The sequence below is a fragment of the Streptomyces minutiscleroticus genome (assembly GCF_014650875.1).
Taxonomy (GTDB): domain Bacteria; phylum Actinomycetota; class Actinomycetes; order Streptomycetales; family Streptomycetaceae; genus Streptomyces; species Streptomyces minutiscleroticus.
The window spans coordinates 1-55593 of the sequence record NZ_BMVU01000015.1; the positions used below are offsets into that span (position 1 = coordinate 1).

At 73.8% G+C, this 55593-nt stretch carries 54 protein-coding genes and 1 pseudogene; 26 read left to right on the forward strand and 29 right to left on the reverse strand.

Annotated features, from left to right (window positions below):
* The 4 genes from IE271_RS16820 to IE271_RS16835 form a co-directional block, all read right to left on the reverse strand.
* On the reverse strand, positions 1-313 hold a 313-nt coding region (locus tag IE271_RS16820; RefSeq protein WP_190191134.1), incomplete at its 3' end, for a transposase.
* Positions 314-386: 73 nt separating this feature from the next.
* Positions 387-1457, reverse strand: a complete 1071-nt coding sequence (locus IE271_RS16825; RefSeq protein ID WP_190191135.1) for a threonine aldolase family protein — start codon at positions 1455-1457, stop codon at positions 387-389.
* The gene (locus tag IE271_RS16830) at positions 1454-2212 is read right to left on the reverse strand and encodes an SDR family NAD(P)-dependent oxidoreductase (RefSeq protein WP_190191269.1); all 759 of its coding nucleotides are present in this window, start codon (positions 2210-2212) and stop codon (positions 1454-1456) included. Before IE271_RS16830 ends, IE271_RS16825 begins: the two co-directional genes overlap by 4 nt.
* Positions 2213-2244: 32 nt before the next feature.
* Complete coding sequence (locus tag IE271_RS16835; protein WP_190191136.1) at positions 2245-3630, reverse strand: DUF6421 family protein; 1386 nt, start codon at positions 3628-3630, stop codon at positions 2245-2247.
* Between the two features lie 440 nt (positions 3631-4070).
* Between IE271_RS16835 and IE271_RS16840 the strand changes: the two genes are divergently transcribed.
* Complete coding sequence (locus IE271_RS16840; RefSeq protein WP_190191137.1) at positions 4071-4754, forward strand: glycerophosphodiester phosphodiesterase; 684 nt, start codon at positions 4071-4073, stop codon at positions 4752-4754.
* A 6-nt stretch (positions 4755-4760) separates the two neighbouring features.
* On the opposite strand, the gene IE271_RS16845 is transcribed toward IE271_RS16840, so the two are convergent.
* A complete protein-coding gene (locus tag IE271_RS16845; RefSeq protein WP_190191138.1) occupies positions 4761-5303 on the reverse strand; it encodes a GNAT family N-acetyltransferase in 543 nt (180 codons plus the stop codon).
* A gap of 254 nt (positions 5304-5557) precedes the next feature.
* Between IE271_RS16845 and IE271_RS16850 the strand changes: the two genes are divergently transcribed.
* On the forward strand, positions 5558-5944 hold the full coding sequence (locus tag IE271_RS16850; RefSeq protein ID WP_190191139.1) for a VOC family protein: 387 nt from the start codon (positions 5558-5560) through the stop codon (positions 5942-5944).
* Positions 5945-6019: 75 nt separating this feature from the next.
* On the opposite strand, the gene IE271_RS16855 is transcribed toward IE271_RS16850, so the two are convergent.
* From IE271_RS16855 to IE271_RS16865, 3 genes are all read right to left on the reverse strand, one after another.
* Positions 6020-6394, reverse strand: coding sequence for a VOC family protein (locus IE271_RS16855; RefSeq protein WP_190191140.1), 375 nt, complete (start codon positions 6392-6394; stop codon positions 6020-6022).
* A 34-nt stretch (positions 6395-6428) separates the two neighbouring features.
* On the reverse strand, positions 6429-7394 hold the full coding sequence (locus IE271_RS16860; RefSeq protein WP_190191141.1) for an LLM class F420-dependent oxidoreductase: 966 nt from the start codon (positions 7392-7394) through the stop codon (positions 6429-6431).
* A 136-nt stretch (positions 7395-7530) separates the two neighbouring features.
* Positions 7531-8544, reverse strand: coding sequence for a DNA topoisomerase IB (locus IE271_RS16865; RefSeq protein WP_190191142.1), 1014 nt, complete (start codon positions 8542-8544; stop codon positions 7531-7533).
* A 94-nt stretch (positions 8545-8638) separates the two neighbouring features.
* Between IE271_RS16865 and IE271_RS16870 the strand changes: the two genes are divergently transcribed.
* A complete protein-coding gene (locus IE271_RS16870; RefSeq protein ID WP_190191143.1) occupies positions 8639-9199 on the forward strand; it encodes a cysteine hydrolase family protein in 561 nt (186 codons plus the stop codon).
* A 155-nt stretch (positions 9200-9354) separates the two neighbouring features.
* On the opposite strand, the gene IE271_RS16875 is transcribed toward IE271_RS16870, so the two are convergent.
* Positions 9355-9723, reverse strand: a complete 369-nt coding sequence (locus tag IE271_RS16875) for a DUF6479 family protein (RefSeq protein ID WP_190191144.1) — start codon at positions 9721-9723, stop codon at positions 9355-9357.
* 141 nt (positions 9724-9864) lie between these two features.
* Between IE271_RS16875 and IE271_RS16880 the strand changes: the two genes are divergently transcribed.
* The gene (locus tag IE271_RS16880; protein WP_190191145.1) at positions 9865-10926 is read left to right on the forward strand and encodes a Ppx/GppA family phosphatase; all 1062 of its coding nucleotides are present in this window, start codon (positions 9865-9867) and stop codon (positions 10924-10926) included.
* Positions 10927-10977: 51 nt separating this feature from the next.
* Here IE271_RS16880 and IE271_RS16885 read toward each other — a convergent pair whose 3' ends face one another.
* Both IE271_RS16885 and IE271_RS16890 read right to left on the reverse strand, forming a co-directional pair.
* A complete protein-coding gene (locus IE271_RS16885) occupies positions 10978-11547 on the reverse strand; it encodes a MarR family winged helix-turn-helix transcriptional regulator (RefSeq protein ID WP_190191146.1) in 570 nt (189 codons plus the stop codon).
* A complete protein-coding gene (locus IE271_RS16890) occupies positions 11544-13223 on the reverse strand; it encodes an FUSC family protein (RefSeq protein WP_190191147.1) in 1680 nt (559 codons plus the stop codon). The genes IE271_RS16885 and IE271_RS16890 overlap by 4 nt, the downstream gene beginning before the upstream one ends.
* A 165-nt stretch (positions 13224-13388) precedes the next feature.
* Here IE271_RS16890 and IE271_RS16895 point away from each other — a divergent pair, with 165 nt between their 5' ends.
* The 4 genes from IE271_RS16895 (at position 13389) to IE271_RS16910 (ending at position 16615) form a co-directional block, all read left to right on the forward strand.
* Positions 13389-13928, forward strand: coding sequence for a DUF5134 domain-containing protein (locus tag IE271_RS16895; RefSeq protein WP_190191148.1), 540 nt, complete (start codon positions 13389-13391; stop codon positions 13926-13928).
* Positions 13929-14078: 150 nt separating this feature from the next.
* Positions 14079-15014, forward strand: coding sequence for a M56 family metallopeptidase (locus IE271_RS16900; RefSeq protein ID WP_190191149.1), 936 nt, complete (start codon positions 14079-14081; stop codon positions 15012-15014).
* A 120-nt stretch (positions 15015-15134) separates the two neighbouring features.
* Positions 15135-15836 (forward strand): phosphatase PAP2 family protein, encoded by a 702-nt coding sequence (locus IE271_RS16905; protein WP_190191150.1) that lies wholly within the window; start codon positions 15135-15137, stop codon positions 15834-15836.
* An 86-nt stretch (positions 15837-15922) separates the two neighbouring features.
* Entirely contained in the window at positions 15923-16615 is a 693-nt protein-coding gene (locus IE271_RS16910) for an HAD family hydrolase (RefSeq protein ID WP_190191151.1), read from the forward strand.
* Between the two features lie 36 nt (positions 16616-16651).
* Here the strand turns inward: IE271_RS16910 and IE271_RS16915 are convergent, their stop codons facing one another.
* Positions 16652-16897 (reverse strand): DUF2630 family protein, encoded by a 246-nt coding sequence (locus IE271_RS16915; protein WP_190191152.1) that lies wholly within the window; start codon positions 16895-16897, stop codon positions 16652-16654.
* A 206-nt stretch (positions 16898-17103) separates the two neighbouring features.
* Here IE271_RS16915 and IE271_RS16920 point away from each other — a divergent pair, with 206 nt between their 5' ends.
* Positions 17104-17790 carry a TetR/AcrR family transcriptional regulator gene (locus IE271_RS16920; RefSeq protein WP_190191153.1) on the forward strand — a complete coding sequence of 229 codons (687 nt, stop codon included), beginning with the start codon at positions 17104-17106 and terminating at the stop codon, positions 17788-17790.
* An 18-nt stretch (positions 17791-17808) separates the two neighbouring features.
* Here the strand turns inward: IE271_RS16920 and IE271_RS16925 are convergent, their stop codons facing one another.
* A complete protein-coding gene (locus IE271_RS16925) occupies positions 17809-19311 on the reverse strand; it encodes an LVIVD repeat-containing protein (protein ID WP_190191154.1) in 1503 nt (500 codons plus the stop codon).
* A 199-nt stretch (positions 19312-19510) separates the two neighbouring features.
* On the opposite strand from IE271_RS16925, the gene IE271_RS16930 reads away from it, so the two are divergent.
* The 4 genes from IE271_RS16930 (at position 19511) to IE271_RS16945 (ending at position 23788) form a co-directional block, all read left to right on the forward strand.
* A complete protein-coding gene (locus tag IE271_RS16930) occupies positions 19511-20161 on the forward strand; it encodes a DUF305 domain-containing protein (protein ID WP_190191270.1) in 651 nt (216 codons plus the stop codon).
* Positions 20162-20365: 204 nt separating this feature from the next.
* Positions 20366-21721 carry an FAD-dependent oxidoreductase gene (locus tag IE271_RS16935; RefSeq protein WP_190191155.1) on the forward strand — a complete coding sequence of 452 codons (1356 nt, stop codon included), beginning with the start codon at positions 20366-20368 and terminating at the stop codon, positions 21719-21721.
* 67 nt (positions 21722-21788) lie between these two features.
* Positions 21789-22004, forward strand: a complete 216-nt coding sequence (locus tag IE271_RS16940) for a hypothetical protein (RefSeq protein WP_190191156.1) — start codon at positions 21789-21791, stop codon at positions 22002-22004.
* Between the two features lie 272 nt (positions 22005-22276).
* A complete protein-coding gene (locus tag IE271_RS16945; RefSeq protein WP_190191157.1) occupies positions 22277-23788 on the forward strand; it encodes a nucleobase:cation symporter-2 family protein in 1512 nt (503 codons plus the stop codon).
* Here IE271_RS16945 and IE271_RS16950 read toward each other — a convergent pair.
* On the reverse strand, positions 23717-24064 hold the full coding sequence (locus tag IE271_RS16950; RefSeq protein ID WP_229919380.1) for an ArsR/SmtB family transcription factor: 348 nt from the start codon (positions 24062-24064) through the stop codon (positions 23717-23719). The two genes, IE271_RS16945 and IE271_RS16950, sit on opposite strands and share 72 nt — an antisense overlap.
* A gap of 183 nt (positions 24065-24247) precedes the next feature.
* Between IE271_RS16950 and IE271_RS16955 the strand changes: the two genes are divergently transcribed.
* From IE271_RS16955 to IE271_RS16980, 6 genes are all read left to right on the forward strand, one after another.
* On the forward strand, positions 24248-25330 hold the full coding sequence (locus IE271_RS16955; RefSeq protein ID WP_190191159.1) for an NADH:flavin oxidoreductase/NADH oxidase: 1083 nt from the start codon (positions 24248-24250) through the stop codon (positions 25328-25330).
* A gap of 355 nt (positions 25331-25685) precedes the next feature.
* Positions 25686-26492 (forward strand): pectate lyase, encoded by an 807-nt coding sequence (locus tag IE271_RS16960; protein WP_190191160.1) that lies wholly within the window; start codon positions 25686-25688, stop codon positions 26490-26492.
* A gap of 180 nt (positions 26493-26672) precedes the next feature.
* Complete coding sequence (locus IE271_RS16965) at positions 26673-27758, forward strand: WD40/YVTN/BNR-like repeat-containing protein (protein WP_190191161.1); 1086 nt, start codon at positions 26673-26675, stop codon at positions 27756-27758.
* 155 nt (positions 27759-27913) lie between these two features.
* The gene (locus IE271_RS16970; protein ID WP_190191162.1) at positions 27914-28591 is read left to right on the forward strand and encodes a uracil-DNA glycosylase; all 678 of its coding nucleotides are present in this window, start codon (positions 27914-27916) and stop codon (positions 28589-28591) included.
* Positions 28588-29631 (forward strand): N-acetylglucosamine kinase, encoded by a 1044-nt coding sequence (locus IE271_RS16975; protein ID WP_190191163.1) that lies wholly within the window; start codon positions 28588-28590, stop codon positions 29629-29631. The genes IE271_RS16970 and IE271_RS16975 overlap by 4 nt, the downstream gene beginning before the upstream one ends.
* A gap of 325 nt (positions 29632-29956) precedes the next feature.
* Entirely contained in the window at positions 29957-30880 is a 924-nt protein-coding gene (locus tag IE271_RS16980) for a sirohydrochlorin chelatase (RefSeq protein WP_190191164.1), read from the forward strand.
* A gap of 174 nt (positions 30881-31054) precedes the next feature.
* On the opposite strand, the gene IE271_RS16985 is transcribed toward IE271_RS16980, so the two are convergent.
* From IE271_RS16985 to IE271_RS16995, 3 genes are all read right to left on the reverse strand, one after another.
* Positions 31055-32101 carry a lactonase family protein gene (locus IE271_RS16985; RefSeq protein WP_190191165.1) on the reverse strand — a complete coding sequence of 349 codons (1047 nt, stop codon included), beginning with the start codon at positions 32099-32101 and terminating at the stop codon, positions 31055-31057.
* A gap of 70 nt (positions 32102-32171) precedes the next feature.
* The gene (locus IE271_RS16990; protein WP_229919387.1) at positions 32172-33293 is read right to left on the reverse strand and encodes a nitric oxide synthase oxygenase; all 1122 of its coding nucleotides are present in this window, start codon (positions 33291-33293) and stop codon (positions 32172-32174) included.
* Positions 33294-33818: 525 nt separating this feature from the next.
* Positions 33819-35315, reverse strand: coding sequence for an FUSC family protein (locus IE271_RS16995; protein ID WP_190191167.1), 1497 nt, complete (start codon positions 35313-35315; stop codon positions 33819-33821).
* A gap of 258 nt (positions 35316-35573) precedes the next feature.
* Between IE271_RS16995 and IE271_RS17000 the strand changes: the two genes are divergently transcribed.
* Both IE271_RS17000 and IE271_RS17005 read left to right on the forward strand, forming a co-directional pair.
* On the forward strand, positions 35574-36065 hold the full coding sequence (locus tag IE271_RS17000; RefSeq protein WP_190191168.1) for an Lrp/AsnC family transcriptional regulator: 492 nt from the start codon (positions 35574-35576) through the stop codon (positions 36063-36065).
* Between the two features lie 50 nt (positions 36066-36115).
* A complete protein-coding gene (locus IE271_RS17005) occupies positions 36116-36355 on the forward strand; it encodes a DUF6480 family protein (RefSeq protein ID WP_190191169.1) in 240 nt (79 codons plus the stop codon).
* Positions 36356-36441: 86 nt separating this feature from the next.
* Here IE271_RS17005 and IE271_RS17010 read toward each other — a convergent pair whose 3' ends face one another.
* The 8 genes from IE271_RS17010 to IE271_RS17045 form a co-directional block, all read right to left on the reverse strand.
* Positions 36442-37632 (reverse strand): zinc-dependent alcohol dehydrogenase, encoded by a 1191-nt coding sequence (locus tag IE271_RS17010; RefSeq protein WP_190191170.1) that lies wholly within the window; start codon positions 37630-37632, stop codon positions 36442-36444.
* 140 nt (positions 37633-37772) lie between these two features.
* Complete coding sequence (locus IE271_RS17015; protein WP_190191171.1) at positions 37773-38798, reverse strand: NAD-dependent epimerase/dehydratase family protein; 1026 nt, start codon at positions 38796-38798, stop codon at positions 37773-37775.
* Between the two features lie 431 nt (positions 38799-39229).
* Positions 39230-39928 carry a GntR family transcriptional regulator gene (locus tag IE271_RS17020; RefSeq protein WP_190191172.1) on the reverse strand — a complete coding sequence of 233 codons (699 nt, stop codon included), beginning with the start codon at positions 39926-39928 and terminating at the stop codon, positions 39230-39232.
* Positions 39929-40053: 125 nt separating this feature from the next.
* Positions 40054-40998, reverse strand: a complete 945-nt coding sequence (locus IE271_RS17025; RefSeq protein WP_190191173.1) for an NAD(P)-dependent oxidoreductase — start codon at positions 40996-40998, stop codon at positions 40054-40056.
* Positions 40999-41216: 218 nt separating this feature from the next.
* Positions 41217-42620 carry a GntP family permease gene (locus IE271_RS17030; RefSeq protein ID WP_308435184.1) on the reverse strand — a complete coding sequence of 468 codons (1404 nt, stop codon included), beginning with the start codon at positions 42618-42620 and terminating at the stop codon, positions 41217-41219.
* A gap of 61 nt (positions 42621-42681) precedes the next feature.
* Positions 42682-43203, reverse strand: a complete 522-nt coding sequence (locus IE271_RS17035; RefSeq protein WP_190191174.1) for a ribose-5-phosphate isomerase — start codon at positions 43201-43203, stop codon at positions 42682-42684.
* Between the two features lie 361 nt (positions 43204-43564).
* The gene (locus IE271_RS17040; RefSeq protein ID WP_190191175.1) at positions 43565-45283 is read right to left on the reverse strand and encodes a dihydroxyacetone kinase family protein; all 1719 of its coding nucleotides are present in this window, start codon (positions 45281-45283) and stop codon (positions 43565-43567) included.
* A gap of 562 nt (positions 45284-45845) precedes the next feature.
* On the reverse strand, positions 45846-46784 hold the full coding sequence (locus IE271_RS17045; protein ID WP_229919381.1) for a sugar phosphate isomerase/epimerase family protein: 939 nt from the start codon (positions 46782-46784) through the stop codon (positions 45846-45848).
* Between the two features lie 424 nt (positions 46785-47208).
* On the opposite strand from IE271_RS17045, the gene IE271_RS42045 reads away from it, so the two are divergent.
* The 3 genes from IE271_RS42045 to IE271_RS17055 all read left to right on the forward strand — a co-directional run bounded on the left by IE271_RS42045 (position 47209) and on the right by IE271_RS17055 (position 48683).
* The gene (locus IE271_RS42045) at positions 47209-47373 is read left to right on the forward strand and encodes a hypothetical protein (protein ID WP_229919382.1); all 165 of its coding nucleotides are present in this window, start codon (positions 47209-47211) and stop codon (positions 47371-47373) included.
* A 177-nt stretch (positions 47374-47550) separates the two neighbouring features.
* Complete coding sequence (locus IE271_RS42050) at positions 47551-47967, forward strand: hypothetical protein (RefSeq protein ID WP_229919383.1); 417 nt, start codon at positions 47551-47553, stop codon at positions 47965-47967.
* A gap of 305 nt (positions 47968-48272) precedes the next feature.
* Positions 48273-48683: a hypothetical protein gene (locus IE271_RS17055; protein WP_190191176.1), complete on the forward strand. Its 411-nt coding sequence runs from the start codon at positions 48273-48275 to the stop codon at positions 48681-48683.
* Between the two features lie 451 nt (positions 48684-49134).
* Here IE271_RS17055 and IE271_RS17060 read toward each other — a convergent pair whose 3' ends face one another.
* Positions 49135-49557 carry a secondary thiamine-phosphate synthase enzyme YjbQ gene (locus tag IE271_RS17060; protein WP_190191177.1) on the reverse strand — a complete coding sequence of 141 codons (423 nt, stop codon included), beginning with the start codon at positions 49555-49557 and terminating at the stop codon, positions 49135-49137.
* 375 nt (positions 49558-49932) lie between these two features.
* Between IE271_RS17060 and IE271_RS17065 the strand changes: the two genes are divergently transcribed.
* Positions 49933-51114, forward strand: coding sequence for an NAD(P)-binding domain-containing protein (locus IE271_RS17065; RefSeq protein ID WP_190191178.1), 1182 nt, complete (start codon positions 49933-49935; stop codon positions 51112-51114).
* A 45-nt stretch (positions 51115-51159) separates the two neighbouring features.
* On the opposite strand, the gene mltG is transcribed toward IE271_RS17065, so the two are convergent.
* Complete coding sequence (gene mltG / locus IE271_RS17070; protein ID WP_190191179.1) at positions 51160-52035, reverse strand: endolytic transglycosylase MltG; 876 nt, start codon at positions 52033-52035, stop codon at positions 51160-51162.
* A 43-nt stretch (positions 52036-52078) separates the two neighbouring features.
* Positions 52079-53884, reverse strand: coding sequence for an ABC transporter ATP-binding protein (locus tag IE271_RS17075; protein WP_190191180.1), 1806 nt, complete (start codon positions 53882-53884; stop codon positions 52079-52081).
* A gap of 90 nt (positions 53885-53974) precedes the next feature.
* On the opposite strand from IE271_RS17075, the pseudogene IE271_RS17080 reads away from it, so the two are divergent.
* Positions 53975-54403 (forward strand): annotated as a pseudogene (locus IE271_RS17080) (MarR family winged helix-turn-helix transcriptional regulator); the annotation flags it as partial.
* A gap of 384 nt (positions 54404-54787) precedes the next feature.
* Here the strand turns inward: IE271_RS17080 and IE271_RS17085 are convergent.
* Positions 54788-55534, reverse strand: a complete 747-nt coding sequence (locus IE271_RS17085) for a hypothetical protein (protein ID WP_190191182.1) — start codon at positions 55532-55534, stop codon at positions 54788-54790.
* Positions 55535-55593 lie beyond the last annotated feature (59 nt).

The window sequence follows — 55593 nt, forward strand, 5'->3', positions numbered from 1 at the left end:
GGGCGCGCACGGTGGTGGAGTCGACGCTGACCAGGGACAGGTCCACCTCGTCCCGCCGGGCGGCCTGCGCGATCAGTCCCTCCAGCAGGGCCTGGAAGACACCCGCGTCGCGCCACTGCCTGAAGCGGTTGTGCACGGTGGGCCAGGCGCCGAACTCGGCCGGCATCTCCCGCCACTGCCCACCGGTCTTGAACCGCCAGATCACCCCCTCGAACTGCTGCCGCAACCGCTCGGGATACGGACCGAACCGGCCGATCGGCAGATACGACTCGATGAACTCCCACTCAGCGTCGCTCAATTGCACCTGCGTCATGACACCAGATCTACCGGCTCACGCCGTGCCGCGAGACCGGATCCCGCAGATTGATCACAACTGGATACGGTCCCTAGCGCGCCATCTCCTCCTCGAGGGCGGCGACGAAGCCGTCGACGTCGTCCTCGGTGGTGTCGAAGGAGCACATCCAGCGGACGTCCCCGGCCGCCTCGTCCCAGAAGTAGAAGCGGTAGCGCTTCTGCAGCCGCTCGGCCACGTCGTGCGGGAGCCGGGCGAAGACGGCATTGGCCTGGACCTCGTACAGGATCTCCACGCCATGGACCGCGCGGACGCCCTCGGCCAGGCGCCGGGCCATCTCGTTGGCGTGCCGCGCGTTGCGCAGCCACAGGTCCTTGGCCAGCAGCGCCTCCAGCTGCACGGAGACGAAGCGCATCTTGGAGGCGAGCTGCATCGACGTCTTGCGCAGGTGCTTCAGGTGCCGCACGGCGCCGGGGTTCAGCACGACGACCGCCTCGCCGGACATCGCGCCGTTCTTGGTGCCGCCGAAGGACAGGACGTCGACGCCGACCGCGTTGGTGAAGGCCCGCATCGGGACGTCCAGCGAGGCGGCCGCGTTGGCTATGCGGGCCCCGTCGAGGTGCACCGTCATACCGCGCTCGTGCGCGTGCTCGCAGATCGCGCGGATCTCGTCGGGCGTGTAGACCGTGCCGTACTCGGTGTTCTGGGTGATCGACACGACCTGCGGCATCGCACGGTGCTCGTCGTCCCAGCCGTACGCCTGCCGGTCGATCAGGTCGGGCGTGAGCTTGCCGTCCGGGGTGGGCACGGTGAGCAGCTTGATGCCGGCCACCTGCTCCGGCGCGCCGCCCTCGTCGGTGTTGATGTGCGCGCTCTCCGCGCAGATCACCGCGCCCCAGCGGTCGGTCAGCGCCTGCAGCGCCACGACGTTGGCGCCGGTGCCGTTGAAGACGGGGAACGCCTCGGCCGTCGCGCCGAAGTGGCTGCGCACGACCTGCTGCAGGTGCCCGGTGTAGTCGTCCTCGCCGTACGAGACCTGGTGGCCGCCGTTGGCCAGGGCCAGGGCGGCGAGGACCTCGGGGTGCACCCCCGCGTAGTTGTCGCTCGCGAAGCCGCGGACCTCCGGGTCGTGGTGACGCCGGGCGTCGGTCTTCGGTGGGTTCACGGCTTCTCGGTCAGCCACAGACGGGTTCCGTTCACTTCCGGGGCGGGCCGCTCCCAGACGCCGACGACGGCCTCGGCGAGGTCCGTGACGTCCGTGAAGCCCGCGAACTTCGCGTGGGGGCGCTCGGCGCGCATCGCGTCGTGCACCAACGCCTTCACCACCAGGATCGCAGCCGCGGCCCGCGGCCCGTCGTCGCCCCCGTCCTTGCGGAAGGCGTCGGCCAGGGCGAGCGTCCAGGCCTCGGCGGCGGCCTTGGCGGCGGCGTACGCGGCGTTGCCCGCGGTGGGCCTGCTCGCCCCGGCGGCGCTGACGAGCAGGTAGCGCCCCCGGTCGCTGCGCCGCAGCCCGTCGAAGAAGGCCAGCGAGGTGTGCTGGACGGTGCGCACCAGCAGCTTCTCCAGCAGGTCCCAGTCGGCGAGGTCGGTGCCGGCGAAGTCGCGGCCACCGCGCCAGCCGCCCACGAGGTGGACGAGTCCGTCGACGCGGCCGAGGTCCTCCTCGACGCGGGCCGCCCAGTCGCGGGTGGCCTTCGCGTCGAGCAGGTCGACCGTGTCACCGGTGACCGTGGCGCCGCCGTGGGCCTGGCGGGCCGCGTCCACGGCCTCCGCCAGCCGTTCGGCGTCGGCGTCCGCGCCGACCACGGTGGCGCCCGCCCCGGCCAGCCGCAGCAGCACCGCCCTCCCGGCCGGGCCGCCCGCGCCGGCCACCGCGATCACCGCGCCCGCGAGGGGGCCGTCGCCGCCGTCGTTCACCATGGTCGCCTCCCGGGCGTCGTCCGCACGGGCGCTCACGCGGCGCTCCGCGCGGTGATCCCCTTCGTGGAGGCGATCACACCCTTCAGCTTCTTGGCGAGCGCCTCGTAGAACATGCTGAGCGGGAACTCGTCCGGGAGCACGTCGTCCACGAGCTTGCGCGGCGGCAGCGTCAGGTCCAGGGCGTCCGGGCCCTTGGCCCAGCGGGAGCCCGGGTGCGGGGCGAGGTAGCGGGAGACCAGCTCGTAGCCGGCGAACCAGTGGACGAGCTTCGGGCGGTCGATGCCGTCGCGGTACAGCTTCTCGATCTCGCCGCAGAGCCGGTTGGTGACCTCGGGGGCGCGTTCCCAGTCGATGCGCAGGGTGTTGTCGGTCCAGCGGACCACGTCGTGCCGGTGGAGGTAGGCGAAGAGGAGCTGGCCGCCGAGCCCGTCGTAGTTGCGCACGCGCTCGCCGGTGACCGGGAAGCGGAACATCCGGTCGAAGAGCACCGCGTACTGCACGTCGCGCCCCTGCGGGACCCCGTCGGCCTCCAGGCGCACCGCCTCGCGGAAGGCGGTGAGGTCGCAGCGCAGCTCCTCCAGGCCGTACATCCAGAACGGCTGCCGCTGCTTGATCATGAACGGGTCGAAGGGCAGGTCGCCGTGGCTGTGGGTGCGGTCGTGGATCATGTCCCAGAGCACGAACGCCTGCTGGCAGCGGTCCTGGTCGCCGACCATCGCGCGGATGTCGTCGGGCAGGTCGACGCCGAGGAGGTCCACGGCGGCCGCGGTGACGCGGCGGAAGCGCGCGGCCTCGCGGTCGCAGAAGATGCCGCCCCAGGAGAACCGCTCCGGCGCCTCGCGCACGGCGACGGTCTCCGGGAAGAGGACGGCGGAGTTGGTGTCGTAGCCGGAGGTGAAGTCCTCGAAGGTGATGCCGCAGAACAGCGGGTTGTCGTAGCGGGTGCGCTCCAGCTCGGCCAGCCAGTGGGGCCAGACCATGCGCAGCACGACCGCCTCCAGATTGCGGTCGGGGTTGCCGTTCTGCGTGTACATCGGGAAGACGACCAGGTGCTGCAGGCCGTCCTCGCGGTGCGCGGCGGGCTGGAAGGCCAGCAGCGAGTCGAGGAAGTCGGGCACCGCGAAGCCCCCGTCCGCCCAGCGGGTCAGGTCCTCCACGAGCGCCCGGTGGTAGGCGGCGTCGTGCGGCAGCAGGGGCGACAGCCGCTCGACGGCGGCCACGGCCTCGCGCACGGCCTCCCGCACCTCGGCGGCGTCCGGGGCGCCCTCGGCCGCGAGATCGATCGAACCGTCCTTGGACTGCCATGGCCGGATCCGCTCCACGGCGTCCTTGAGCACGGGCCACGCCGGGTGCTCGATCACCCTGCTTCCGGGAGAAATCTGTTCCTCCGTGCGTGACTGCACAAGAATTTCCGTCATGACCCATCCTCCACGGGAGAACCTCGCGTGAGGACACCGTAGGCGTGACCGACTGCCGCCAGCAAGAGGAAGCACGGGAAATCATCCTGCCCATCTCCACTTGTGCCGGTGTTTTTCCTGTCACCCACCGGTTGGACGGTTGGATTCCCAACATCCTGGGTATCGAGCCGCCGCTCGGGTCCGCCCCGTCACGCCGCCCCCCGCGGCGCCCGGGGCCGGCGGCCCGGGGACGCCGGGTCAACGCCGGGCGGACTCGCCCACGGCGGAGTGATCCGCGCCGGTCGCACGCGGCGCGAACTCCCCGGCGCGAACGCGCCATTCGCCGGATCCGGACCGGTCCTGGGACGGAGCGGGGCCATTAGGCTGCGGGCTTGCCGCGCGGGTAAGGGACGGGTCGCGCGCGGCGAGCCGAGCCGCCGTCGACGGAAGCGGAGTCAGTCTTGAACTTCCTCACCATCGGTCATCGCGGAGTCATGGGTGTCGAACCCGAGAACACCCTGCGTTCCTTCGTCGCCGCCCAGCAGGCGGGCCTCGACGTGATCGAACTCGATCTGCACCTGAGCAAGGACGGCGCACTCGTGGTCATGCACGACGCCGTCGTGGACCGCACGACGGACGGCACGGGCCCCGTCGCCGAGAAGACCCTTGCCGAGCTGCGCGGTCTCGACGCGGGCCGGGGCGAGCGCGTCCCCGTCTTCGAGGAGGTCCTGGACGCCGTCGACGCGCCGCTCCAGGCCGAGATCAAGGACGTCACGGCGGCCCGCGCGCTGGCCGACGTCATGCACCGGCGGGACCTGGTCGGGCGCGTGGAGGTCCTCTCGTTCCACGACGCGGCGCTCGCCGAGATCGCGCGCCTGGTGCCGGGCGTGCGCACCGCGCTGGTCGCCAGCCGCTACGGCACGGATGTCGTCGAGCGCGCCACGGCGGTCGGCGCGGGCTCCCTGGTGCTCAACATCCGCAGGCTGACGATGGAGATCGTCGAGCACGCGCGCAAGGCCGACCTGCGGATCATCGGCTGGGTGGTCAACACGCAGGACCATCTGCGCCTGGTGCGCGCCCTGGGCCTGGACGGCGCCACCACGGACTACCCCGAGATCAAGCGCACGGGCCGCTTCACGGCCTGATCCGGGTCAGTCCGCCAGCTCCTTCACCAGCAGCTCGAACTCCAGGTCCGGGCGGAGCGGAACGCCGAAGCGCTCGTCGCCGTACGGGAAGGGCGACATCTGTCCCGTACGGCGGTAACCGCGCCGCTCGTACCAGGCGATCAGGTCCTCGCGGGCCGAGATCACCGTCATGTGCATCGCGCGCACGCCCCAGGTACGGCGGGCGGTCCGCTCCGCCTCCGCGATGATCGTCCTGCCCAGTCCCGCGCCCTGCAGGGCGGGGCTGACCGCGAACATCCCGAAGTAGGCGTGGTCGCCGCGGTGCTCCAGCTGGCAGCAGGCGACGATCGCGCCCCCGCGCTCGACCGTGAGCAGCCGGCTGTCCGGCGCCTCGACGACCGCGCGCACGCCTTCGGGGTCGGTCCGCTGCCCCTCCAGGATGTCCGCCTCGGTGGTCCAGCCCGCCCGGCTGGCCTCCCCGCGGTACGCCGACTCGATCAGCGCGACGAGCGCGTCCACGTCGGCCTCCGTGGCGTCGCGAAAGATCAGGTCGGTGGCGGCGGTCTCCATGGGCGTTCTCCGGTCTCGGCGCGGCTGGGTGCGCGCTGAGCCTAACCCGCGCCCCTGTGCCAGGGCCTGTCGTCGCACTTCCCTTCGTCCCCGGAGGGCGGGCCCTGCGGCGTCAGGTGCGTGCTCTCGGGGCGCCGGGTGTCGGCCCTCGTACCGGGACGTACTTGGGTCGTCGCCCGGTGCGGCGAGAGGGGGTGCATGGCGCCGCGGGGCGGAAGGGAGTCCGACGACAGGCACTAGTAGGGTGCGACCGCATGGTTCACGTACTGAGCAGCCGCGTCCTGCTGCGGCCCACCGATCCCGAGCGGTCCCGCGCCTTCTACGGCGAGCAGCTGGGACTCGCCGTCTACCGCGAGTTCGGCACCGGGCCCGAACGCGGCACCGTCTACTTCCTCGGCGGCGGCTTCCTGGAGGTCTCGGGCCGCGCGCAGGAGCCGCCGTCGCCCGCGGTGAGGCTGTGGATCCAGGTGGCGGACGCGCACGCGGCGCACGAGGAGCTGCTGGAGCGCGGGGTCACCGTGAAGCGGCCGCCGGTCAGGGAGCCGTGGGGGCTGGTCGAGATGTGGATCACCGACCCGGACGGCACGGAGATCGCCGTCGTGGAGGTGCCGGAGGACCACCCGCTGCGCTGCCGGCCCTGAGGCGGACGCGTGGGAAGCGGGGCCCGCCCCGTGCCTGTGCGGCGCACGGGGCGGGCCGGGACGGGCGTCGCCGCGTCAGGCGCGGCAGAGGCAGAAGGGGTGGCCCGCCGGGTCCGCGTACACGCGGAAGTCGCGCTCGCCGCCGTCGTCGTCCAGGTCGAGCGGCGTGGCGCCCAGGGCGAGCACCTCGGCCTGCGCGGCCTCGATGTCGGTCACGAGGAGGTCGAGGTGGGCCTGTTGCGAGTTCCGGTCGGCCCGCGGCCACTCCGGCGGGCGGTGGTCCGGGACGCGCTGGAAGGAGATGCGGTGGCCACCGGGCGCGTTCAGGTTGTACCACTCCTCGCCGTCGCCCTCCTTGACCTCTCCGCCCAGCACACCCGCGTAGAAGCGGGCCAGGGCCTCGGGGTCGGGGCAGTCCAGGACGGTGCAGCAGTACTCGGCGACGGGCATGTCCGGTCCTTTCGTCAGGTCAGACGCGGTGCGTTCAGAGGTTCTTCAGCTCGGGCAGGAGCTTGTGCTGCGCCCACTCGATGAAGGGCAGCTGGTGGTCGCCGCCGACCTGGACGAGGGCGATCTCCGTGAACCCGGCCTCCGCGTACGGGCGGACGGCCTCGACGAAGGTCTCGACGTCGTCGCCGCACGGGATGGACTCGGCGACGTCCTCGGGGCGGACGAACCGGGTGGCGGCGGCGAAGCCCTCCGGGTTGGGCAGCTCGGCGTTGACGGGCCAGCCGCCGGCGAACCAGCGGAACTGCTCGTGCGCGCGGGCGATCGCGGCGTCCCGGTCGGGGTCGTAGCAGACGGGGATCTGGCCCACCCGCGGCTTGCCGGCGCCGCCGTGCCGCTCGAAGGCCTCGATCAGCTCGCTCCTGGGCTCGGTGGCGATGACCAGGTCGGCCAGGCGGCCCGCGATCTCGCAGGAGGACGGCCCCGAGACGGCGATGCCGATGGGCGGGGCCTGCTCCGGCAGGTCGTACAGCTTGGCGTTCTCGACGTCGAAGTGCGCGCCGTGGTGGTTGACGCTCTTCCCGGAGAAGAGGTCGCGGATGATCTCCACGGCCTCCACCAGCATCTCCTGGCGGACGTGCGCGGCGGGCCAGCCCTCGCCGACCACGTGCTCGTTGAGGCGCTCGCCGGAGCCGAGGCCGAGCCGGAAGCGGCCCTGCGAGAGCAGTTGCACGGTGGCCGCCTTCTGCGCCACGACCGCCGGGTGGTAGCGGACCGTCGGGCAGGTCACGTACGTCATCAGCGGGATCGTGGAGGTGGCCTGCGCGGCGGCGCCGAGGACGCTCCACGCGTAGGGGGCGTGGCCCTGCTCGTCGAGCCAGGGGAAGTAGTGGTCGGAGGTGACGGAGAAGTCGAACCCGGCCCGCTCCGCGGCCACCACGTGCTCCACGAGCTCCCGGGGGCCCGCCTGTTCGGTCATCATCGTGTATCCGATTTGCGCCATGCGTCCCTTGTAGCCGCTCACCGGTGGGCAAAACGTGCACGGCGGACCACGCCGGTCGCACGGGTGCCCCCTGCACGCGGCTCCACTCCTCCGGGACGCGCGGGACCCCGGGCCCGACCGCAGCCGGCCGGCCGGCTCACGCGAGGAGCTCGCGCACGGCCTCCTCGACGGCCCCCTGGGTCGCGGGGTGGCCGAACTGCGCGCCCTCCCCCAGCCGGTGGAGGGTGTCGTCGATGGTGACGCCCTCCTCGAAGAGTTCGACGACCTTGGGGTTGATGTAGGAGGCGCGGCACACCGCCGGGGTGTTGCCGAGGTAGTGGCTGACCTCGCGGACCACGCGGGCCACGGCCCGCTTCCTGGCCGCCTGGGACTCGCCCGCCATCCGCGCGGACACCGCCAGGCCCACCGCGGCCAGCACGGTGGCGTGCCAGGTCCGGAAGTCCTTGGCGGTGATCTCGACGCCGGACAGCCGGCGCAGGCAGTCGTTCAGGTCCTCGCTGTGCACCTCGTGCCAGCGCTGCCCCTCCCAGTACTCGAAGAGCCGGTCGCCGCCGCCCCGGCGGCGCACCAGCGCCCGCACGGTGGCGAACGCCGCCTCGTCGACCAGGGCCCGCGACTGCTGCTTGCCGTGCTTGGCCGGGTAGTCGAAGCTCAGCTCCCCCCGCCCGCAGGTCACGTGCTCGCGCAACATCGTCACCAGTCCGTAGGTCTGGTTGTCGCGCGCGTAGCTCTCGCTGCCGATGCGGAAGAAACCCAGGTCCAGCAGGCGTACGGCGCAGGCCAGGACGCGGTCCCGGGTCAGGCCGCGCCCGTCCAGGTCGGCGGCGACCCGCTCGCGCAGGACGGGCAGGGCCGCGGCCACCTCGCGCACGTGCTCGTGCTTGGCCGCCTCCTGCTGGGCGCGGAAGACCTCGTGGTAGAGGTACTGGCAACGGCCCGCGGCGTCCTTGCCGGTCGCCTGCAGATGGCCGTTGGGCCAGGGGCAGATCCATACGTCCGTCCAGGCGGGCGGGATGACCAGGGCCTTCAGCCGCGCGAGCTGCTCGCTGTCGGTGACGGTCCGGCCGTCCGCGTCGAGATAGCGAAAGCCGCGGCCGTGCCGCACGCGCCGGAGTCCGGGTTTGCGGGGATCACTGGTTCGCAGCCGCACGGAGACCTCCTTCCGCCGCCGGGTCGTCGATGATCGGCGGTTCTCACTCAAGGGGCCGAGTTCCAAAAGCCGCACAAGTGGAACCTCGTTTCCCATGGGGAACACCAAGACCGCTCTGATCATCGTGGACATGATCAACACCTATGACCACCCGGACGCCGAGCACCTGATCCCGTCGGTGCGCGAGGCCCTGCCCTCGGTGGTGCACCTGATGGAGAACGCCCGCAAGGCGGGGATCCCGGTGATCTACGTCAACGACAACTTCGGGCAGTGGCGCTCGCACCACGGCGAGATCCTGGAGAAGGCCCTGTCCGGATCCCGTCCCGAACTGGTGGAGCCCGTGGCGCCCGACGACGAGTCGATGTTCGTCGTGAAGGCGCGGCACTCGATCTTCTTCGAGACCCCGCTCACCTATCTCCTCGCCCAGCTGGAGATCGGTCACGTCGTCCTGTGCGGCCAGGTCACCGAGCAGTGCATCCTCTACTCGGCGCTGGACGCCCACATCCGGCACCTCGACGTCACGATCCCCAGGGACGCGGTGGCCCACATCCACGCCGACCTGGCGGACGCCGCGCTGCGGATGATGGAGCGCAACATGGGGGCCGAGATCGTCGCCTCGGACGAGGTGCGGTTCCAGGAGGAGCAGAACTCCTAGGCGCGCCTGCGGACAGCCCCGGACGGGCGCCTGCGGACAGCCCTGGACGGCGTACCCCTCGCACGGTGCGAGGGGTACGCCGTCCTCGTATTCGGCGCCCGGTGCCCGGCGCGGGCGGCGCGGCGCCGTGCGGCCGCGGGCCGCGCGCGTCCGCCTCAGGTGTGGCCGGGGCCGCCGCTGCCGAAGCCGCCGCTGCTGTTGCGGTTCCACTTGAGCGGCGTCTGGTCCGCGGCGCGGCGCGTGGACCTGTTGCCCGAGGCGGGCATCTCGTGCGGGGTGAGACAGCCGCCGTCGGTCGGCATCTCGTCCGCCTCGCGCATCTCGATCTCCTCCACGACGGGTCCGCCCTCGGGCAGCTTCGGCTGCTCCTCCGGGGTCGGCGTCGCGGGCTCCCGCCTGCGCACCCGCATGCCCAGCCAGAACGCGCCCAGCAGCACCAGGACGACCACGAGTCCCAGGAAGAAGGGGACGGCCCCGCCCATCACGCCCTGCAGTGCGGCCAATTCCATGCCGATGGTGTTCATGGGCGCCGAGTACCCCATGAGGCTTCCCGAAACTAACAAAATGCCACAAAATGGGTGATTTAACATCACGCTTCCCGCAGGCCCGCCTCACCACGATGTGGTGCGCGGTATAGCAGCCGTTCACCTGGGTACTGGCCCGGAATGCGGATGGGTGTACTCGACGTGGGGTCCAACACGGTACGTCTGGTGATCGCCGAGACGGACGGTTCCGTTCCCTTGCCCCTGCACACCGCCAAGCGGCGGCTGCGGCTGTCCCGGTACGTCGACCGCGGCGGCGAGCTGCCCACGGAGCAGGTGGAGCGGCTCGCCGCCGCGGTGGAGGACGCGCGCCGGGAGGCCGCGCGCTGGGGTGTGCGGCGTCCTTTCGCGTTCGCGACGGCCATCGTGCGCGACGCTCCGAACCGGCAGGAGGTCCTGCGCGAGGTCGAGGTGCGCACCGGCGTCCCGCTGCACGTGCTGCCCGGCGAGGTGGACGCGGAACTGACGTTCCTCGCCGCACGGCGCTGGATGGGCTGGCGGGCGGGCCCCATGGCGATGCTGGACATCGGCGGCGGCTGCTTCGAGGTGGCCTTCGGCCGCACCCGGCTGCCCGACCTCGCCCTCTCGCTGCCGCTCGGCGCCGGCCACCTCACCCGCGAGTACTTCCACGACCAGGACCCGCCCTCGCAGGAGCGGATCAAGGCGCTGCGCCGCCACGTGCGCCACCAGCTGCGGGACGTCGCGGCCCGGATCCGCTGGGAGTCCCCGCGTACGACGGTGGCGACCTCGCGGGTGTTCCAGCAGCTGGCACGGCTGTGCGGTGCGGCGCCGGGACGCGAGGGGCCGTTCGCGCCGCGCGCCATGACCCGCTCCGACCTGCGCCGGGCCGTCGACCGGCTGGCGGCGCTGCCCGCGGCCGAGCGCTCCTCCCTGCCCGGCATCTCCCCGGCCCGGGCCGCCTCCTCGCTCGCCGGGGCGATCGTCGCGCACACCTCCATGAAGCTGATGGACATCGACGAGGTGACCGTCTGCCCCTGGGGGCTGCGCGAGGGCATCCTGCTGCGCTGCGCCGAGGAGGGCAGCACCGACTGGTGGGACGAGGCGTTCCCGTCCGCGGCGCCGGTCGCCGGGCCGGCCCCGGCACCGGCCCGGACGCCGTCCCCGGCGCAGCCGCGCCTGCTGCACCCGGTGGGCCCCGTCGGCAACCATCCGCTCCTGAGCTGACCGACGGCGCGGCGGGCGCCGGGGCGCCCGCCGCGTCCCGCTCCCCCGGGCTCAGGCCCGCGCCACGCCCAGCCGCCCCTCCAGCTGGACGAGCAGGTCCCCCAGCAGCGCGGCGAGGTCGTCCCGCCCCGCGCCGCCGAGACCTTCCAGTACGGCCGTCTCGTAGGCCAGCTGCTCGGGCAGGATCGCGTCCACGAGGTCGCGCCCCGCGTCGGTGAGCCGGACGTGGGCGACGCGCCGGTCGCGGGTGTCGCCGCGCCGCTCGGCCAGCCCCCGCTCGGTGAGCTGCTTGAGCCGCTTGGTGACCGCCGCTCCCGAGGAGAAGGTCTCGCGGGCCAGGTCGCCGGGGGTCAGCTCGTGGCCGGTCCGGCGCAGGGCGCCCAGCAGGTCGAACTCGGCGCGGGTCAGCCCGGCGCGGCGCAGCGGGGCGTCCTCGGCCTGCTGCAGCAGCGCGGCGCAGCGGTTGATGCGGCCGATGATCTCCATCGGGGCGGTGTCGAGTTCGGGGTGGACGGACCGCCACTGCCGTACGACCGCGGCGACCGTGTCCCCGCGGGCGGCCGCCCGCCCGGTCGCGCCGTCCGCCGCGCCCGCCGCCGTCCGCCCGTTCGCTGCCGTCATGCCGGTGTGCCCTCCGAGGTGCGTGGTCCCTGCTGCCGTCGTACCGTCGCCGCGAGCGTACGGTGTCCGGACTGCTCGGCGGCGACGACCCGCTCCTGCGGCAGGGCGCGCTGCCACCACTCGCCCGCCGCGGCGTCGACGGTGGCGCGCAGGTCGACCAGGGCGGCGGTCAGAGCGCGGCGGGCGGACTCCAGGGCGCCGGGCTCGGGGTGCCGCGCGGCCAGGACGCGCGCGGCCCGCTCGCGCGCCCGCTCCACGGTGTCGAGGGCCGCCCCGACCCGGTCGCCGGCGCGCCGGTTGGTGACGGCGACGGCCGCGACGAAGCCGACCAGCGCCCCGACGAGGGTGTCGACGACGCGGTCGGCCATCAGCCCGCCCGGCTCCGTGTAGCCGGTGAACTCCGTGATCAGCAGGGCCATCGGGGTCACGCAGACGCTGCCGAGCCAGTAGTTGCGGGCGATCAGCGCCTCGGCGCCGAAGTTGAAGGCGACGCAGCACAGCACGAGGGCCGCCTGGCCGAGGTGGGCGAGCGGCGCGACCGCCGCGAAGAGCAGGACGCCGAGCACGTTGCCGACGACGCGCTGCACGGCGCGGCTCCAGGTCGAGGCGATGTTGGCCTGGTAGAGCGAGGCGGCGGTGACCAGCGCCCAGTACGGGCGGCCGACGCCGAGCGCGAGCGAGGCCCAGCCGGCCAGCGCGCAGCCGAGCGCGGTGCGCAGGGCGAGGGGCCACAGCGGGCCGAGCCTGCGGAGCAGCGGCGTGCGCGGTTCTGCCAGCTCGGCCTCGACGCCGAGCAGCTCGTCGTCCGCGGGCAGCGGCGCGACGGCCGGGACGGGGCCGTTGCCGCGCAGGTCGCGGGCCCAGGTGCGCAGGAGTGCGTGATCGGTGTCGGTGGGCGCGGCGAGCGCGACCTCGGCGCGGACGACGAGCCGTTCGAGGGCCCGGCGCGGCTCCGAGCGGGCGCCGGTGGCCAGCAGGGTCTGCCAGGCGGCGTGCACGGCGGCGGCCGCGGCGGCGCGGGCGGCCTCGTGCCCCTCCTCCGTGCCGCGCGTGCGCGCGTACGCGGCGGCGGCGTGCAGGGCGCGGGCGGTCGCCCGGCGCTCCGGGCCGTGCGGGCGCACCAGTCCCGGCGCCATGCCGACGAGCCACGCCCACACGCCCGCCGCGGCGGCCAGGCCGAGGTGCGCGGGCACCTGGCCGAGCGTCTGCGGCACGAAGAGGGAGGCGGAGCTGATGAACGCGAAGATCACCGGTCCGGGCGGGCCGATCCGGGTCGCGTCCGTGAGCGTCTTCTGCGCGGCGGCGAGGAGCGCGCCGACCAGGACCAGGACCGCGGCGGAGTCCGTGAGCGACGCCGTGACCAGCGCGACGGCGACTCCGGAGAGCATGCCGAGCACGACCCAGGCCAGGGCGCGGGCCCGGGCGGCGTAGGGCAGCTGGTGGGCGTAGAGGGCGCAGAGCGAGCCCGCCATCGTGTACATCGCGAGGTCGAGGCGGCCGAGCGCCATGAGCGTCAGGTTCGGCGGGAGGACCGCGACGACCACGCTCAGCGCGGGCTTGAACCAGATGTCGGACGGGCGGCCGAGGCGCAGTACGCGGGAGAGTGGCGGCAGGGGGCGCGCCCCGGGTGATCTGCGGTCTCGACGGGTTCGGGGGGAAGGCGGCGTACTGCTCATATCGGTAAAGTTTAGCAGGTGTTTTACTCGTGAAATAACCGCGCGACGCTCTCCTCGCTCCCCGCACGCTCCCCGAGTACCCCCGTGCGCTCGCTTGCGCGCCGATCCGCTCGGGCATGCCCAGTCCGGATCCGGTACGCCGGACGTCGATCGAGGAGGTGGGCGGTGCACGGACCGGCTTCGTCCGGCTGGCTGCTCGTCGCGCTGTGCGCGCTGACCGGGGCCTACTGCCTGCTGCGGCTGCGCAGCAGCGTGGCGGAGCAGCGCCGCACGGCGGGCGCCGAGGCGGTCATGGGGTTCGGCATGGCGGCCATGGCCGTGCCCGCCGCGGTCCTGGCGCCGCCGCGCTGGGCCTGGGCCCTGTGCGCGGCCGTCTTCGCCGCGGCGGCGCTGCGCTCCCTGTGGACGGTGCGCGCCGATCCGCGGCACCACCTGCACCACCTCGTGGGCTCCCTCGCCATGGTCCACATGGCGGTGCCGATGGCCACCGGCACCCACACCGGAAGCGCGCCGCTGACGGGCGCGCTGCTGCTCTACTTCGCCGGGTACGTCCTGTGGTCCGGGACCCGGCTGGTGCCGGCCGCCGTCGCGGCCGGGGCGGACGGAGGCACCCCGGCGGCCGGCTGGGGCGACCGCCCGGAGCTGGCGCAGGCCTGCCGGCTGTCCATGGGCATCGCGATGGTCGCGATGCTGCTCACTCTCTGAGGTGTCCGGGGCGGGGACCCGGCCGGGAACCGGCGACCGGCCGGCCCGGGTGAGCACCGGCCCGGCGGAGGGGCGTACGAAACCGTGGTCTGCGTCACTTTGCCGCCGCGGCCCGTTCGCCGCGCGGTGCGTGGCTCATAGGCTGCTCCCATGATGGTCCCCGCAGCGCTGCTGCTGCTCGGTGCCCTGGTCGCCTTCGCCGCTCCGCGGCTGCTCTCCCGTGCGGACTGGCCGGACCGTGAACCGGTGGTCGCCCTGTGGGTGTGGCAGTGCGCGGTGGCGGCCGTCCTGCTGTGCTGCGCCCTGTCGATGACGCTCAGCGCGGCCGCCGCCTGGCAGGCGGTACGGGGCCACGTCTTCGCGCCCGCGCCGCACGGCGTGGTGGACGCCTACGCGCTCGCGGGCTCGGGACCGTGGGCCGCGGCCACCGCCGTGGCGCTCGCCTGCGGCGGCCTGTGGACCGGCGCGATGCTGCTGCGGGAGATCGTCAGGGCCCGGGTGCGGCGCGGGCGGCGGCGGGCCGAACTGCTCGTGCGCGCGCCGCTGTTGCCCGGCGAGGAGCCCGGCGGCGGCCGGCTCGTCGTCCTGGAGGGCGACCGCCCCGACGCCTGGTGGCTGCCCGGCCCCTCGCCCCGGCTCGTCGTCACCACCGCCGCGCTGCGCCGCCTGGACGGCCGCCAGCTGGACGCGGTGCTCGCCCACGAGAAGGGGCACGCACGGGCCCGCCACGACTGGCTGCTGCACTGCTCGGCCGCGCTGGCCAACGGCTTCCCGCAGGTGCCGGTCTTCGCCGCGTTCCGCGACGAGATGCACCGCCTGGTCGAACTCGCCGCCGACGACATGGCCTCCCGCCGCTTCGGCCGCCTGACGACCGCGCTGGCCCTGGTCGAACTCAACGAGGACCGGGGCGTGTTCGGCCCCTGCCCCACCCCGCGGGCCCTCGTCGGACAGCGGGTCGACCGGCTGCTCACTCCCCCGGACCGCCTCACGGCCGCCCGCCGCCTGCGGCTCACCGCGGCCGCCGCGCTGGTGCCGGTCGTCCCGCTGCTCGTGACGTTCGTACCCGCACTGCGCGCGCTGGGCTAGGGCCGGCGCCGGACCCGGCACAGGGGAAGCGCGCCGCGTGAGGCGTGCGGCCGTCCCGTTCACCCGGCGTCCACCCGCTCGTGTTCGTTTCGTTCCCCCGGGTTGGGCGAGGATCGTCGTATGCACTCGTCACGCGTGGACGCCCCGCCCCTCGGCCGACGGCCCGGCCCCGGTACCGCCGTGCGCGCCTCGGCGGCCCTCGGCGCCTGTTCCCTCCTGCTGCTCGTCCTGGTGGTGCTCCCCTGGGAGCCGCTGATCGCCCTCGACGGCGACATCGCGCGCACCACGCACCGCTGGGCGGTCGAGGAGTCCGGCGTCACCCAGGTCTTCCGCGTCCTCACCGACTGGGTGTGGGACCCCTGGACGATGCGCGCGCTGTGCGCCGTGGCGGCGGTGTGGCTGGTGTGGCGGCACACCGCCTGGTGGCTCGCGCTGTGGGTGGCGGCCACCTGTCTGCTCGGCTCGGCCCTCCAGCAGGTGCTGAAGGCGGCGGTCGGCCGGGAGCGCCCGGTGTGGCCGGACCCGGTGGACTCCGCGCACTTCGCGGCGTTCCCCTCGGGCCACGCGATGACCGCCGCACTGGCCGGCGGCCTCCTGGTCTGGATCGTGCGCCTGCACTCGTCCGTCCGGGCCCTGCGCGCCGCCGTGCGGGTACTGGCGGTGGTGTCGGCCCTCGGCGTCGGCCTCACCCGGGTCTGGCTGGGCGTCCACTGGCCCACGGACGTGCTCGGCGGCTGGCTGCTCGGGGGGCTGATGGTGGCCCTGGCCGTGCTCACGTACCACCGGTGGGGTCCGTCCCGCCCGTCCGCCGCGCAGGGCTGAGACGCCCCGCCGGCCCCGCGCGCACCGGCCCGCCGATCGCGCCGAACCGGCGGCGCGCCCTCCGGTGGTCCCGCTAGGGTCCCCCTGTGATCGCCGTACTGTTCGATTTCTCCGAGACGCTCTTCCGCGTCGAGTCCACCGAGTCCTGGCTGCGGGCCGCGCTCGGCGAGACCGGCGTCGCCCTGGCGGAGGAGGAGGTGCTGCGGGCCGCCGGCGCGCTGGAGGCGGTCGGCGCCCTGCCGGGCGGGTCCTTCCCGACCCGGCGGCTGCCCGAGGAGGTCGCCGCCGTGTGGGGCGTCCGCGACCGGAGCGCCGAGCTGCACCGGGCCGCCTACACGGGCCTGTCGCGCCAGGTGGAACTGCCCGATCCCCGGCTGCACGACGCGCTGTACGAGCGGCACATGACGCCGGCCGCCTGGCGCCCCTACCCGGACGCGGCCGAGGTGCTCGCGACCCTGCGGGAGCGCGGCACGGCGATCGGCGTGGTGAGCAACATCGGCTGGGATTTGCGGCCCGTCTTCCGCGAGCACAGCCTGGACCGGTACGTCGACACGTACGTCCTGTCGTACGAGCACGGGACGCAGAAGCCGGACGCCCGCCTCTTCGCGGCCGCCTGCGACGCGCTGGGCGCCGATCCGCGCCGGACGCTGATGGTGGGCGACGACCGGCGGGCGGACGGCGGCGCCGCCGTGCTGGGCTGCGGGGTGCACTTCGTCGACCACCTGCCGGTGGCGGACCGGCCCGACGGTCTGCGGCCGGTCCTCGACCTGGTCGGCTGAGCGCGCGCCCTCAGCGGCGGGCGCGGGCCCGGGCGGTCACTGCTTGTAGTTCTCGACCTGCGAGACCGGGCGGGCGCTCTCGGTGTCGGGGTCCACGCCGAACTCGGACGCCGCGCGCCGCCTGCGCAGCAGGTCCCAGAACTGGTCGAGCCGGCGCTCCAGCTCCGTGAGCCGTTCGTGCTCGGTGGTGCCGTCGATCTTCCCCGCGGCCCGCGCCTCGCGCAGCTCGCGCTCCTCCTCGACCATCGCCGAGATGTCGGTCAGGATCTGGTCTTCGTCCATGTCCGTAGGCCTCCTCGGCCCCACTCTAAGGAGGCCGGCGCGGTGCTGCGACAGATACGCCCGCGGAACAGGACGGTGGCCGCCCGCCCCGGACGATCCCCCGCGTCGCCCGGGACGGGCGGCAGTCCGGACGCTCACCCGGCAGGGGGCGTTCCGGTTGCGCTGAGTATAGTTGGCTGGCAGCCAGTCAACGCAGGAGTTACAGGATGTCCCCCCGAAGCGCCTCGGTCAATGAAGAGTTGCGGCGGCGCTCCCGGGAGCGGCTCCTGCAGGCGGCGTTGGAGCTGGTCGGAGAGCGGGGGTACGAGGCCACGACCCTCGCGGACATCGCCGACCGGGCGGGTTCCGCACGGGGCCTGGTGTCGTACTACTTCCCGGGCAAGCGGCAGTTGCTCCAGTCGGCGGTGCACCGGTTGATGCACCGCACTCTGGAGGAGGCGCTCGAACGCGAGCCGCGCACCGACGACGGGCGGGAGCGGATGGCGCGGGCCATCGACGCGATCCTCGGGCTCGCCCGGGACCATCCGGTGCTGATGCGCCAGCACATGGCGGGCATCCTGCAGGCCGAGGGGTTCGTGCAGTGCGCGGAGCAGCAGCGGCTGGCGGAGCTGCTGAGCGAGACCGTGGCCCGCTACGGCGCGGCGGACGCAGCCGACTACCCGATGCTGCGGGCGCTGCTGATGGGCTCCGTCTACGCCGCCCTGGTGCCGGGCGTGCCCATGCCGCTGCCGGTGCTGCGCGCCGAGTTGTTCAGGCGCTACCGGCTGGAGTGGGGGATGGGGGTCCCGCCGGACGCCCGTGAGGCGCCCGGCGGGACGGCGGACGGCCGTGATCTGTCGCGGTTCTTCGCGACGGAGAGCCGTGCCGCCGGTGAGACGGTTCGGTCGAAGTAGTCCGGCCGCGTCCGGACGTCAGTCGAAGTAGTCCGGCTGCGTCTGGACGTTGAGCTCGTCCAGGCGGACCTTCTTGGCCGGGTCGGTGCGCCGGTCGTCGAGCTTCAGCACGTCGAAGCCCTTGGCGATGTCGTTCGAGTAGATGTGGCCGTTGTAGTAGTACGCCGACCAGGAGCCGCCGGTGACCAGGGACTCGGTGCTCAGCGGACCGCGCTCGAAGTAGGCGATCTCCTTGGGCCTGGCGGAGTCGGTGAAGTCCCAGACGGAGACGCCGCCCTGGTACCACGCCTGGACCATGAGGTCCTTGCCCTTGACCGGGATCAGCGAGCCGTTGTGGGCGACGCAGTTCTCGGTGTCGGCCTGGTGGCGCGGGATCTTGAAGTAGCTGCGGAAGACGAGCTTGCGCTTGTCGCCCTTGCCGACGATGTCGTAGATGCCGTCGGCGCCGCGGTCCGGGCCGGTGGCCGCGTTGCAGGTGGCCGCGCCGCCGCCGCCCAGCTCGTCGGTGAAGACGACCTTGTTCGCCTTCTGGTTGAAGGTCGCCGAGTGCCAGAACGCGAAGTTGACGTTGTCCTGGACCCGGTCGATGACCTTCGGGTGCTCCGGGTCCTTGATGGAGAACAGGATGCCGTCGCCCATGCAGGCGCCGGCCGCGAGGTCCTCGGAGGGCAGCACGGTGATGTCGTGGCAGCCGGTGGTCTTGGACACGCCCGGGTTGGTGGGCGCGCCCGGGTTGCCGCCGCCGTCCGCGCCCTCACCGGGGAAGAGCACCGGGAAGTTCACGACCGCCGCCTTCTGCGGGGCCTTGCGCGGCACCTTGATGACGGAGATGCCGTCGTGCGGCGGCTGGCAGTCGGGGAACGCGGCGCTCGGCGAGTACGAGGAGACGTAGACGTAGACGTTCTTGCGCTCCGGCACCAGCGTGTGGGTGTGGGAGCCGCAGGCGGTCTCGACGGCGGCGACGTACTTGGGGTTGCGCTTGTCGCTGATGTCGAAGACCTTCATGCCCTCCCAGGAGGACTTCTCGGTCGCGGGCTGCGTGGTGCTGTTGCAGGAGTCGTCGCTGCGCGAGGAGTCGGTGGAGAGGAAGAGCAGGTTCCCGGAGACGGAGATGTCGTTCTGCGATCCGGGACACAGCACCTGGGAGACCGTCTTCGGCTTCTTCGGGTTGCTGATGTCGAAGATGCGGAAACCGTCGTAGTTGCCGGCGAAGGCGTACCTGCCCTGGAAGGCCAGGTCCGAGTTGGTGCCCGGGAGCACGTCCTTGGGGATGTTGGTCAGGTGCTCGATGTTGTCCGAGTGGACGACCTCGTCCTGCGCGGGGATGTCGCCGCCGGCTATCGCCTCCTTGGCCTCGGCCTGCGCCGACCTGGAGACCTTCTTCTCCGCGGCGGGGGCGTCCCCGGGGTCGGGGGTCGCGGCCGCCGGGCCGGCCGTCAGCAGCGCGGCCAGGAGTCCCGCCGCCGTGGCGGCGACTCCCAGGCGTCTGCGCCGCGTTCGGGAAATGTTCAACAGGGTCACTGCGTCCTCCCTTGCCGCCGTTCGCAGATGAACGGTTCAGGCACCACGCAGTATCGTCGTCATCATGGACAGATCAACAGGTGGCAACGTACTCGTAATGAAAGTTTCCGATCACCCGAGCACGGAGACGTGCTAGGACGGTTCCCGGCACTCACGAGGTGTCCACCGGTCCGTGTACCCCAACCAGGAGGTTGCCGTGGTGTCTCTCCGTCCGTCCGTGCGCGCGCTCGTGGTCGCGGCCTGCGCCGCGCTGGCGCTCGCGGGCTGCTCCGGGCCGGACGACGACGGCGCCGGGGCCGAGGGCACGGGCCCCTCGGTGATCGCCCCCGGGAAGCCCGGCGAGGCGGCCGAGACCCTCTCCGCCCAGGAGGCCGCGGAGCACCGCGCGGAGGACGACTCGCCCAACTCCGCCGACTTCTCCTACGCCCGCATGATGATCGAGCACCACACGCAGGCCGTGGAGATGACCGCGCTGGTTCCGGACCGGGCGGAGTCCTCGCGGCTCAAGCGGCTCGCCGAACGGATCTCGGCCGCTCAGGGCCCGGAGATCGAGGCCATGCGCGGCTGGCTGAAGAACCACGACGGCGGCGAGCGGGACGCACGGACGGGCCACGACCACGCGGCGATGCCCGGGATGGCCACGCAGGCGCAGCTGAAGAAGTTGCGCGCCGCGAAGGGCGAGGCGTTCGACGAGCTCTTCCTGAAGCTGATGATCACCCACCACGACGGCGCCATCGCCATGGCCACGGACGTGCTCGCCCAGGGCAACAACATCCAGATCGGCGAGATGGCCGACGACGTGATCTCCCAGCAGACAGTGGAGATCACGAAGATGCGCGACATGACCTAGGCGGACGCCGGGGGCGGGTGCGTGCTCCTGGCCACCGGGGCGGCGGAAGCGTTCCCCGGCCGCGTCCGCGGGGCGGCGCGTTCCGTTCGCGTCCGCTTCCGGACTTCGGCCGTCCGGCGGTCTTCCCCCTCCCCCGGCGCACCGCACGGTGCGATGCTGGGGCCAGGAGCGACTCCTCGCATCCCTCGGTCAAGGAGTTCCGCCGTGCTGCATGTCGCCGTCGTCGGTTCGGGGCCGAGCGGGGTCTACACCGCGCAGAGCCTCGTCGGGCAGAGCCTGGTGCCCGGGGTCCGGGTGGACGTCCTGGACCGGCTGCCCTGCCCGTACGGCCTGGTGCGCTACGGCGTGGCCCCCGACCACGAGAAGATCAAGTCGCTGCAGGACACCCTGCGGGCGGTACTGGAGCACGAGCGGGTGCGCTTCCTCGGCGGCGTCCAGGTCGGCGGCCCCGGCGGCGTGCCCGCCGCCCGGCTGCGCGCGCTCTACCACGCGGTCGTGTACTGCGTGGGCGCCGCCGCCGACCGGCGCCTCGGGATCCCCGGCGAGGACCTGCCCGGCAGCCGCTCGGCGACCGAGTTCGTGTCCTGGTACAGCGCGCACCCGGACGCGCCGCCCGACGGTTTCGTCCCGGACGCGCGGACGGCCGTGGTCGTCGGCGCCGGCAACGTCGCCCTGGACGTCACCCGCATCCTCGCCCGCGGCAGTACGGAGCTGAGCCCCACCGACATGCCGCAGGCGGCCCTGGACGCCCTGGCCGGCAGCCGGGTGCGCGAGATCCTGATGGTGGGCAGGCGCGGGCCCTCCCAGGCCCGCTTCACCACGAAGGAGCTGCGCGAACTGGGCACCCTCCCGGACACCGACGTCATCGTGGACCCCGGCGAACTGGCGCTGGACCCGGCGTACACCGACCCCTCCGGCCTGCCCGCCGCACAGCGCCGCAACGTCGAGGTGCTGCGGGCGTGGGCCGGGCGGCCGGCGCGGCCGGCCGCCTCACGCCGCATCCGGCTGCGGTTCTTCCTGCGCCCGGTGGAGCTGCTCGCGGACGGCGGACGGGTCGGCTCGGCGCGCTTCGAGCGGACGGCGCCGGACGGGAGCGGCGGGGTGCGGGGCACGGGACGGTACGAGGAGGTCGAGGCGCAGCTGGTGCTGCGCTCGGTCGGCTACCGGGGGGTCCCGCTGGACGGGCTTCCCTTCGACGCCGGGCACGGCACGGTGCCGCACGCCGCGGGACGCGTCCTGCGGGGCGGCGCGGTCGCCCCCGGCGAGTACGTCGCGGGCTGGATCAAACGGGGCCCGACGGGCGTCATCGGCACCAACCGCCCGTGCGCGAAGGAGACCGTCGCGTCCCTGCTGGAGGACGCGCCCGCGCTCATGCGGCGGGCCCTGCCCGGCGACCCGCTCGCGGGGCTGCGCGCGGACGGGGTCGCGCCGGTCGGGTGGACCGGATGGCAGGCGATCGAGCGGGCGGAGGCGGAGCTGGGCGCCTCGCTCGGGCGGGGCGTGGTCAAGCTGCCCGACTGGGCGTCGCTGCTGGCGGCGGCGCGGGCGGGGAACGCGTGACGCGCATCGCGACCCGCGACACTGCGACCCGCGACCCGCGATCCGCAGCACCACGACCCACGGCGCCGTGACCGACGCCGTCACGACCCACAGCACCACGACCCACGCCGTCACGACCCACGGCGCCGTGACCGACGCCGTCACGACCCACAGCACCACGACCCACGCCGTCACGACCCACGCCGTCACGACCCACGGCGCCGTGACCGACGCCGTCACGTCCCAAGGCGTCCCGGCGGCGCCCGGTGTACGCATCGCAGCTCGCGTGGCACGCACCGCGTGACGGCGCCTCCGCCGCCGTCGTCCGGTCGTTGACCGGCCGTCAACCGGCCGTCGACCGATCGCCGGCCGGCCGGCAGCCGGTGGCGGAGCGCCCGCGGCGGAGTCCCGGACGCGCCCCTCGGGCATGACACCTCTCGGCAACACAGACGAAATCAACAAACTGTTTAAGGCGCTTACTGTCTCCTCCAGCCCGCACCGCCCGGGCCTCCGGCCCCGCCACGCCGGTGCCCGCAGCGTTCCGCGTCCCCTGCCCGTCGCCGTTCTGGAGTGCCCATGGCCACCACCGTTCCCGTGCATCCCGTCGACGAAGTGCCACCCGTCCGCCGACTCGCCGCCTTCGGCCTGCAGCACGTCCTCGCCATGTACGCGGGCGCCGTGGCCGTCCCGCTGATCGTCGGCGGCGCGATGGGGCTGCCGCCCGCGGACCTGGCCTACCTGATCACGGCGGACCTGCTGCTGTGCGGCGTCGCGACGCTCATCCAGTGCGTGGGCTTCTGGCGGTTCGGGGTGCGCCTGCCGATCATGCAGGGCTGCACCTTCGCCGCCGTGTCGCCGATGGTGCTGATCGGCACGGAGGGCGGCGGGCTCCCCGCGATCTACGGCTCCGTGATCGTCGCGGGACTCGCGATCATCCTGCTCGCACCGGTCTTCGGGAAGCTGCTGCGGTTCTTCCCGCCGCTGGTCACCGGCACCGTCATCCTGATCATCGGAGTCTCCCTGATGCCGGTCGCCGGCAACTGGGCGGCGGGCGGCCAGGGGGCGGAGGACTTCGGGGAGCCGAAGAACCTGGCGCTCGCCGGTTTCGTCCTGCTCGTGGTGCTCGGCGTGCAGCGCTTCGCGCCGGTGTTCCTGAGCCGGATCGCCGTCCTCGTCGGCATCGCGGCCGGCCTCGCCGTCGCCGTGCCGTTCGGCTTCACGGACTTCGGCGGGGTCGGGGACGCCGACTGGCTCGGCGTCAGCACGCCGTTCCACTTCGGCGCGCCCTCCTTCGAGGTCTCGGCGATCGCGTCGATGCTGGTCGTGGCCGTGGTGACGATGACCGAGACGACGGGCGACCTGATCGCGGTCGGCGAGATGACCGGGCGGAGGGTCGAACCGCGCCCGCTGGCCGACGGACTGCGGGCCGACGGCCTCTCCACCGTCCTCGGCGGCGTCTTCAACACCTTCCCGTACACGGCGTACGCGCAGAACGTCGGGCTCGTCGGCATGACGCGCGTCCGCAGCCGCTGGGTCGTCGCCACCGCCGGCGGCATCCTCGTCCTGCTCGGCCTGCTGCCCAAGCTGGGCGCGGTGGTCGCGGCGGTCCCGGCGCCGGTGCTCGGCGGCGCGGGCCTGGTGATGTTCGGGACGGTCGCCGCGAGCGGCCTGCGCACGCTCGCCCGCGTCGACTTCCGGGGCAACCACAACCTCACCGTCGTAGCCGTCCCGGTCGCCGTGGGCACCCTGCCGGTCGGCGTGCCGGCGGTCTACGAGAAGTTCCCCGACTGGTTCCAGACGGTCATGAACAGCGGCATCAGCGCCGGCTGCCTGACGGCGATCGTGCTGAACCTGCTCTTCAACCACCTGCCCGGGAAGGCGGGTCGGGCCGGCGGGACCACTGCGGGCAGCGCCGCGGACGACGCCGGGGGCGGTGACGGCGTCCCGGCCGTCGACGACATCCCCGCCGCCGTTGACGCCCCGGCCGCCGGGGGCGGCGGTCCCGCCGGCGGTGCCTCAGCCGGCGTCGGCCTGCCGGCGGGCCGCCGCGAGGACGCTGTCGAGAAGGCCCGGGAAGAGAGCGTCTAGGTCGTCCCGGCGAAGCCCGTTCATCTTGGCGGTGCCGCGGTAGACCTGCCGGACGACGCCGCTCTCGCGCAGCACCCGGAAGTGGTGCGTGGTGGTGGACTTGGTGACGGGCAGGTCGAAGTGCGAACACGGGAGCTCGCCGCCGTCGGCGGCGAGCTCCCGCACGACCCGCAGGCGCACCGGGTCGGAGAGCGCGTGCAGCACGGACTCCAGCCGGATCTCCGTGCGGGCGGGGTGCGGAAGGGCGCGGCTGCCGGCCGGGGCTGCGGTCGTCACGACGGCTCCAGTTCGTCCGTGGCGGCACCTCCGAGGGTCGTCCGGAGGCCAGGGGCGGTCCCACTCCGTCATGGACGCCCGCGCGGCTCATTGTACGAGCGGCGCCGTTGTTTGACAGTCGACGTACTACGGTGTCTACCGTATGAATCGACCCCGACCCCACGCTGTCGAATGGAGTCCGACGTGAGCGCGCTGTTCGAGCCCTTCACCCTGCGCGGCCTGACCCTCCCCAACCGGGTCTGGATGGCCCCGATGTGCCAGTACTCGGCCGCACCGGAGGGCCCGGGGACCGGGGCGCCCACCGACTGGCACCTCGTCCACTACGGGGCCCGCGCGACCGGCGGCACCGGCCTGATCCTCGTGGAGGCCACCGCCGTCTCCCCCGAGGGCCGGATCTCCCCGTACGACCTGGGCATCTGGAACGACACGCAGGTCGAGGCGTTCCGCCGCGTCACGGACTTCCTGCGGTCGCAGGGCACCGTGCCGGGCATCCAGCTGGCGCACAGCGGCCGCAAGGCCTCCACCGACCGCACCTGGACGGGCGGCGCCCCGCTCGGCGCGGACGACGCCCACGGCTGGCAGCCGCTCGGCCCGAGCCCGGTCGCCTTCGACGCGGGCCACCCGGTGCCCACGGAACTGACGGCGGAGCAGATCCGGGAGGTCGTCGGGCAGTTCGCGGACGCGGCGCGGCGGGCGCTGGCCGCCGGGTTCGAGGTGGCCGAGGTCCACGGCGCGCACGGCTACCTGATCCACGAGTTCCTCTCCCCGCACTCCAACCACCGCACCGACGCGTACGGCGGCTCGTACGAGAACCGCGTCCGCTTCGCGCTGGAGGTCGTCGACGCCGTGCGCGCCGTGTGGCCGGACGACAAGCCGCTCCTCTTCCGCGTCTCCGCCACCGACTGGCTGGAGGAGGGCGGCTGGACGGCCGACGACACCGTGCGCCTGGCCGCCGACCTCAAGGAGCACGGCGTGGACCTCCTCGACGTCTCCACCGGAGGCAACGCCGCGGGCGTCCGCATTCCCGTCGGCCCCGGCTACCAGGTGCCCTTCGCCGCCCGGGTGAAGGCCGGGACGGGCCTGCCCGTGGCCGCCGTCGGCCTCATCACCGAGGCGGAGCAGGCCGAGAAGATCCTGACCAACGGCGAGGCCGACGCGGTGCTGCTCGGCCGCGAACTGCTGCGCGACCCGTCGTGGGCCCGCCACGCCGCCCGCGCGGCGGGCGCCGCGGTGCACGTGCCGGACCAGTACCACCGGTCCGTCTGACGCGCCCGGGGCGGACGGCGCACCTCCCCTCCCTGTCCCCTCTTCCCCGTCGGGATCGTCCCGGCCGACGGGGAAGAGGGGACGGGCCGCCTCCGCCGGGGCCGGGGAACGCCTCCGGACCCGCACACGCGCCGCTCGGTTCCGGCCGCCTCCGGGGTCGGCCGGAACCGAGCGGCGCGAGGCGTTGACCAGAAAGCGCTTGCACTCTACGGTCCGTTCAGCGATGCGACCCGGCACCACTGCTTCGCCCGCGCTTCCCGCGCACCGAGAACAGCATGGCGTACGACATTCACGTACATGGCCCGGATCGAGCCGTGATTCCCGGGCCTCGGCACGCGACAGAAGGAATCGGGACATGACTTCCTCGATACGTCCACGCGTCCGCGGACGCGCACCGGCCGGCACACTGGCGGCCTTCGGCCTTGCGATTGGCATGCTCGCGACAGTCAGCACCCTGTCTCCGGCCAGTGCCGCCACCTGGCCCACCGCCAACGGCAGCCAGGCGGTCTCCTCCACCATCTCCGTGTCCGGCACCAAGGACTACGGGATGAAGCGCCTCTACGGCAGCGGCGACCTGGGCAACGGCAGCCAGGACGAGGACCAGGGGCCGATCCTGGAGCTCGCCGCGGGCGCCGTCCTGAGGAACGTCGTCATCGGCTCCCCCGCCGCGGACGGCATCCACTGCCTGGGCGGCTGCACGCTGCAGAACGTCTGGTGGGAGGATGTCGGCGAGGACGCGGCGACGTTCAAGGGCTCCTCCTCGTCCAGCGTGTACACGGTCTCCGGCGGCGGCGCCAAGGAGGCCGGCGACAAGGTGTTCCAGTTCAACGGCGCCGGCACTCTGAACGTCTCCGACTTCGCGGTGCAGAACTTCGGCACCTTCGTCCGCTCCTGCGGCAACTGCAAGACGCAGTACAAGCGGACGATCAACCTCAACGGCGTCGAGGCGACGTACAAGGGCAGCCGGCTCGTCGGCATCAACACCAACTACGGTGACAGCGCGACCCTGAAGGGCATCACGGTCGTCGGGGACAGCGGCAAGAAGATCGTTCCGTGCCAGAAGTACATCGGCAACAACACGGGCGCGGAGCCGAGCACCAACGGCAGCGGTCCCGACGGCACGTACTGCAAGTACGCGACGTCCGACATCACCTACAGGTGACCCGTCCGCGGTGAGGGCGGCGGCCGCGCGGAGCGCTCCCCAACGGCGCTCCGCGCGGCCGTCGCCTTTCCCCTCGGTGCACCGCCCCGACCTGCGGCGCAGCCCCGCCGGAGGGGCACTGTCAGTGCCGGGGTGCAGACTGACCGTGTCTGAGACGACGACGTCCCGGAGGTGGTCGGCATGACCGACGTACTGCTGGCGGTGGGTACGCGCAAGGGCCTGTTCATCGGGCGGCGGCGCGGCGGCGCCTGGGAGTTCGACGAGCGCCCGTACTTCAACGCGCAGGCGGTGTACTCCGTCGCGATCGACACCCGCGGCGACACGCCGCGGCTGCTCGCCGGAGGGGACAGCACGCACTGGGGACCGTCCGTGTTCCGCTCCGACGACCTCGGCCGCACCTGGACCGAGTCCGCCGCGCCCGCGATCAAGTTCCCCGAGGACACCGGGGCCTCGCTGGAGCGGGTGTGGCAGCTGCACCCGTCGGCGGCCGAGCCGGACGTGGTGTACGCGGGCACGGAACCGGCCGCGCTGTACCGCTCGGCGGACCGCGGCGAGACCTTCGAGCTCGTGCGGCCCCTGTGGGAGCACCCCACCCGGTCCAAGTGGGTGCCCGGGGGCGGCGGCGAGGGCCTGCACACGGTCCTGACCGACGCGCGCGACGCGCGGGCCGTCACGGTCGCCGTCTCCACCGCCGGGGTGTTCCGCACGGAGGACGGCGGAGAGAGCTGGCGGCCGTCCAACTCCGGCGTCTCCGCGGTCTTCCTGCCCGACCCGGACCCGGAGTTCGGCCAGTGCGTGCACAAGGTCGCCCGGGACGCGGCCGACCCGGACCGCCTCTACCTCCAGAACCACTGGGGGGTGTACCGCAGCGACGACGCGGGCGCGCACTGGACGGACATCGGAGCGGGGCTGCCGTCCACGTTCGGCTTCGCCGTGGCCGCCCACCCCCACCGCGGCGGCACGGCGTACGTGTTCCCGATCACCGCCGACGCGGACCGGGTGCCCGCGGACCGCCGCTGCCGGGTCTTCCGCACGGCGGACGCGGGCGGGAGCTGGCAGCCGCTCGCGGCGGGGCTGCCGGACGGCGACCACTACGGCACGGTGCTGCGCGACGCCCTGTGCACGGACGACGCGGACCCGGCGGGCGTCTACTTCGGCAACCGCAACGGCGAGGTGTACGCGTCGGCCGACGACGGCGACAGCTGGCGGCCGCTGGCCTCCCATCTGCCGGACGTCCTGTGCGTGCGCGCCGCGGTGGTCGCGTGAGCGCGGCGCGGGGCGGACGCCGGGTCCGGGTCCGGGTCCGGAACAGACACCCGGAACGGGCGGGAAAGGGCACGTCCGGCGTCCCGCCGGTCGTCCGCGGCCAACCCCGGACCACCGGTTCACCGGCCCCGCGTGTACGGCAGTAGGGTGACGCCGTGGCACCACGACCCTTGCATGAGATTGTCGAACCGGGCTGGGCGAAGGCCCTGGAACCGGTGGCCGGACGGATCGCCGCGATGGGGGACTTCCTGCGGGCGGAGATCGCCGCGGGACGCACCTACCTCCCCTCCGGAGCGAACGTCCTCCGCGCCTTCCAGCAGCCCTTCGACGAGGTGAGGGTCCTGATCGTCGGTCAGGACCCCTACCCGACGCCGGGGCACGCCGTGGGACTGTCGTTCTCGGTGGCCCCCGACGTGCGTCCACTGCCCGGCAGCCTCGTCAACATTTACCGCGAGCTCACCACCGACCTCGGACTGCCCCAGCCGTCCAACGGCGACCTGACGCCGTGGACCGAGCAGGGCGTCCTGCTGCTCAACAGGGCGCTCACCACGGCACCGCGCCGCCCCGCCGCCCACCGCGGCAAGGGGTGGGAAGAGGTCACCGAGCAGGCGATCCGGGCGCTGGCCGCCCGCGGGCGTCCGCTGGTGTCGATCCTGTGGGGCCGGGACGCGCGCAACCTCCGCCCGCTGCTGGGCGACCTGCCGTCGGTGGAGTCGGCCCACCCCTCGCCCATGTCGGCGGACCGGGGCTTCTTCGGTTCGCGCCCCTTCAGCCGCGCCAACGAGCTGCTGGCCCGTCAGGGAGCCGAACCGGTGGACTGGCGACTGCCGTGACACGGGCCGGGGCGGACCGCGGCCCGCGACGCGCCGTCCTGGGCGTGGACTCGGGCGGTTCGGGCCTGCGGGTCGCCCTCGGCCTCATCCCCTCCCCCGGCCCGGCGGCCGGTTCCGGTGCGGACAGTGCGGACGGCCCGGACCTCGTGGCGGCGGGCCGGTCGCGCACGGAGGAGCCGGTGCGCACGGGCCCGCGCGGCATCGACCCCGGGCACCTGGCGGAGCAACTGCTCCCGCGGGCACGGGACCTGATGGCCCGTACGGGCGTGACGGAGCTGAGCGCCGTGGCCGTCGGGGCGGCCGGCATGGCCACGCTCGGCGACGCCCTGCGCGCCGAACTGCCCGCGGCGCTCGCGCGCGACCTCGGCGTGCGCAGGCTCGCCCTCGCCGCCGACGCCGTCACCGCCTACGCCGGGGCGCTCGGCGCGCGGCCGGGCGCGGTGATCGCGGCGGGCACGGGCCTGATCGCGGTCGGCACGGACCTGGGGAGCTGGCGCCGGGCGGACGGCTGGGGCCACCTGCTCGGCGACTGCGGCGGCGGCGCGTGGATCGGCCGCGCGGGCCTGGAGGCGGCGCTGCGCGAGCACGACGGGCGGACCGGCGGCTCGGCGGCCCTGCTGGCCCGCGCCGAGGCGCTGCTCGGCCCGGCGGCCGCGCTGCCGGGCCGGCTGTACCCGCGCCCCGACCGGCCCGCCGTGCTCGCCTCCTTCGCGCCCGAGGTGGCCGCCTGCGCGGCCGGCGACCCGGTCGCGGCGGGCATCCTGCGCGCGGCGGCCGGGCACATGGCCGACTCGGCGGCCGCCGTCTGCCCCGGCGGCCGGGACGCCCGGATCGCGCTCACCGGCGGCCTGTCCCGGCTGGGCGACGCCCTCCTCGTACCGCTGCGCGAGGAGCTGGCGCGGCGCGTGCCGCACGCACGGCAGGTGCCGCCCTCCGGCGACCCCCTGGACGGCGCCCTGCGCATCGCCGCCGACCTGGCCGCCGGCACGCTCACGCTCCCCCGTGACACGCGGATGCTGCACGTGGCGGCGGACGGCTGACGGCTGACGGGCGGCTGCCGGACGGCCGCACGGCGCGCCTGCCCGGACACCCGCGCGACCCGGCACCCGCACGGCCGGAGAACGGCGGCCCCGGGGACCGCACGACGGGAACCGGACGACCGCAGGCGCGGGGGCCGGCGACCGCAAGGGCGAGGGCCGGGCGACCGTATGGCCGCGGCTTGTGCGAGGGTCCGGGCGATTGCTGCCGGAGTGGGACCGATCGGCGCCCATGTCGGCACAACCCAGCAGACAAAAGCGGACGGATACCGCTCACCTGCACCCTCCCCGAACAGGGAAGCCCAGGAAGCCGATAACATGCGGCGCCATGAGCTCCCCCACTGGACCCGCGTCCGGCCTGCCAGTACGAATGCCGCGACCCCGCCAGCCCGGTCGGCACCGCCGACCGGAGCCGCTGGCGGCTCCCGAGGGCGCGCCCGCGCTCGTCCTCGCGGTGCCGGGTACCCCCAGCGCCGCCACCCGCAGCCTCGCCGAGGAGCTCGTGAGCATCGCGCGCTCCGAGCTGCCCGGTCTCGAAGCCCGGATCGGGTACGTCGACGGCGACGAGGACGAGTTCCCCTCGCTGAGGTCCGTACTGGCCCGCGCGGCCGAGGAGCGCACGGACCGCTACGAGCAGGCCAAGGCCGCCGGTGTGGAGGTCTCCGAGCCCGAGGGCCCGGCCGCCGTCGTGGTACCGCTGCTCGCCGGCCCGGACAACGCCCTGCTGCGCCGCGTCCGCCAGGCCGTCATGGACAGCCGCGTCGCGGCGGAGCTGACCGACGTGCTGGGCCCGCACCCGCTGCTGGCCGAGGCGCTGCACGTGCGGCTCTCCGAGGCCGGTCTGGCGCGCGCCGACCGCGCCCGGCTGTTCACCGTGGCCACGGCCGCGGACGGCATCATCCTCGCCACCGTGGGCGGCGACGAGGCCGTGCAGGCCGCCGGGATCACCGGCATGCTGCTGGCCGCGCGCCTGGCCGTGCCGGTGATGGCCGCCGCGCTGGACGAGGAGGGCGCGATCGCGAACATCGCCGAGCAGCTGCGCTCCTCGGGTTCGCAGCAGCTCGCGCTCGCCCCGTACCTGATCGGCCCCGAGCTGGACGCCGGGCTGCTCGACGCGGCCGCGAAGGAGGCGGGCTGCCCCGCCGCCGAGGCGCTCGGCCCGTACCCGGCGCTCGGCAAGCTGGCCCTGGCCAGGTACACGTCGGCGCTCGGCATCGCCCCGCAGCAGCCGCAGGGCGCGCCGGTCCGCTGAGACGGCCGCCGGCGCCGCCCGCCGACCGGGCGTCGAGGACCGCGAGGACGAAAGGGCCCGCTCCCCGGGGAGCGGGCCCTTCGCGGCACCATGGGGCCCGTACGTCCGCGGGGCCCGTACGCCCGCAGGACTCGTGCACGCGAAGCCTCGTGCGCGCGGGCCCGTGGGGCCTGCCTAGGACCGTCCGAACACCACGCACGACGCCGCCGGCGCCGCCACGGAGCCGGTCCTGCGCGGCATCCCCGTCCGCGGGTCCACCGCGAACCAGGTCACGTCGCCCGAGCGCTCGTTGGCCACGTACAGGAAGCGCCCGGCCGGGTCCAGGGCGAGGTCGCGGGGCCAGACGCCGCCGCACGGCACCGTGACCACCAGCCGCAGCCCCTCGCCCTCCGGGTCCGGCACGAGCACGGAGAGGACGTCCTCGCCGCGCGTGGCGGTCCACACGAAGCGCCCGTCGGGCGAGACGACGATGCCGGACGGGTAGGCGTCGCCGGCGGGCGGGCCCGGCAGCACGGGCGTCTCGCCGAGCGGGCGCAGCGTGCCCTCGGCGGCGTCCCAGAGGCAGGTGGTGACGGTCGGCGACAGCTCGTTGACCACGTACGCGTACCGGCCGTCCGGGTGGAACGCGAGATGGCGCGGCCCCGAGCCCGGACGCAGCGCGACCTCCCGGTGCACGACGGGCCGCCCGCCCCGCAGCTCGCACACGCGCACCGAGTCGGTGCCGAGGTCGACGCTCACGGCCCACCGGCCGCTCGGGTCGGACTGCACCTGGTGGGCGTGCGGACCGCGCTGGCGCAGGCTGTGCGGCCCGGCCCCCTCGTGGCGCAGGACGCCGGTGGCCCCGTCGAGGCTGCCGTCGTCCCTCAGGGAGACGGCGGAGACGCTGCCCGAACCGTAGTTGGCGGTCAGCACGTGGCCCCCGTGCAGGCACAGGTGGGTCGGGCCGCTGCCGCCGACCGGCACGGGCGGTCCGGTCGGCACCAGCTTGTCGCCCGTGAGCCGGTACGCGGCGACCGCGCCGTCCTCGGTCTCGCTCACCGCGTAGAGCATGTCCCCGCCCGGTGACAGCGCGAGGTAGGACGGGTCCGGCACGCCGTTCACGGCGCCGAGCACGTCCAGCGCGCCGCTGTCCTCGTCGACGGCGGCGGTGAGGACGCCCTCGCCGCCCGCCGCCGTGAACGAGCCGATGAAGGCCTTCCGCCGCCCGCCGCCCTCTGCCACTGCCGTCCCCTTCCGGTCGGTGTCCGGTCCGTGCCGTCCCGGGCGACCGTAGCAGTCTCGGCAGAAAGGACTAGACCAAACCGGCCGATCGGGTGAAGGTGTCGTCCGCTCCGCCCGCCGCCCGGGCGCGGGCCTCCGCGTGGTGGACGTAGGCGGGGTGCCGCTCCACGATCTCGTAGGTGCGGTGGAAGACCGGGGTGGCGGACCCCGAGATGGGCGGCACGATCCAGGACCAGTCGGCGCCCACCGCGCGGCCCCTGCGCTGCTCGCGGCCCAGGTGCGCGAGGAAGCGCCGGGACTCCGTGTGGTGGTCGGTGACCGTGACACCGGCCCGGTCGAAGGAGTGCAGCACGGAACGGTTCAGCTCGACGAGGGCGCGGTCCTTCCACAGCGTCCGGTCGTCGCCGGTGTCGAGGCCGAGGTGTTCGGCGATGAGCGGCAGCAGGTCGTAGCGGTCGGTGTCGGCGAGGTTGCGCGCGCCGATCTCGGTGCCCATGTACCAGCCGTTGAAGGGCGCCGCCGGGTAGCAGACGCCGCCGATCTCCAGGCACATGTTGGCCAGCGCGGGCACCGCGTGCCAGCGCAGCCCCAGCCGGCCCCACCAGGCGTACTCGGGGTGGACCAGGTCCACTTCGAGCACCGCGTCGCCGGGCAGTGCGAACCAGCGGGGCTTGTCGTCGGTGCCCTGGATCACCAGGGGCAGGACGTCGAAGGGGGTGCCTGGGCCGCCCGGCCAGCCCAGGCGGCGGGCGAGCGCCGTGAGGCCCGTGTTGCGGGGGTCCCCGGTGACCGAGCCGTCGGGGCCGGGGTAGCCCGCGTAGCGGACGAGCTGCTCGTTCCAGATGCGCGGACCGGGGCGGCCGGGGGCGTCGGGCGCGAAGACCGTGATCAGGGCGCGGATGCGGCCGCCGCCCCCGGCCTCGCGCAGATGCCCGGCGCACGCCGCGGCGACCTCCTCGGCGTCCGTCACGTCCCGCCGGTCGACCACGCGCAGGGAGCGCCAGTAGAGGCGGCCTATGCAGCGGTTGGCGTTGCGCCAGGCGACCCGGGCGCCGAAGACCAGCTCGTCCCGCGTGTGCCGGTACGTCCCCGTGCCCGCTATCTCGACGCGGACGGCGGCGAGGCGGGGGCCGGGGTCGCCGAGTCCCTCCTCCGCGTGGTGGAGCCGTACGAACTCGGCGGCGGCGCGCAGGAGCCGCCGCGCCGCGGGATCGGTGCCCGGGCCGGCGCCGGGAGCCGCACCGGGCCCGGCCCCCTGTGTCCGCGCCTCCCCGGCACCCTGTTCCCGCCTCTCCCCGGCGGCCGGTCCCCGCGCCCTCCCTGCGGCCGGTACCCGGTCGGGCCATCCGCCCGGACCCCCTGGTCCCGTCCCCGCCCACGTACCGGGGGACGCACTCGCGCCCCCGACGCCCGCCGGGGGTGGCGCATGCGTGCCCTCGGCCCGTTCCCGGAGTGGCGCATGGGTGCCCTCCGTCCGTTCCGGGGGTCGTGCGCCGCCGTCGCCCGCCGGACTCCGCCGTCCGGTCTCGTACGGGACATTCCGCATGGTGAACCCCCAAACGGCTCCGCCCGCGGACCGCTCCCGCACGGTCCGCGGGCTCTGTGCGTCCGATAGCGGCGGGGTTACCCCGCACCCCGCCTGATCCACCCTCTAGATGGTTCGCACACACGTCTGACCGCGCGGGCCGCGCGGGACCGGTGGCGCGCGGCGGGAGCGTCAGGTGCCGACGAGCGTGGAGGGAGAGGAGGGGCGCAAGGGGGTGGTGAGGGCGGCGAGCGCGCGTTCCAGGCCCTGGAGGTGGGCGAGGGCCTGCTCGGCGCCCGGGTGGTGGCCCGGCACGCCCGCGAGCGCGGTCGGCGACTTCTCGGGCACCGCCCCGACCAGCATCTCCACCGCCTTCTCCACACGGCCGCACGCGGCGGTGAGCCGGGCGTCGTGGGAGGCGTCCGGGTCGGCGGCGACGGCCGCGAGGCCCCGCGCCTCCCGTGCGCAGTCGTCGAGCAGGACGAGCACCTGGCGCGCCCGCTCCTTGCGCGCCCGCAGCGGGTTGAGCGGATGGACCAGCGGCGCGAGCGCCATGCGGACTCGTCCCAGGAGCGCCTCCAGCTCCGCGGCGCGCGGCGCCGGGTCCGCGTCCAGGTCGCCCGCGAGCCGCCGGGCCGCCGCGGCCGTGCACGCGTGCACGGCGCACAGCGCCCGCTCCACCCAGCGGTCGGTCACGGCGTGCGTGGTCACCGGCAGGACCAGCGCGACGGCGAGCGCGGCGCCGAGCGCCCCGACGCCGGTCTCGACGAGCCGCAGCCCCAGCAGCCCCGGATGCAGCACGCCCAGCAGTCCGTAGAGCGAACCGGCCAGGACGGTGACGAAGAACATCATCCAGCTGTAGGAGGGCGCCGCCGTGTAGAAGATGCCGAAGACGCAGACGGCGACCAGCACGGCGGTCGGCCCCGGAGCGCCGTGCAGCGGCACGGCGACCAGCAGTCCGGCGACGATGCCCGTGGCCGTGCCGAGCAGCCGCCGGAAGCCGCGGACCAGCGTCTCGCCGCGCGAGGCGGTGTTCACGAAGATCCACCAGGCGGCGCCGACCGCCCAGTACCAGCGCTCGTGCGACAGCACCTGGCCCGCGGCGAGCGCGAAGGCGGAGGCGGCCGTCGCCTGGAAGGCCAGCCGGGTGGTGGGCCGGGCGAGGCCGCGCCCGTCGAGCGGGGCCGGCGCGGCGGCCGGCGGGAAGCGGCGCTCGATCCGCCACAGGCCGAAGCGCACGGCGGACGAGGCGGTCAGGGCCAGCGCCACGGCCGCGTACAGCTCCGGCAGCCGCGCGGGCACGGCGTGCAGGAACTGCGCGGTGAAGAACATCATGAACGCGAAGACGCCCAGCGCGTGGCCCCGCGGTCCCCAGCGGCGGGCGTACACGCCGCAGAAGATCACCGCGAGCCAGGCCGCGTCCCGCGCCGCCGGTGCCGTGTGCAGCACGGCGGCCAGCGCGAGCACGGGCAGGCCGACGGCTGGCAGCAGCGCGGTGGTGAGGGCCTGGCCGCGCACGGTCGGGTCGGCCACCGTGAACAGCGCGAGCAGCGCGGCGAGACCGCCCGTGATCGACGCCGCGAGCGACAGCCCGGCCGGCTCCGACGCGGCCACCGCGAGGCCGATGCCGAGCACCGCCCGCAGCGAGGTCCGCAGCCGGACCCGCCCCGGGTCCGCAGCCGTGAACATCCTTTTCACCGTCGGCAACCCGCCCCCACTTCGCGTCGACGTCCTCGGGACACGCCCTCGGGGCGAGGACGTGCTCACGGGACATGGGAAAGGCGCCGCGGGTCCGGGTCCGGCGTCCTCGCCGTCCGGCGCTGCGCGGCGCCATCAGTACGCCAAAGGTAAGCAACTGAAGGGCAATGGCTCAACAGGCATCCGCACGACTGAGCCATTGGTACAGTTTCCGGCGATCATCGTGAGCCGCGAGGAGGCCAACGGACCATGGCCGTGGACGAGCTGGACACCCGCATCCTGCGGCTGCTCCTGGAGCAGCCGCGCACCAGCGTGCGCGAGTACGCCCGCCTGCTCGGCGTCGCCCGCGGCACGCTGCAGGCCCGGCTCGACCGCCTGGAGCGGGACGGCGTCATCACCGGCACCGGCCCGTCGCTCTCCCCCGCCGCGCTCGGCCACCCGGTCCTCGCGTTCGTGCACATCGAGGTCACCCAGGGGCACCTCGACGACGTGGGCGACGCGCTGGCCGCCGTGCCGGAGATCGTGGAGGCGTTCTCGATCACCGGTGGCGGCGACCTGCTGACCCGGGTGGTCGCGCGCGACAACGCCCACCTGGAGGACGTGATCCAGGCGCTCATCCGGCTGCCGGGCGTGGTCCGCACCCGTACCGAGGTCGCGCTGCGCGAGCGCGTGCCGCACCGGCTGCTGCCCCTGGTGGAGTCGGTCGGCAGGACGGCGCCCGGGAGCGGTCACACGCAGTGATCACTCCGGGGGACGCGTTCAGGACGCGGGGGCACGGGCACTCGGGCGGCATGGAACACACGAATCCCGATCCCGATCCGCGCAGTACCCCGGGGCTCGAGGCGGGAGGCGGTGTGCCGCCGGGCGAGACACCGCCCGCCGAGGGCAGCACGCCGTGGGCCGGCCCCAACGAGGTCCAGACGTACAACCCGTCCAAGGGCTGGGCCAAGGGGCCGCTGTTCCTCATCGGCATCGTGGTGCTGCTCGTCGTCATCGGCCTGGTGGGATACGCCATCGGCATCGACCTCTGAGGCACGCCGGAACGCGTCGGACCCTGTTCTTCCCCGCCCCGCACCGGGGCCGGGGAAGAACAGGGTCCGGGTCGCGGGCCCCCGGGTCAGGGCTTCATGACGATCTTCACCGCGTTGTCCTCCTTCTTCTGGAAGATCTCGTACGCGTGCGGCGCCTCGGTCAGCGGCACGTGGTGGGTGGCGAAGCCGTCCACGCCGAGCGGGTCGTCGTCCGTGAGCAGCGGCAGGATGTCGTCGACCCAGCGCCGTACGTTGGCCTGTCCCATCCGCAGCTGGATCTGCTTGTCGAACATCGTCAGCAGCGGCAGCGGCGAGGCCGCGCCGCCGTAGACACCGCTGAGGGAGACGGTGCCGCCGCGCCGGACCAGGTCGATGGCGGTGAGCAGCGCGGCCAGGCGGTCCGTGCCGGCCTTCTCGGTGAGCTTGGAGGCCCAGGCGTTGGGCAGCAGGCCGGCCATCTGCTGGGCGGCGCGGCCGACCGGGCTGCCGTGCGCCTCGGTGCCCACGGCGTCGATCACCGCGTCCGGGCCCCGGCCGCCCGTACGGTCGCGGATGGCGTCCACGAGGTCCTTGCGTCCGTCGAAGTCGCGCAGGTCGAAGGTCTCCACGCCGCGCTCGCGCGCCCGGCGCAGCCGCTCGGGCACCAGGTCGACGCCGAACACCTGCTCGGCGCCCTGCAGCCGCGCGATACGGGCCGACATGTCGCCGATCGGGCCGAGGCCGAGCACGGCGACCGAGCCTCCGGCCGGCACGTCCGCGTACTGAACCGCCTGCCAGGCGGTCGGCAGCACGTCGGAGAGGTAGAGGTAGCGGTCGTCGGCCGGGCCCTCGGGGACCTTGATGGGCCCGAACTGGGCCTGCGGCACCCGCAGGTACTCGGCCTGCCCGCCGGGCACACCGCCGTACAGCTTGGTGTAGCCGAACAGCGCCGCGCCCATGCCCTCCTCGGTGACCTGCGTGGTCTCGCACTGCGTGGGCAGGCCGGCGCCGCACATCCAGCAGTGCCCGCAGGCGATCTGGAAGGGCACCACGACCCGGTCGCCCGGCTTGAGGCCCGGCACCTCGGAACCGACCTCCTCGACGACGCCCATGGGCTCGTGGCCGAGGATGTCGCCCGGCGTCATGAAGGGGGTGAGCACCTCGTACAGGTGCAGGTCGGAACCGCACAGCCCGCTCGAGGTGACCCGGATGACCGCGTCCGTCGGCTCCTCGATCTTCGGGTCGGGCACGTTCTCCACGCGCACGTCCCGCTTGCCCTGCCATGTCACGGCCTTCATCGGGTTCTCCCTTCGACGGTTCCGAGCCACGGGCGGGTACCCGGGAACGTGACGATGACCCTCTTCGGGCGCCCGCCGCACGGTTCGCACGCCGGCCGGACGCGGCCGGCGTGCGAAGGGGCGCGAGGTCGGCCGGCCGGTCAGCCGACCTTGCGGCCGGCGAGCGGTGCGGTGCCGGTGCCGGCCCCTTCCCGCATGCCCCGCAGCAATTCCTGGACGGCCTCCACCGCGGTGCGCCGCGGGCTCCAGCCGAGCTCGTCCCGGGCGCGGGTGCAGTCCATGATCGGCAGGCGCAGCACGGCGTCGAAGAGCTGCGGCGACGTGGGCGCCAGGTGCAGCCCGTAGACGGCCGCGACGGCGGACCGGGCGACCGTGCGCGGCAGCCGTACGGCGCGGGAGCCGAAGAGCTCGGCGAGCACGCCGGCGTCCAGCGGCGGATCGGCCGCCAGGTTGAACGCGCCGCGGACGTCGTTCAGCACGGCCAGCCGGTACGCCTCGGCCGCGTCCTCCGTGTGCAGGGCCTGGATGCGCAGGCCGGGGACGTCCGGCAGGACGGGCAGCAGTTCGGGGCGGGCCAGCTGGCCCGGCACGAAGCGGCCCGCGAACAGCCGCCGCTGCTCGCTCGACGCCTCCTCCTTGAAGAGGAAGGCCGGCCGCATGCGCACCACCCGCATCTGCGGGTGCTCGTGCTCGAAGGCGTCCAGCACCCGCTCCAGGTACGCCTTTTCCCGGCAGTACGCCGCCTCGGGCCAGCCGTGGGTCGGCCAGGACTCGTCCACGGCCCGGTCCTTGGGGCCGGGCGAGTAGGCGCCGACCGAGGAGGCGTGCACCAGGACCGGCACCTTGGCCGCGGCCGCCGCCCTGAAGACCCGGACGCTGCCGAGGACGTTGGTGCGCCAGGTGGTCGCCGGGTCACGGGCCGGCTGGATCTTCCAGGCGAGGTGGACGACGGCGTCGGCGCCCTCGAAGTGCTGGGTGAGCGACGCCTCGCTGGTCAGGTCCACGGCGGCCCACTCCGCGTCCGCGCGCGGGCCGTCCGGCAGCCGGCGCGCGATGCCGAGGACGGAGTCCACCTGCGGATCCTCGCCCAGCAGGCGTACCACACTGGTCCCGACGTTGCCGGTGGCTCCGGTGACGACGACGCGCCTGCCCTTCGCGCTGCTCACGGTGGACTCCTCTCGGGGACGTGCTCGGTCAACGTCCCGCGTTCCCCCTGGACACGGGACAAACGCGAGCGGACCCGCACGTGCCCCCGAACGGGGCGCGCCGCTGCCCCGAACAGGGGCGGCGGACCGCGGCCGGGGCGCACCGGCCGCGCCGCGGCGGCCGGCCCGGAGGCCCGGCCGTACCCTGCGATCCGGGACGTCCGTGTCCGCCTGCCTGCGTGAGGACGGCCCCGGGACGGCCGGCCGCGGTGCGGCGACAGCCGGTCACCGCCTGTGGGGCCGGGAAAGCCGGGCTCGGGCTTACGGGTTCCGGCTGCGGTCCGCCGCCGACGGGCCGCCGGGCGGCCGGTCCTCCGTCCTCGGGGACCGGCGCCCGCGCCGCCGGACCGTGACGACCGGAGCCGGTCACCCGGGCGTGGGGGCGCCGCCGCTCACGCCGGCCCCGTGCCCGCCGGCCCGAACGACCGGTGGGCCACGCCGTCCAGGTGCGCGCGCATCGCCGCCTCGCACGCCTGCGCGTCGCTCGCCTCGAACGCCCGCAGGATCGCGGCGTGCTCGGCCAGGGCCTCCTCGGTGTCGTTGACACGGCCGCCGGTGAACCGGCGGAAGCGCTGGATGTGGGCGCCCAGCGGGTCGATGGCCGCGGACAGGAAACGGTTGCCCGCGGCCTCGGCGATGGCGGCGTGGAAGGCGGAGTCCGCCTGCATGTAGGCGCGGAAGTCGTCCGCCTCCCGCTGGTCCGCCGCCTCCGTCATCGCGTGGTGGTGCTCCGCGAGGACCCGGGCCGTGCCGGCCGCGTCCCGCTCGCACGCCTGGCGCGCGCTGTACGGCTCGATGAGCAGCCTGGCCGCCATGAGTTCACGGAACCCGCGGTCGTCCAGCAGCGGTGCCACCGTGTAGCCACGGTGCGGCACCCGCTGCACCAGACCCGTGTTCTCCAGCTTGGCCAGCGCCTCACGGAGCGGCGTCGGCGAGACGCCCCAGTCCTTCGCGATGGTGTCGATGCGCAAGGGGGTGCCGGGGTCCAGATCCTCGTCGAGGATGAGGGCCAGCAAGGCGTCGTACGCCTCGTCCATCAGGACGGTCCTGCCGAGCCCGGTCGGCCGTACCTGCCTGCCGACTGCTCCCATCGTCGCCTCTTTCCGATGAGACCCCTGTCGTAGGGGCCCTGTTTGTTCCGGCTGCACGCGCCGTACGCCGGCCGTCAGCTTAACCGGGGACGTCCCGCCCGGCGGGCGGCGCTCCCGGCGCCGGTTCAGTCCACGGTGCGCGGGGACAGCAGCGTCACGAGCGACGAGTCGTCCTCGGCGCCCAGGCCGTGGCTCATGGCCAGCTGGTACAGCTGGTCGGCCGCGGCGGCGACCGACGTGGCCACGCCCGCCTTCCTGGCCAGGGCCACCACGAGGTTCATGTCCTTGCGGATGATGTCCAGCCGGGACCGCAGCTCGGGGCCGCCGGTGCCGTCCTCGGCGACCTGGTACTGCTGCGCCATGCGCGGCCCGCGGTCGGCGAGCATGAACGACGCGGCGGCGCCCTGCCCGAGCACGTCGACGGCACGGTCCAGGTCGATGCCCAGCGCGCGGGCCAGCGCGAGCGACTCCGCGGCGGCCGCGGTGTGGATGCCGCACAGCAGCTGGTTGACGGTCTTCATGATCTGGCCGTCACCGGTGCGCGGGCCGACGACGTGCAGGGTCGAGGCGAGCCGGTCCAGGACGGGCCGGGCGGCGTCCAGGGCGGCGTCGTCGGCGCCGACCATGATCAGCAGATCGCCGGTGCCGGCCCGCACCGCGCCGCCGCTGACGGGGGCGTCGACCAGGCGCACCCCCCGCTCGGCGAGACGCGCGGCCACGGCCTGGACGGCGTCCACACCCACGGTGGAGGTGACGACGACGACCGCGCCCTCGCGCAGCGTCTCGGCGGCACCCCGGCCGACCGGGCCACCGCCGAACAGGCAGGACTCCAGCTGTTCCTGGTCGCGTACGGCGATGACGACGACGTCAGCGCCCTCCGCGGCCTCGGCGGGCGTCGCGGCGGGCACGGCCCCGCCCTTCGCGGCCAGGTCCCGGCGCTCCTCGAAGACGTCGAAGGCGCGGACCGGGAAGGCACCGGCCAGGCGGGTGGCCATCGGCAGGCCCATCGCGCCGAGTCCGAGGACCGCGGTGGCGGAGGCGGGGGTGGCGGAGGTGGTGTCGGTGGACATGAAGGGCTTCTTTCGTGCGGGTTCGCGGCCGAGTGGGCCGCGTGGACAGTTTCTCTCCGTGCCGGGCGGGGTGTGTCTGTCACGCTCCGTGTCCGGCGAGCGGGACCGCGACATCGGGGCGGGGCCCCGACGGTCGCGGACGGGGGCGGGCGGCGGGCGGGGCCGGGGCGGACGGCGGGCGCCGGCCGGGCCGACGGCGCCGCGCGCCGCGCACCGGGTCAGACGAGGACCGCGTACATGAGGAGCGACATGGCCAGGCCCATCACGGCGACGATCGTCGACAGGACCGACCAGGTCTTGATGTTCTGGGCGACGCTCATGCCGAAGTACTCCTTGGAGAGCCAGAAGCCGGCGTCGTTGACGTGCGAGAAGAACAGCGATCCGGCGCCGACGGCCAGCGCGATGAGGGACGCCTCCACCGTCGGGGCACCCGCCGCGAGGGGCGCCATGATGCCGGCGGCGGCCGTGGTGGCGACGGTGGCCGAGCCGGTGGCCAGCCGGATCAGGACGGCCAGCAGCCACCCCAGCACCAGGACCGGCATGTGCGCCTCGGCGGCGGCCTTGCCGATGGCGTCGGCGACGCCGGTGTCCACGATCAGCTGCTTGAAGCCGCCGCCCGCGCCGACGATCAGCAGGATGCCGGCGACGGCGGGCAGACCCGCGGTGACGATGGCGCGCACCTCGGACCGGCTGCGCCCCAGCCCCCAGCCGAAGAGGGCCATGGCGACCAGCACGGCGATGAACATCGCCACGAGCGGCGTGCCCAGGAAGTCGAGCAGGTGGTTGTACCAGGCCCCGCCCGGGAAGGCGATGTCGGCGACCGACTTGGCGAGCATGAGCACGACCGGCAGAGCGATCGCGCCGATCGAGGCACCGAATCCGGGCGTGCGAGCCGTCGCCGGCCCGTCCGCGCCCTGGGACGTCATGAGCGACTCCACCAGTTCGGCGGGGGCCTCGGTGCGCACGTGCCGGGAGATGAACCTCGCGTAGAGCGGGCCCGCCACGATCACCGTGGGGATCGCCGCGACCAGGCCGAGTCCGAGCGTGGTGCCGATGTCGGCCTTCAGCGTGCTGACCGCGACCAGCGGGCCGGGGTGCGGCGGCACGAACGCGTGCAGCGTGCCGAGTCCGGCCAGCGCCGGGACGGCCAGCAGGACGAGCGGCGTACGCGTCCGGTTGGCCATGACCACGATGATCGGAATCAGCAGGACGAGGCCGACCTCGAAGAACATCGGCAGGCCGATGATCGCGGCGATCAGCGCCATGGACCAGGGCAGCAGCCGCGGCCCGGACCGGGAACCGATGGTGTCGACGATCCGGTCGACGGCGCCGGAGTCCGCGAGCAGTTTGCCGAGGATCGCGCCGAGGGCGATCAGCGCGCCGGTGGAGCCGAGGGTCGCGCCCATGCCGTCGCCGAACGACTCGACGACCTGGGCCAGTTCGGTGCCCGAACCGATGCCGAGGACGACGGAGCCGCCGATCAGTGCGATGAACGGGTGGAAGTCGCACAGCGCGATGAGGGAGACGATCACGGCGATCGCCAGGGCGACCATGACGATCAGCCGTGTGTCGTGCCCGGTCCACGGCGCGGCTGCCAGAGGCAGGGCGAGCGGGGCCATCATGGGGGTTGTCCTTACGTCGTTGTAAGAGGCGGCGGACGTCCGCGCGCCGCCGGGTGGGGGCTCAGCAGCCGGAGCCGGCTCCGTCGGCCGGCTCGGTGGCGCCGGTGTCGTAGGAGTCGAGGACCTGGACCTTGGCCCCGGAGGGCGAGGAGGGGTCGAAGCGGTAGCCGAGCCACTCGCCGACCAGGCGGCGCGCGAGTTCGAGCCCGATCACCCGCTGGCCCATGGTGAGCACCTGGGCGTTGTTGCTGAGTACGGCGCGTTCGACGGAGAAGCTGTCGTGCGCGGTCACCGCGCGCACGCCGCGCACCTTGTTCGCGCTGATCGCGACGCCCAGCCCGGTGCCGCAGAACAGCAGCGCCCGGTCCGCGTGGCCGTCGGCGACGAGCCGGGCCGCCGCGACGCCGATGTGCGGGTAGGCGGTGTGCTCGTCCTCGCCGACCCCGATGTCCTGGACGTGGGCGACCCGCGGATCGGCCTCGAGGTCGGCCTTGAGGGCCTCCTTGTACGCGTGTCCGGCGTCGTCGCTGCCGATGACGATGCGCAGCGGGGCAGGGGTGGTGGTCCGGTCGGGATGACTCATCGTCGGTTCCTGTTCCTGTAGGAGGGGTCGGGGAGGAAGGCGGGGTCGGCGTGGGCGCCGGGGGCGGGGGCCCGGCCGCGGTGGGCGGCCGGTGCCCGTCCGCGCCGTTGTGGGCTGCGGGGGCTGCGACGACGTCGTGGCCTGCGAAGGCTGCGCCGCGAGCAGCCGACGCCGGGTCGGAGGAGTCCCGCCGGCGACACGGGCGGCCCGGCCGCGTTCCGGACGCCTCCGGCGGCGCGCGCGTGACCGGGGCGCCCGGGCGGAAGGCCCCTTCGCGAACAGCCCGGCCGTGGACGGTCGCGGCCCGTGGCGCTGCGGTCCGGCTCCGCCGGAAGGGCTCCGCCGCCCGGCGGCCGCCCGGCTACTTCGCGTGCTGATCGAGCAGTTCGGCGGCGGTGCGCGCGCACAGGGCCAGCGAGAGGGCCCCGGCGTCGGGCGTACCGATACTGCGTTCGGCGAGCGGCCTGGCGCGGCCCAGGCGCGGGGTGAGCGCGGCGGTCGCCTGAGCGGCGGAGCCCGCCTCGGCCGCCGCCCGGCCGAACGCGGCCACGGCGTCGTCGCCCCGGCCGACGGCGGCGGTGAAGGTCTCGACGAGCGGGACGAGCGCGTCCACGAGCGTCTTGTCGCCGGGCTCGGCACCGCCGAGGGACGTCACGGCGTCGAGGGCCGCGCGGACACCGGCGGCCGCACGCGCCGCGTCGACCGGTCCGGTGTCGCCGAGCTGCCGGGCGAGGGCGCGCAGCCCCACGCCCCACAGCACGCCGGAGGTGCCGCCGGCCTCGTCGGCCCAGGCGTCGGCGGCGGTGCTGAGCAGGCAGCGGGCGCCGGCCCCGCGGTCGTGCGCCTGTTCGGCGGCGCGTACGGCGGCGTCGACGCCCTTGGTCATGCCGCGCCCGTGGTCGCCGTCGCCCGCGACCGCGTCGATGCGGCCGAGTTCCGCGGCGGCGTCGTGCAGCGCCGTCCGTACGCCCCGCAGAACGGTGAGGATCGTGTCCGCGGCGTCGCGTGATGCCTCGTCCCCCTGGACGAGCGGTGTCCCGGGTACGGCGTCGGGCAGCGTGCGCGGCACGGCCGGGACCTCGGGCAGGGGCAGGCGCCGGAAACCGGGGGCGTCGGCGGGCGCGCACCACCAGCGCTCCAGGTCGTCGTCGAGCCACATCAGCGTCAGCGAGCACGCGGCCATGTCCAGGCTGGTGACCAGCTCGCCGACCTCGGGCCGGACGACGGTGAGCCCGGCCGCGGAGAGCTCCCGCGCGATGTGGCCCCACAGCAGGAACAGTTCCTCGTACTTCGTCGCGCCGAGCCCGTTGAGGACCGCGGCGACCCGGGTGCCCGCCGTCGCGGGCCGCTCGGCGAGCAGACGGCGGACGAGGATCCCGGCGACGGTCGGGGCGTCGGCCATGTCGGCGTCCTCGACCCCGGGCTCGCCGTGGATGCCGAGGCCGATGGCCATCTTGCCCTCGGGCACGGTGAACAGCGGTGCGTCGGCGCCCGGCATCGTGCAGCCGGCGAAGGCGATGCCGAAGGAGTGGGTGGCGTCGTTGGCACGGCGGGCCGCGGCCTCGACGTCGTCCAGGGCGAGGCCCTCCTCGGCCGCCGCGCCGGCGACCTTGAAGACGGTGAAGTCGCCCGCGATGCCGCGCCGTTCACCGCGCCGGTCGGCCGGGGCGCTGGCCACGTCGTCGGTGACCAGCACCGTACGGGTGTCGATGCCGGCGTCACGCAGCCGGGCCTGGGCCATGCCGAAGTTCATGCGGTCGCCCGCGTAGTTGCCGAAGCAGAAGAGGACTCCGCCGCCCGTGTCGGCGGCTCGTGCCACGGACTCGGCCTGCCGGCTGGAGGGCGAGGTGAAGATGTTGCCGACCACCGCGCCCGCGGCGAGCCCGCCGCCGACGAGCCCGCTGAACGCCGGGTAGTGCCCCGAGCCGCCGCCGACGACCACGGCGACCCGGCCGTGGCGGGGCGGTCCGCTGCGTATGACACCGCCGGGCACGAGGGTGACGTGCTCGGGGTGGGCGGCGGCGAATCCGCGCAGCTGGTCCTCGCTGAAACGTGCGGGGTCGGCGTACAGCCTGGTCATGGTCGCTGATTCCTTGTCGGGAGGCGGTGACGCGCTTCGGTGCGCGCCGGGGGCGGGAGGGGCGGTCGGCGGTGCCGGGCCCGTCCGGCCCGGGAGGGAGCCGGACCGGCGACGCGCCTTGGCGGTCTCGTGCCGCGGAGGGCGTGGGCCGCGAGGGGTGTGGGCCGTTCGCACTCGGTCGGTCCGGGTGCGAGGTGGGGTGGTACAGCACCCGGGCGGGTGCGGCCGGCCCGGAGCGGTCGAAGTTGAAGGCGGCTCGGCGCGCGTCGGGCCGACGGTGACGCCACGGGGGCGGCGCACCGCCCGCGCGCCGGACCGCGACGGGGCGGACCAAGGGGTTGCGGGGGCCGGTCCCGCCGGGACGGGGCGGACCAGGGGGTTGCGGGGTCCGGTCCCACCGGGACGGGGCCGCCCCGCGGGGCGCCGTGCGGCCGTCGGAGCCGGGCCGGTCGGGGCGCTTGAAAGGCGCACGGGACAGCCGGGTCCGGACGGATCACCCCCCGAAGGCGGCGGGGGCCGTCGGCGCCCGGTCCGGTCGGGCGGGTCCGGCGGCCGGCGACGGTCAGGCCGACGGGCGGCTGGGCAGGATGCGTCGCAGGTAGTCGCGGTTCGCGGCGGAGACGCTGAGCCCGTCGCCGCCGTAGTGCTCCACGCAGAACGCGCCGTTGAAGCCGTGGGCGAGGGCGATCCCGACGGCCTGCCGGTAGCTGACGAAGCCGGACTCCATGGGGGCGGGCGAGGTCAGGACGGTGCCGGTGGCGGGGTCCTCCATGCGGTAGTAGTTCTTCACGTGCCAGTAGTTGGCGTGCGGCAGCGTCTTGGTGACCATCGACTCCCATGACTCGATGGGGCGCTGCATACGGATGAGGTTGCCCAGGTCCGGGTTGAGGCCGACGTTGTCGCGCTCGATGTCGGTGAGCAGCGCGACGGCCGAGTCGGCGGTGCCGAGGTAGGTGTCCTCGTACATCTCGAGGGACAGCTCCACGCCCACCGAGGCGGCGTGGTCGGCGAGTTCGCGCAGCCGGACCACGGCCTTGTGCCAGGTCTCCTTGTCGCCGACCGGGTCCTTCGGGCCGGGCACCGTCCAGAACCAGAGCACGGCCCGCTGTTCGGGCGTGAGCGGCCGGTGCAGGCCGACGGAGACCAGCGGGACGCCGAGCGCGGCGGCCGCGTCGATGGTGCGGTGCGAGTAGGCGAGGTTGTCGTCGCCGTCGACGGGGTCGATCACGCTGCGGCGGATCGCGGAGATGGCGGTGGCGGTCAGCCCGACCTGGGCGAGCGTGGCGCGCAGCTCCTCGAGACGGGCCGGGGAGAGGTCTCCGGGGCGCAGCCAGGCGTCGGTCAGGTCGACCTCGGTGAACCCGGCGTCCGTCACTTCCTGCAGAGTCTGCGCCCACTGCTGCGCGGACCGGTCCTGGGTGGAGACCCCGTCGGGCCCGGTGTTCGGGAACTGCAGGAGGGCGGCGGCGATCGGCCAGGTTTCTGCGGTGTGAGTCAGCATCGGCTTCCTTTCTCTATTTCCTATAGGATCTACGATCGAGCCGCCTGTCAAGAGTGCTACGGCTCACACCGGCCCGCGGCGGGCGCCGTCCCCTCCGCCCGGCCGGGAGGGAGCGGAGCGAGGAGGACCAGGGGCGCGAGGCGTCGGAGCGTTCGCGGGACCGGGTGGTCAGCGGCACCCGCCCGCCGTTCGGCGACCGGGCTCGCGGCGGCAGCGCCTGCACCCCGCCGCGCTTCGCCGGTCGGCACTACGCCCCGGGACCGGCCGCTGAGCCTCCCCGGATCCACCGGGCCTCATGCCCGGCCCATCAAGGAGGAGAGGGCCCGGTGGGCCGGTCACCCGCGCGGACGTGACGGGGGCAGAATCCCGGCCAAGGGCGGCTGCACGGCTCCCGCGGTCCGGATTCGACGGGACGGAATTCACCATGGAACTCACCCTCGACGGTGACTGGAGTGCGACAGTGACGGGCGATCCGCTGCGCGTCACCCCGCGCTTCGACTTCCTGGACCGATGTGTGCGCGTTGCGGAGTACGCGGACGTGGAGGAGTGGCAGCGGTTTCTCGCGGCCACCTTCGGCAGCCGGGAGTAGCTGTGGGACGATCCGGACGAGCTTCGGTTCGGCCGGGTCAGCAGGGAACTGGTCGGTGCCGGCCTCCGGTTGCCCCATGGGTCCGTCCCCGCCGAGGACGCCGCCCGCGTCCCCGTCGCTCCCCCCGTTCGCCCGGGCGGGCTGCGCGCGAGGGAGATCCGGGATTTCCGGCACGCGATGTGCACGGAGCTGTGCCGCGCCCCCGGGGACACCGCGCTCACCTGTCTGCGCGACCTCGACGTGCTGGACGAGCCGCTGGAGGCCCGTATCGGCATCGCCCCCGACGTGGCGCTCCTGGTCCAGCACGGCACCGTCGTCGGCTGGAGCCTCACCGACCCCGTGCGGTACCTGACCACCGGCTTCGCCGCCCCCGACCCGGCTCCCCCCGCACCGGCCACCCAACCCCTGTTCACCGCGTGCATGGACCTGATCACCACGTCACTGCTCGACGAGGTGCGGGACCGGGTCCCGGCCGCCCTGGACCGGCTCCGGGAACTCGACCACGGACTGCGCGACCAGCAAGAGGACCGGCACCGCGCCGACGCCCTGTACGCGCTCATCGGCAACCTCGTCGAGGACTACAAGAACTGGTGACCGGGATCAGGACTGCGCCCCGGAGACAGCGCGCTCCATGGAAACCCGGACCTCCGTAAGCCGCGCGCAGGAGACGAAGCGGACGTTGAAATCGACATGCCCGACAAAGTCACGAGCCGGGTTCCTGCGGACGGTCCGGACGTATTGCTGTCGGACGCACCAGGGAGACCCGTACGGATCAGAGGTGTCGTCACCGGTGTCGACAAAAACGCCGTGGTGGCAATCAACGCCTTGCCGCGAATCCTTCGGATGCCCGCGCGGAAGAGCAGATCTGGGAGGCACTGCGGGAACTGGGCACCACCAGGATGGGACGGACGGACCTCAGCGACGCCATCCGCCTGCGCTGGGCCCGCCTGGCCGTTGCCGCCGTTGCGAACAAGTACATCGGCTCACACGACAGCGATGCCAGAAAGGACGTCGAACTCGTACAGCTGAGGGCAGCCATGATAAAGAATCTGGGCCCCGATGCCGGAGATCCGGACAGAAATCCAGAACTCCTGTCCCGGTACATCACAGAAAAGTGCGGGATATCCTACGCCGATATTTCCGCCGCGACAACCGAATGGCGAAAACTTCCCCCTGCGGAAATACTGAGACTGAGACGAATCAGGAACATGCTCAGTGCTGCGCAGGGAATCGATCAGCACCTGCTCACCGACAGTCCGATCAAAAGAGCTTCCGAGCAGTGGTTGACTCTGGTACCGAAGTTGCCCTGAAGCCTCGGGGACCAGTGATCACCTTTCATCCTGTGGGAAAGTCATGGACACAGTGATGACCTCCCACTTCTCCGTCCGGCCCTACCCCGGGGAACCGATCGGCGGCCTCGACTGCGGCGACGTCGTCTGCAGCGGCGACCTGGGCACCGCCGCATCCAACGGCGCTCCGGACATGGGCATAATGATCTTTCCTCCCTGCAGGAACCCCTCGACGGCATGCGCGATCCCATAGATTCCCGCCGCACACGGTTCGGTTTCCACGCCTCCGACTCCCACTTTTCCCTGACGTTCCTGAAGACCCGGGAAGGGGGTACGAGGCCATCGGCCCGACAGGAAGGGTCGGCATGACGGACGAGAGGGAACCGATTCGATCCCTACGGGCCGCTGCGGAGCGGATCGCGCTCACTCGGCTCGGCCGGAAACCACTCATACAGCGGCGGACGTCGTAGAGCTACCCGAGGAACGACAACCGGACTTGACGGTTGGCATTGTCCTTGTTGGTGTCCACCAGGCACACCGACTGCCAGGTGCCGAGTTCCAGCCGGCCGTCGACGACCGGCAGTGTGGCGTGCGGGGGCACGATCGCCGGGAGGACGTGGTCGCGGCCGTGGCCGGGGCTGCCGTGGCGGTGCTGCCAGCGGTCGTCCGCGGGCAGCAGGGAGTGCAGGGCGGCGAGGAGGTCGTCGTCGCTGCCGGCGCCGGTCTCGATGATCGCGACTCCCGCGGTGGCGTGCGGCACGAAGACGTTGAGCAGGCCGTCGCGGCCGGCCGCGACGTCCCGCAGGAAGGATTCGCACTGCCGCGTGAGGTCGACGACCGCCTCCGAGGAGCCGGTGGAGATGTTCAGGACACGGGTGGTGAAGGCATCGGACATGTGCCCATCCTGACCCATTCCCGCGTCCGCACACCTGCTGCGACAGGCGCGACCCGCTGCCGTGAGGGACACCCGGTCCGCTGCCGCGACGGGCACACGGCCCGTCACCGCGAGGGGCGCGGGCCTCGGCATCCGTACGGCGCGCCACGCATACGTACCGCGGGCCGCGGCATCCTCCGTACCGCGAGCCTCGCACCCGTACGACGGAGTGCGCCGCCGTACCGCGGGCCGCGGCAGCCGTACCGCGGGGTGCGCCGCCGTACCGGCCGGTGCGTGCCGCATCGCGTCGTTGCTGCGCCGTGCCGCGTCGTGGGCCCGCGGGCGGGCGCCGGGAAGATCCCGCGCGTCGGACCGGTTGGCAGAGACGTGAACAGCATGGGGGCATCGCACGAGGCACGGAACACCGGGACGGGGACGCCGGGCGCGGTCCGGGAGGTCGACGTCGTGGTCGTCGGCGCCGGGCAGGCCGGTCTGTCCGCCGCGTACCACCTGCGCCGCACCGGCTTCGTGCCCGACCGGGACTTCGTGGTGCTGGACCACGCCCCGCGGCCGGGCGGCGCCTGGCAGTTCCGGTGGCCCTCCCTGACGTACGGCAAGGTGCACGGCATGCACGCGCTGCCGGGCATGGAGCTGACGGACGCGGACCCGGCCCGCCCCTCCTCCGAGGTCGTCGCCGAGTACTTCGACGCCTACGAACACGCCTTCGACCTGCGGGTGCGGCGCCCGGTCGACGTACGGGCCGTGCGCGAGGCCGGGAGCGGCGGGGACGGCGGCGAGGGCAGGGGGGACGGGGGCTCCGGGCACGGTCGGCTGCTCGTCGAGACCTCCGCCGGGGTCTGGTCCACGCGGGCGCTGATCAACGCGACGGGCACCTGGGACCGGCCCTTCTGGCCGCGCTACCCCGGGCAGGAGACGTTCCGGGGACGGCAGCTGCACACCGCCCAGTACCCGGGTCCGGAAGCCTTCGCGGGCCTGCGGGTCGTCGTCGTGGGCGGCGGCGCGTCCGGTACGCAGCACCTGCTGGAGATCGCCCCCTACGCCGCCTCGACCACCTGGGTCACACGGCGGCCCCCGGTCTTCCGCGAAGGGCCGTTCGACGAGGACGCGGGCCGGTCCGCCGTCGCGCTGGTGGAGGAGCGGGTCCGGCAGGGCCTGCCGCCGCGGAGCGTCGTCTCCGTCACCGGCCTGCCGTTGAACGACGCCGTCCGCCGGGGCCTCACGGACGGTGTCCTCGACCGCCTCCCGATGTTCGACCGGATCACCCCGGACGGCGTGGAGTGGGACAGCGGCCCGGAACTCGAGGGCGGGCGGCGGGTGGACGCCGACGTCATCCTGTGGGCGACCGGCTTCCGGGCGGCGATCGACCATCTGGCGCCGCTGCGGCTGCGCGGACCGGGCGGCGGCATCCGCATGGAGGGCACCCGCGTCGCCGCCGATCCCCGCATCCATCTGGTCGGTTACGGGCCTTCGGCCAGTACGGTCGGCGCCAACCGGGCCGGCCGGGCCGCGGTGCGGGACATCCGGCGGCTGCTGGCGGACGTACCGGCCGTCGCATGAGCCGCGGAGCCGCGGGGTCCGCCCATCCCGGTCGGGCCGGCCGGATCAGCCGGAAGCCTTCGCCTTCGCACTCCCGCTCTCACTCGCGTCGGCACTCCGGTGGAGGCGGTTGAACTCCTCGACGTTCTTCTTGTGCGCCTCGAAGTCCGCCGTGAACCGTGTGTCGCCCGGTCTGACCGTGACGAAGTACAGCCAGTCCCCCGGTGTCGGGCGGACGGCCGCGCGCATCGCGTCGTCACCGGGGTTGGCGATCGGTGTGGGCGGCAGGCCCATGCGCGCGTACGTGTTGTACGGGTTGTCGATCCTGGTGTCGGCCTCGCTGGTATGCACCGTGCTGCGTTCCAGCGCGTAGTTGACGGTGGAGTCCATCTGCAGCGGCATGCCCCGGTCGAGGCGGTTGAGGATGACGCGGGCCACCTTGCCCATGTCCGCGTCCGTGGCGGCCTCGGCCTGGACGATGCTCGCGACGGTGACCGTCTGGTAGGCGTTCATCTCGTTCCGCTCCGCCCCGGCCGTGACCGTGCCGCCGCCGAACCTCTTGTTCGCCGTGTCGACCATGTACGAGAGCAGGGACTCCGGAGTCGTTCCCTTCTCCAGCGGATAGGTCGCCGGGAAGAGATAGCCCTCGGGGTTGCCCTTCGCGGCGGCGGGGAGCTTGAGGCCGGCCTTGCCCAGCGCCTTCTTGGTGGTGCCGACGGGTACGGCGAGGGCCTTGTCGACCGCCTCGTACACCTGGGCCGAGCGCCATCCCTCCGGGATCACCAGGGACGCGGGCTTCCTCTCCCCGTCGTCGGTGTCGTCGGTGCTGAGCAGCGGCACCACCACGGCGGTGGCCGCCACGACGGCTCCGGTGGCGATGAGGACGATCCGCCCCCGGCGCGTCAGGCGGATGGTGCTCCGTGGCGGAGTATGGGTCTGCATGCGGGCACGCTAACCCTTATAACCACACAAACCCGGCATATCATCATGTCGTCGGCTCCAGTCGGGCGTCCCTGCGGACCAGCGCGGCGTAGCGCCCGTCCTGCCCCAGGAGCTCCTCGTGCGTGCCCCGCTCCGCCACCCGGCCGGCGTCGAGCACCACGATCTGGTCGGCGCCCCGGACGGTGGACAGGCGGTGGGCGATGGTGAGGGTGGTGCGGTCGGCCGACAGGGCGTCGATGGCCTCCTGCACCGCACGCTCGGTACGGGTGTCCAGGGCGCTGGTCGCCTCGTCGAGGATCAGCACCGGCGGATCGCGCAGGATGGTGCGCGCGATGGCCAGGCGCTGCTTCTCGCCGCCGGAGAACCGGTGGCCGCGCTCGCCGACCACCGTGTCGTACCCGTCGGGGAGCGACGCGATGTGGTCGTGGATCTGGGCCGCCTTCGCCGCCGCGTGCAGCTCCTCGTCGGTGGCGTCCGGCTTGGCGAACCGCAGATTGTCCGCGACCGAGGCGTGGAAGAGGTACGTCTCCTGGGAGACGACGCCGATCGCGCGCGCGAGCGTGTCGAAGTCCAGGTCGCGCACGTCGACGCCGTCGAGGGTGACGCGCCCGCCCGTGACGTCGTACAGCCGCGGCACCAGGTAGCCGAGCGTCGACTTGCCGGACCCGGTGGGGCCGACCACGGCGAGGCTGCCGCCGGCCGGAACGGTGATGTCGATGTGTTCGAGGATCGGGGCGCCCTTGTCGTCGTAGCGGAACTCGACGTCCTCGAAGCGGACCTCCCCCTTGATCCGGTCGAGCCGGACGGGCCGCGCCGGCTCGGTGATGTCGATCGGCAGGTCGAGGTACTCGAAGATGCGCTGGAAGAGCGCGAGCGAGGTCTGTATCTGCACGCCGGTGGAGAGCAGGCTCACGGTCGGCCGGAACAGGCCCTGCTGCAGCGAGACGAACGCCACGAGCGTGCCGATCGAGATGCCGGGGCCGCCGAACCGCGAGGTCACTCCGGCCGCCCAGTAGATGACGGCGGGCATCGCGGCCATGACGACGGTGATGACGGCCATCCGCCAGCGCCCGGCCATGTTGGAGCGGACCTCCAGGCCGACCAGGCGCTCGGACTCGTCCGCGAAGGACTGCGTGAGGGAGTCGGCTCGGCCCATCGTGCGGCCGAGCAGGATGCCGCTGACGGAGAGCGACTCGGTGACGGTCGCGGCCATGGCGGCCATCTGCTTCTGCCGCTGGGTGGTGATCTTCTTGCGCTCGTTGCCGACCCTGCGGCTGATCCAGACGAAGACCGGGAGCAGCAGCAGCGAGACGACGGTCAGCCGCCAGTCCAGCGCGACCATCGCGACGATCGTGGCCACCACGCTGGTGAGGTTGGAGACCAGGGACGTGGCGGTGGAGGTGACGGTGGCCTGCATGCCGCCGATGTCGTTGGCGATGCGGGACTGGACCTCGCCGGTGCGGGTGCGGGTGAAGAAGGCCAGCGACATCCGCTGCAGCCTGCCGTACACGGCGGTGCGCAGGTCGTGCATGACGCGCTGGCCGACCGTGGTGGAGATCAGGGTCTGCAGCACACCGAAGACGCTGGTGAGGACGGCGCCGAGGATCATGCCGAGGGCGAGCAGGCTCAGCAGGCCGGTACGCCCCTCCGGGATGGCGGTGTCGAGGATCTCCTTCAGCAGGAAGGGCGTGGCGACGGAGACCAGGGACGAGGCGCCGACGAGCAGGCCGACGACGGCGAGGCGGCCCCGATAGGGGCGGAAGAGCTCGAGGATGCGGCGCACCTGGCGCGGCCGGTCGCTCTCGGCGGCCGGCGGCGTCCTGTCGCCTTCGATGTCATGGGGACGCATGGGCTCCTACGGAATGTGGGTGATGTCGAAGTGAGCGTAGCTCATTGTTACCTCTACTCACAATGAACCGCATCCTGATATTGTTCCCGTATGGACTCCCCCGACGCCGACGGCCTGCTCGCCGAGCAGCTGCTGCGGCTCACCCGGCGTGTGCACCGCATCCAGAAGCGGCATCTGGAGCGGTCCGGGCTGGGCGTCACCCCGGCCCAGTCCCGGTTGCTGCGCACGCTCGCGCAGTACGACTCGCCGCCGCGCATGGCCGACCTGGCCGAGCGTCTGGAAGTGGTGCCGCGCGCGGTGACGACCCTGGTCGACGGGCTGGAGGCGAACGGAAAGGTGCGGCGGGCACCCGACCCGGCCAACCGGCGGGTGATCCGCATCGAGCTCACCGACGGCGGCCTCAAGGCGCTGCGCGAACTGCGGGAGGCCAGACGCGCCGCCGCGGAGGACATCCTGGCCCCGCTCACCGCCGGGCAGCGGGATCTGCTCGGCGGACTGCTCGACACCCTGATGGACGGCATGGGCCGGGCGGGCCGGACCGCCGCGGCCGACGGTGCCGGCGCAGGTGACGGTGCCGGAGCAGGTACAGGTACAGGCATAAGCACAGCCCCAGGCACGCCGACAGGGTCGGACACGGACTGAGCCGGGCTCGCCGTGAACCGTGGCAGGCCCGGCACGGACCGAGCCGGGCTCGCCGTGGACCGTGCCTGGCCCGACGCGAACCGGAACGGCTCCGCCGACAAGTCCGGCGCTCCGGCCGGTTCGGCGCCCCGGTCGGGCGCGGTGCTTCGATCGGACGCGGTGCTTCGGCCGAGGCGCGGCGCTCGGGCCGGAGGTACCGCGCCCGGACCGGCGGATGCCTCCGCCCCCGTTCTCCCGTAACTCCCCGTGCCGTCAGGCTCCCTACGCCCTGAGGTCCGCCTTGTCGCCCATCACCACGACCGGGTGCTGGTCGGGGTCGAGGGTACGCAGCAGGTACTCCATCCCGGACTTGGACAGGCTCACGCAGGCCGACGTACCGCTGCCGTGGTCCATGTGCAGCCAGATGCTGCCGCCCTTGGACTGCCCCTCGGGACGCGCCGGGTCGTTCGGCGAGGTGCCCTTGACGCGGTTGTAGTCGATGGCGATGACGTAGTCGAAGTCGTGCCAGTGCGACTTCGCCCAGTAGTGCGGGACCTGGAAGGACGCCGACCGGGTGTACGGCAGCTTCGCGCCCGGGTCGGCGAGGACGCCCCCCGCGTCACTGAGCGTGAACACGCCGACGGGGCTGCGCCGATCGCCCTCGCTGTGGTCGGTGGTCCAGCCCTTCTTGCCGTTGTGCCCCCGCCAGCTCTTCGTCCTGTCCCAGGTCGAGCCGTGCTTCGTGTACAGCACGATCGTCGAGTCGGCCGAGTCGCGGCCCTCGCCGTAGACGGCCACCACCTGACGGGAGTTCTCGGGGATCCGGTCCTGCAGTCTGTCGCCGACACCGGGGATGCGCTCGAGGTCGGCGGTGCGCGCCTTCGCCTGTCCGGTGGCACCGCCACCCCGCGTCGCGGTGCCCGCGGCCGCACCGCCGCCGTCCGAACCCCCGCAGGCCGTCAGGGACACGAGCAGGGCACCGCAGGCCACGGCCATCAGCTTCGTACGCTTCGCACCGACTGTTCGCATGCGTTCCATCGTCGCACCACGCTCACGCCCCGCAGGCCCGGCCCGGCCGTCCGCCGTCC

Bases quoted from the DNA above. Each gene is read 5' to 3' on its own strand.
- IE271_RS17035 (WP_190191174.1), bottom strand. From the start codon at position 43,203: ATGAGTCATCCCGACCGGACCACCACCCCTGCCCCGCTGCGCATCGTC.
- IE271_RS16965 (WP_190191161.1), top strand. From the start codon at position 26,673: ATGACCGACGTACTGCTGGCGGTGGGTACGCGCAAGGGCCTGTTCATC.
- IE271_RS17040 (WP_190191175.1), bottom strand. From the start codon at position 45,283: ATGACCAGGCTGTACGCCGACCCCGCACGTTTCAGCGAGGACCAGCTG.
- IE271_RS16905 (WP_190191150.1), top strand. From the start codon at position 15,135: ATGCACTCGTCACGCGTGGACGCCCCGCCCCTCGGCCGACGGCCCGGC.
- IE271_RS16835 (WP_190191136.1), bottom strand. From the start codon at position 3,630: ATGACGGAAATTCTTGTGCAGTCACGCACGGAGGAACAGATTTCTCCC.
- IE271_RS16845 (WP_190191138.1), bottom strand. From the start codon at position 5,303: ATGGAGACCGCCGCCACCGACCTGATCTTTCGCGACGCCACGGAGGCC.
- IE271_RS17020 (WP_190191172.1), bottom strand. From the start codon at position 39,928: ATGGGAGCAGTCGGCAGGCAGGTACGGCCGACCGGGCTCGGCAGGACC.
- mltG (WP_190191179.1), bottom strand. From the start codon at position 52,035: ATGCAGACCCATACTCCGCCACGGAGCACCATCCGCCTGACGCGCCGG.
- IE271_RS17045 (WP_229919381.1), bottom strand. From the start codon at position 46,784: ATGCTGACTCACACCGCAGAAACCTGGCCGATCGCCGCCGCCCTCCTG.
- IE271_RS17010 (WP_190191170.1), bottom strand. From the start codon at position 37,632: ATGAAGGCCGTGACATGGCAGGGCAAGCGGGACGTGCGCGTGGAGAAC.
- IE271_RS16880 (WP_190191145.1), top strand. From the start codon at position 9,865: ATGCGGATGGGTGTACTCGACGTGGGGTCCAACACGGTACGTCTGGTG.
- IE271_RS16890 (WP_190191147.1), bottom strand. From the start codon at position 13,223: ATGAGCAGTACGCCGCCTTCCCCCCGAACCCGTCGAGACCGCAGATCA.
- IE271_RS16860 (WP_190191141.1), bottom strand. From the start codon at position 7,394: ATGGCGCAAATCGGATACACGATGATGACCGAACAGGCGGGCCCCCGG.
- IE271_RS16960 (WP_190191160.1), top strand. From the start codon at position 25,686: ATGACTTCCTCGATACGTCCACGCGTCCGCGGACGCGCACCGGCCGGC.
- IE271_RS17025 (WP_190191173.1), bottom strand. From the start codon at position 40,998: ATGTCCACCGACACCACCTCCGCCACCCCCGCCTCCGCCACCGCGGTC.
- IE271_RS16920 (WP_190191153.1), top strand. From the start codon at position 17,104: ATGTCCCCCCGAAGCGCCTCGGTCAATGAAGAGTTGCGGCGGCGCTCC.
- IE271_RS16995 (WP_190191167.1), bottom strand. From the start codon at position 35,315: ATGTTCACGGCTGCGGACCCGGGGCGGGTCCGGCTGCGGACCTCGCTG.
- IE271_RS17000 (WP_190191168.1), top strand. From the start codon at position 35,574: ATGGCCGTGGACGAGCTGGACACCCGCATCCTGCGGCTGCTCCTGGAG.
- IE271_RS42045 (WP_229919382.1), top strand. From the start codon at position 47,209: ATGGAACTCACCCTCGACGGTGACTGGAGTGCGACAGTGACGGGCGAT.
- IE271_RS17005 (WP_190191169.1), top strand. From the start codon at position 36,116: ATGGAACACACGAATCCCGATCCCGATCCGCGCAGTACCCCGGGGCTC.
- IE271_RS17085 (WP_190191182.1), bottom strand. From the start codon at position 55,534: ATGCGAACAGTCGGTGCGAAGCGTACGAAGCTGATGGCCGTGGCCTGC.
- IE271_RS16980 (WP_190191164.1), top strand. From the start codon at position 29,957: ATGAGCTCCCCCACTGGACCCGCGTCCGGCCTGCCAGTACGAATGCCG.
- IE271_RS16870 (WP_190191143.1), top strand. From the start codon at position 8,639: ATGGGGAACACCAAGACCGCTCTGATCATCGTGGACATGATCAACACC.
- IE271_RS16885 (WP_190191146.1), bottom strand. From the start codon at position 11,547: ATGACGGCAGCGAACGGGCGGACGGCGGCGGGCGCGGCGGACGGCGCG.
- IE271_RS17065 (WP_190191178.1), top strand. From the start codon at position 49,933: ATGGGGGCATCGCACGAGGCACGGAACACCGGGACGGGGACGCCGGGC.
- IE271_RS17055 (WP_190191176.1), top strand. From the start codon at position 48,273: ATGGGACGGACGGACCTCAGCGACGCCATCCGCCTGCGCTGGGCCCGC.
- IE271_RS17030 (WP_308435184.1), bottom strand. From the start codon at position 42,620: ATGATGGCCCCGCTCGCCCTGCCTCTGGCAGCCGCGCCGTGGACCGGG.
- IE271_RS16915 (WP_190191152.1), bottom strand. From the start codon at position 16,897: ATGGACGAAGACCAGATCCTGACCGACATCTCGGCGATGGTCGAGGAG.
- IE271_RS16855 (WP_190191140.1), bottom strand. From the start codon at position 6,394: ATGCCCGTCGCCGAGTACTGCTGCACCGTCCTGGACTGCCCCGACCCC.
- IE271_RS16875 (WP_190191144.1), bottom strand. From the start codon at position 9,723: ATGAACACCATCGGCATGGAATTGGCCGCACTGCAGGGCGTGATGGGC.
- IE271_RS16850 (WP_190191139.1), top strand. From the start codon at position 5,558: ATGGTTCACGTACTGAGCAGCCGCGTCCTGCTGCGGCCCACCGATCCC.
- IE271_RS16900 (WP_190191149.1), top strand. From the start codon at position 14,079: ATGATGGTCCCCGCAGCGCTGCTGCTGCTCGGTGCCCTGGTCGCCTTC.
- IE271_RS17075 (WP_190191180.1), bottom strand. From the start codon at position 53,884: ATGCGTCCCCATGACATCGAAGGCGACAGGACGCCGCCGGCCGCCGAG.
- IE271_RS42050 (WP_229919383.1), top strand. From the start codon at position 47,551: ATGTGCACGGAGCTGTGCCGCGCCCCCGGGGACACCGCGCTCACCTGT.
- IE271_RS17060 (WP_190191177.1), bottom strand. From the start codon at position 49,557: ATGTCCGATGCCTTCACCACCCGTGTCCTGAACATCTCCACCGGCTCC.
- IE271_RS16945 (WP_190191157.1), top strand. From the start codon at position 22,277: ATGGCCACCACCGTTCCCGTGCATCCCGTCGACGAAGTGCCACCCGTC.
- IE271_RS16830 (WP_190191269.1), bottom strand. From the start codon at position 2,212: ATGGTGAACGACGGCGGCGACGGCCCCCTCGCGGGCGCGGTGATCGCG.